At 64.7% G+C, this 57,671-nt stretch carries 50 protein-coding genes and 1 pseudogene (1 of these 51 running past the window's edge); 27 read left to right on the plus strand and 24 right to left on the minus strand.

What is annotated here, in order from left to right; genetic code table 11:
* The first annotated feature begins 14 nt into the window (after positions 1-14).
* From C1877_RS14145 to C1877_RS14210, 15 genes and pseudogenes are all read left to right on the plus strand, one after another.
* Positions 15-134, plus strand: coding sequence for an iron dependent repressor, metal binding and dimerization domain protein (locus C1877_RS14145; protein ID WP_390624777.1), 120 nt, complete (start codon positions 15-17; stop codon positions 132-134).
* Between the two features lie 327 nt (positions 135-461).
* Positions 462-812 carry a helix-turn-helix transcriptional regulator gene (locus C1877_RS14150; RefSeq protein WP_244909865.1) on the plus strand — a complete coding sequence of 117 codons (351 nt, stop codon included), beginning with the start codon at positions 462-464 and terminating at the stop codon, positions 810-812.
* Positions 813-1,036: 224 nt separating this feature from the next.
* Positions 1,037-1,618, plus strand: a complete 582-nt coding sequence (locus C1877_RS14155) for a hypothetical protein (protein ID WP_114569458.1) — start codon at positions 1,037-1,039, stop codon at positions 1,616-1,618.
* Positions 1,615-3,456, plus strand: a complete 1,842-nt coding sequence (locus C1877_RS14160) for a VirD4-like conjugal transfer protein, CD1115 family (protein WP_015539329.1) — start codon at positions 1,615-1,617, stop codon at positions 3,454-3,456. The genes C1877_RS14155 and C1877_RS14160 overlap by 4 nt, the downstream gene beginning before the upstream one ends.
* Positions 3,456-3,671 (plus strand): hypothetical protein, encoded by a 216-nt coding sequence (locus C1877_RS14165; RefSeq protein ID WP_015539328.1) that lies wholly within the window; start codon positions 3,456-3,458, stop codon positions 3,669-3,671. Before C1877_RS14160 ends, C1877_RS14165 begins: the two co-directional genes overlap by 1 nt.
* 10 nt (positions 3,672-3,681) lie before the next feature.
* Positions 3,682-4,089, plus strand: coding sequence for a PrgI family protein (locus C1877_RS14170; RefSeq protein ID WP_015539327.1), 408 nt, complete (start codon positions 3,682-3,684; stop codon positions 4,087-4,089).
* Positions 4,090-4,231: 142 nt separating this feature from the next.
* On the plus strand, positions 4,232-6,565 hold the full coding sequence (locus tag C1877_RS14175; protein WP_015539326.1) for a VirB4-like conjugal transfer ATPase, CD1110 family: 2,334 nt from the start codon (positions 4,232-4,234) through the stop codon (positions 6,563-6,565).
* Positions 6,566-7,416: 851 nt separating this feature from the next.
* Positions 7,417-7,653: pseudogene (locus C1877_RS15820) on the plus strand (glucosaminidase domain-containing protein); the annotation flags it as partial.
* Positions 7,654-7,780: 127 nt separating this feature from the next.
* A complete protein-coding gene (locus tag C1877_RS15825; protein WP_244909866.1) occupies positions 7,781-8,251 on the plus strand; it encodes a C40 family peptidase in 471 nt (156 codons plus the stop codon).
* Positions 8,252-8,272: 21 nt separating this feature from the next.
* Entirely contained in the window at positions 8,273-9,031 is a 759-nt protein-coding gene (locus C1877_RS14185; RefSeq protein WP_015539325.1) for a hypothetical protein, read from the plus strand.
* A 13-nt stretch (positions 9,032-9,044) separates the two neighbouring features.
* Entirely contained in the window at positions 9,045-10,046 is a 1,002-nt protein-coding gene (locus C1877_RS14190; RefSeq protein WP_114569459.1) for a VirB6/TrbL-like conjugal transfer protein, CD1112 family, read from the plus strand.
* An 87-nt stretch (positions 10,047-10,133) separates the two neighbouring features.
* On the plus strand, positions 10,134-10,622 hold the full coding sequence (locus C1877_RS14195; RefSeq protein ID WP_015539323.1) for a hypothetical protein: 489 nt from the start codon (positions 10,134-10,136) through the stop codon (positions 10,620-10,622).
* A gap of 9 nt (positions 10,623-10,631) precedes the next feature.
* Positions 10,632-14,471, plus strand: coding sequence for a VaFE repeat-containing surface-anchored protein (locus C1877_RS14200; protein ID WP_015539322.1), 3,840 nt, complete (start codon positions 10,632-10,634; stop codon positions 14,469-14,471).
* A gap of 284 nt (positions 14,472-14,755) precedes the next feature.
* Positions 14,756-15,346: a TetR/AcrR family transcriptional regulator gene (locus tag C1877_RS14205; protein WP_114569460.1), complete on the plus strand. Its 591-nt coding sequence runs from the start codon at positions 14,756-14,758 to the stop codon at positions 15,344-15,346.
* Between the two features lie 258 nt (positions 15,347-15,604).
* Entirely contained in the window at positions 15,605-16,066 is a 462-nt protein-coding gene (locus C1877_RS14210) for a class I SAM-dependent methyltransferase (RefSeq protein WP_015539319.1), read from the plus strand.
* A 113-nt stretch (positions 16,067-16,179) separates the two neighbouring features.
* On the opposite strand, the gene C1877_RS14215 is transcribed toward C1877_RS14210, so the two are convergent.
* Positions 16,180-17,109 (minus strand): helix-turn-helix transcriptional regulator, encoded by a 930-nt coding sequence (locus tag C1877_RS14215; RefSeq protein WP_167536608.1) that lies wholly within the window; start codon positions 17,107-17,109, stop codon positions 16,180-16,182.
* A gap of 275 nt (positions 17,110-17,384) precedes the next feature.
* Here C1877_RS14215 and C1877_RS14220 point away from each other — a divergent pair, with 275 nt between their 5' ends.
* From C1877_RS14220 to C1877_RS14240, 5 genes are all read left to right on the plus strand, one after another.
* A complete protein-coding gene (locus C1877_RS14220) occupies positions 17,385-18,203 on the plus strand; it encodes an energy-coupling factor transporter transmembrane component T family protein (protein WP_244909867.1) in 819 nt (272 codons plus the stop codon).
* Positions 18,200-19,765, plus strand: a complete 1,566-nt coding sequence (locus C1877_RS14225; protein ID WP_015539317.1) for an ABC transporter ATP-binding protein — start codon at positions 18,200-18,202, stop codon at positions 19,763-19,765. The genes C1877_RS14220 and C1877_RS14225 overlap by 4 nt, the downstream gene beginning before the upstream one ends.
* A 97-nt stretch (positions 19,766-19,862) precedes the next feature.
* On the plus strand, positions 19,863-20,471 hold the full coding sequence (locus tag C1877_RS14230) for an MptD family putative ECF transporter S component (RefSeq protein WP_015539316.1): 609 nt from the start codon (positions 19,863-19,865) through the stop codon (positions 20,469-20,471).
* Between the two features lie 155 nt (positions 20,472-20,626).
* On the plus strand, positions 20,627-22,477 hold the full coding sequence (locus tag C1877_RS14235) for an ABC transporter ATP-binding protein (protein ID WP_049784036.1): 1,851 nt from the start codon (positions 20,627-20,629) through the stop codon (positions 22,475-22,477).
* On the plus strand, positions 22,467-24,200 hold the full coding sequence (locus C1877_RS14240; RefSeq protein ID WP_015539314.1) for an ABC transporter ATP-binding protein: 1,734 nt from the start codon (positions 22,467-22,469) through the stop codon (positions 24,198-24,200). The genes C1877_RS14235 and C1877_RS14240 overlap by 11 nt, the downstream gene beginning before the upstream one ends.
* Before the next feature lie 215 nt (positions 24,201-24,415).
* Here C1877_RS14240 and C1877_RS14245 read toward each other — a convergent pair whose 3' ends face one another.
* The 5 genes from C1877_RS14245 to C1877_RS14265 form a co-directional block, all read right to left on the minus strand.
* On the minus strand, positions 24,416-25,411 hold the full coding sequence (locus C1877_RS14245; protein WP_041239181.1) for a helix-turn-helix transcriptional regulator: 996 nt from the start codon (positions 25,409-25,411) through the stop codon (positions 24,416-24,418).
* Positions 25,408-27,015, minus strand: a complete 1,608-nt coding sequence (locus tag C1877_RS14250; protein ID WP_083809261.1) for an ABC transporter ATP-binding protein — start codon at positions 27,013-27,015, stop codon at positions 25,408-25,410. The genes C1877_RS14245 and C1877_RS14250 overlap by 4 nt, the downstream gene beginning before the upstream one ends.
* 35 nt (positions 27,016-27,050) lie before the next feature.
* Positions 27,051-27,788 carry an energy-coupling factor transporter transmembrane component T gene (locus C1877_RS14255; RefSeq protein ID WP_015539313.1) on the minus strand — a complete coding sequence of 246 codons (738 nt, stop codon included), beginning with the start codon at positions 27,786-27,788 and terminating at the stop codon, positions 27,051-27,053.
* A gap of 24 nt (positions 27,789-27,812) precedes the next feature.
* Positions 27,813-28,433, minus strand: coding sequence for an MptD family putative ECF transporter S component (locus C1877_RS14260; RefSeq protein ID WP_015539312.1), 621 nt, complete (start codon positions 28,431-28,433; stop codon positions 27,813-27,815).
* Positions 28,434-28,614: 181 nt separating this feature from the next.
* The gene (locus tag C1877_RS14265; RefSeq protein WP_015539311.1) at positions 28,615-29,577 is read right to left on the minus strand and encodes a helix-turn-helix transcriptional regulator; all 963 of its coding nucleotides are present in this window, start codon (positions 29,575-29,577) and stop codon (positions 28,615-28,617) included.
* 194 nt (positions 29,578-29,771) lie between these two features.
* Between C1877_RS14265 and C1877_RS14270 the strand changes: the two genes are divergently transcribed.
* From C1877_RS14270 to C1877_RS14280, 3 genes are all read left to right on the plus strand, one after another.
* Positions 29,772-31,574 (plus strand): ABC transporter ATP-binding protein, encoded by a 1,803-nt coding sequence (locus tag C1877_RS14270; protein ID WP_181813863.1) that lies wholly within the window; start codon positions 29,772-29,774, stop codon positions 31,572-31,574.
* Complete coding sequence (locus C1877_RS14275; RefSeq protein ID WP_181813864.1) at positions 31,571-33,307, plus strand: ABC transporter ATP-binding protein; 1,737 nt, start codon at positions 31,571-31,573, stop codon at positions 33,305-33,307. Before C1877_RS14270 ends, C1877_RS14275 begins: the two co-directional genes overlap by 4 nt.
* 65 nt (positions 33,308-33,372) lie before the next feature.
* The gene (locus C1877_RS14280; protein WP_083809260.1) at positions 33,373-33,606 is read left to right on the plus strand and encodes a helix-turn-helix domain-containing protein; all 234 of its coding nucleotides are present in this window, start codon (positions 33,373-33,375) and stop codon (positions 33,604-33,606) included.
* Positions 33,607-33,874: 268 nt separating this feature from the next.
* On the opposite strand, the gene C1877_RS14285 is transcribed toward C1877_RS14280, so the two are convergent.
* From C1877_RS14285 to C1877_RS14315, 7 genes are all read right to left on the minus strand, one after another.
* Complete coding sequence (locus C1877_RS14285) at positions 33,875-34,714, minus strand: class I SAM-dependent methyltransferase (RefSeq protein ID WP_015539306.1); 840 nt, start codon at positions 34,712-34,714, stop codon at positions 33,875-33,877.
* A 97-nt stretch (positions 34,715-34,811) separates the two neighbouring features.
* Complete coding sequence (locus C1877_RS14290) at positions 34,812-36,668, minus strand: heavy metal translocating P-type ATPase (protein WP_231847585.1); 1,857 nt, start codon at positions 36,666-36,668, stop codon at positions 34,812-34,814.
* Between the two features lie 232 nt (positions 36,669-36,900).
* Positions 36,901-37,224, minus strand: coding sequence for a DUF6110 family protein (locus C1877_RS15385; protein ID WP_015539304.1), 324 nt, complete (start codon positions 37,222-37,224; stop codon positions 36,901-36,903).
* Between the two features lie 519 nt (positions 37,225-37,743).
* Positions 37,744-38,103, minus strand: coding sequence for a hypothetical protein (locus tag C1877_RS14300; RefSeq protein ID WP_041239180.1), 360 nt, complete (start codon positions 38,101-38,103; stop codon positions 37,744-37,746).
* Positions 38,104-38,334: 231 nt separating this feature from the next.
* Positions 38,335-38,718, minus strand: coding sequence for a metal-dependent transcriptional regulator (locus C1877_RS14305; protein ID WP_015539300.1), 384 nt, complete (start codon positions 38,716-38,718; stop codon positions 38,335-38,337).
* 145 nt (positions 38,719-38,863) lie between these two features.
* Positions 38,864-39,388 carry a hypothetical protein gene (locus C1877_RS14310; RefSeq protein WP_015539299.1) on the minus strand — a complete coding sequence of 175 codons (525 nt, stop codon included), beginning with the start codon at positions 39,386-39,388 and terminating at the stop codon, positions 38,864-38,866.
* Entirely contained in the window at positions 39,385-40,920 is a 1,536-nt protein-coding gene (locus tag C1877_RS14315; protein WP_244909868.1) for a relaxase/mobilization nuclease domain-containing protein, read from the minus strand. Before C1877_RS14315 ends, C1877_RS14310 begins: the two co-directional genes overlap by 4 nt.
* Positions 40,921-41,334: 414 nt before the next feature.
* Here C1877_RS14315 and C1877_RS14325 point away from each other — a divergent pair, with 414 nt between their 5' ends.
* Together C1877_RS14325 and C1877_RS14330 are read left to right on the plus strand one after the other, a co-directional pair.
* On the plus strand, positions 41,335-41,697 hold the full coding sequence (locus C1877_RS14325; RefSeq protein WP_015539298.1) for a helix-turn-helix domain-containing protein: 363 nt from the start codon (positions 41,335-41,337) through the stop codon (positions 41,695-41,697).
* A 1-nt stretch (position 41,698) separates the two neighbouring features.
* Positions 41,699-42,226: an ImmA/IrrE family metallo-endopeptidase gene (locus C1877_RS14330; RefSeq protein WP_114569466.1), complete on the plus strand. Its 528-nt coding sequence runs from the start codon at positions 41,699-41,701 to the stop codon at positions 42,224-42,226.
* 547 nt (positions 42,227-42,773) lie between these two features.
* On the opposite strand, the gene C1877_RS14335 is transcribed toward C1877_RS14330, so the two are convergent.
* From C1877_RS14335 to C1877_RS14350, 3 genes are all read right to left on the minus strand, one after another.
* Positions 42,774-43,796, minus strand: coding sequence for a YraN family protein (locus tag C1877_RS14335; protein ID WP_220149921.1), 1,023 nt, complete (start codon positions 43,794-43,796; stop codon positions 42,774-42,776).
* A 607-nt stretch (positions 43,797-44,403) separates the two neighbouring features.
* Entirely contained in the window at positions 44,404-44,661 is a 258-nt protein-coding gene (locus tag C1877_RS14340) for a type IV toxin-antitoxin system AbiEi family antitoxin domain-containing protein (RefSeq protein ID WP_015539295.1), read from the minus strand.
* Positions 44,662-45,106: 445 nt separating this feature from the next.
* On the minus strand, positions 45,107-46,216 hold the full coding sequence (locus tag C1877_RS14350) for an HNH endonuclease signature motif containing protein (RefSeq protein ID WP_244909869.1): 1,110 nt from the start codon (positions 46,214-46,216) through the stop codon (positions 45,107-45,109).
* A gap of 296 nt (positions 46,217-46,512) precedes the next feature.
* Here C1877_RS14350 and C1877_RS14355 point away from each other — a divergent pair, with 296 nt between their 5' ends.
* Together C1877_RS14355 and C1877_RS14360 are read left to right on the plus strand one after the other, a co-directional pair.
* On the plus strand, positions 46,513-47,991 hold the full coding sequence (locus C1877_RS14355; protein ID WP_041239178.1) for an AAA family ATPase: 1,479 nt from the start codon (positions 46,513-46,515) through the stop codon (positions 47,989-47,991).
* Positions 47,984-48,322, plus strand: a complete 339-nt coding sequence (locus tag C1877_RS14360) for a hypothetical protein (RefSeq protein WP_015539291.1) — start codon at positions 47,984-47,986, stop codon at positions 48,320-48,322. The genes C1877_RS14355 and C1877_RS14360 overlap by 8 nt, the downstream gene beginning before the upstream one ends.
* 86 nt (positions 48,323-48,408) lie before the next feature.
* On the opposite strand, the gene C1877_RS15205 is transcribed toward C1877_RS14360, so the two are convergent.
* From C1877_RS15205 to C1877_RS14395, 8 genes are all read right to left on the minus strand, one after another.
* Entirely contained in the window at positions 48,409-48,831 is a 423-nt protein-coding gene (locus C1877_RS15205; protein ID WP_147274568.1) for a hypothetical protein, read from the minus strand.
* 43 nt (positions 48,832-48,874) lie between these two features.
* The gene (locus tag C1877_RS14370) at positions 48,875-49,084 is read right to left on the minus strand and encodes a hypothetical protein (protein WP_041239177.1); all 210 of its coding nucleotides are present in this window, start codon (positions 49,082-49,084) and stop codon (positions 48,875-48,877) included.
* Between the two features lie 319 nt (positions 49,085-49,403).
* On the minus strand, positions 49,404-50,579 hold the full coding sequence (locus C1877_RS14375; protein ID WP_114569467.1) for a helix-turn-helix domain-containing protein: 1,176 nt from the start codon (positions 50,577-50,579) through the stop codon (positions 49,404-49,406).
* The gene (locus tag C1877_RS14380; RefSeq protein ID WP_114569468.1) at positions 50,567-51,529 is read right to left on the minus strand and encodes a ParB/RepB/Spo0J family partition protein; all 963 of its coding nucleotides are present in this window, start codon (positions 51,527-51,529) and stop codon (positions 50,567-50,569) included. Before C1877_RS14380 ends, C1877_RS14375 begins: the two co-directional genes overlap by 13 nt.
* Positions 51,522-52,304 carry a ParA family protein gene (locus C1877_RS14385; protein WP_015539289.1) on the minus strand — a complete coding sequence of 261 codons (783 nt, stop codon included), beginning with the start codon at positions 52,302-52,304 and terminating at the stop codon, positions 51,522-51,524. The genes C1877_RS14380 and C1877_RS14385 overlap by 8 nt, the downstream gene beginning before the upstream one ends.
* Positions 52,305-52,812: 508 nt before the next feature.
* Entirely contained in the window at positions 52,813-52,965 is a 153-nt protein-coding gene (locus tag C1877_RS15390) for a DUF5679 domain-containing protein (RefSeq protein ID WP_015539288.1), read from the minus strand.
* 145 nt (positions 52,966-53,110) lie between these two features.
* Positions 53,111-56,323 carry an aminopeptidase gene (locus C1877_RS14390; RefSeq protein WP_244909870.1) on the minus strand — a complete coding sequence of 1,071 codons (3,213 nt, stop codon included), beginning with the start codon at positions 56,321-56,323 and terminating at the stop codon, positions 53,111-53,113.
* Between the two features lie 186 nt (positions 56,324-56,509).
* Positions 56,510-57,671, minus strand: partial view of a type IV pilus inner membrane component PilO gene (locus C1877_RS14395; RefSeq protein WP_015539287.1) — the 3' portion only. It continues 236 nt past the right edge of the window; 1,162 of the gene's 1,398 nt are visible here — the last part of the coding sequence; its start codon lies beyond the right edge, outside the window; the stop codon is at positions 56,510-56,512.

Consider the following 57,671-nt stretch of genomic DNA (forward strand, 5'->3'; position numbering starts at 1 on the left):
TCTTCGAGGGGCTCCTGCTCGAGGCGGGCGTGGACGGGAAGACCGCCTCGCGGGAGGCCTGCCGCATGGAGCACTGCCTGTCGGAGGGCTCCTTCGAGAAGCTCGCCGCCCTGCTGGGCGAGAGCGCCACCTGACCGGACCGCGCTCTTATCAAACGAAAGCGGAACACGCCAACAAAGCGGTAAGTCTTCTTTTGCCATGATGCGTTCGCGCCGTTCAACACGCAGGTACCATGGCAATTCGAAACAAAACATAATCTCAGCCATCGCTGTTCGCACGGCAGCACTGGCGCTCCTGCTCGCGCTGAGCCCGACCACGCCCGCCCGCAGGCTCGAGAGAGCATCACTCTAACCGCCCGTCGAGAAAACTCCCACGTACCTGCTTCGGGGACGCTTTGTACCAAATCGGGACATTTCCCCCACGCTGCGTGGATGAGTTGGTACGTTTGGCGGAGATTCGCGATGTCGAACCCGATCGACGCACAGGCGAAGGCACGGATTGCACGAGGCAGGAGACGGATGAACCATGCCGATCTCATAGTGGCGAGAATCGAGCGCGCGCGGCAGGACCGCGGCATAAGCGTCGCCGAGCTCGCCCGCCGCATGGGAGTCGACCGCAAGCGCCTCTGGTACGTCCTCAACGGCCAGCGATCGATGCGCGTCGACGAGTTCGTCCGGCTCTGCGCCGTTCTCAACATGGGCCTGGGATGCTTCCTGACCAAGGAGATGGCGACCGAGCTTGCCGAGGCGAGAAAAAGGACCGTCGAGGAATACGGGACGGGCGAGCCGCTCGCCCCGTTGTGGTTCCAGTGAAACGAGGGGAGCAAGTGCGCAGAGCATTCCGCATAGCGAACGTTCAGACGCCCGCCGCGCGCCGCGCGGCGGCTCCCCTCCCCACGCCCGCGTTCGAGACCCCCGTAAACGGCCCATGCCCATCCCCATCCCTGCCAGCTAAGCGCGCGCCGCGGGCGCGCCGTTCGATGCAGGGGTAGCAGCGGAGAGGACCGTCCTTTCCGCCGTCGCGGGAAGGACCGGGCATGGCAAGCGACTACGGCAACGACGCCGGCGAGAAGATGATCGAGGACTTCATGCGCTTCGGAGAGCGTATGGGGGAAAGGGCGATGTACCGCCGGGCGGAGCAGATCCGCCGCGCGTTCGAGAACGCGACGGGCGCCGCGCGGGAGGCCGCCGAGGGAAACGGGACAGCCGAGCATCCCGCCGAATGGGCGAAGCTCGACATGGCCGAGTTCCAGGGGATCGAGGACTATGCCGGCATCAAGGAGACCATCGAGGAGAAGCTCAGGACCCACGGCGTCGACTCGGCGTGGTTCGCCGAGCCCGCCACGGGCTGCGAGCACCTCCTGTTCCGAATCGCGGACGCCAAGGAGGTATGGCTCTCGTTCGACGAGCTCTCGCGCGAGACCGACGCGGCATGCGAGCGCGCGGCGGCCAACCTCGCCAAGAGGGACGCCCGGGAGACGGCCGAGGCGCGGGACGAGCGGCCGCTCGGGGTGCGCGCCGAGCAGGCCCGCGCGGCGTCGTCGGCCCTCGAGGCAGAGGGCGCCACCACGCGCGCGGCAACGCGGGGACCCCGCATGCAGGAGGTGCGGGCGAGATGACGGCCGCACGGGTCGCGGCGGCAGCCCTGGCCTCCATCGCCGCCTTCCTCCTCGGGAACTCGTACGCCGCATGCCTGCTCTCGCTTCCGGGCAACCCCGCGTCCAACCTCACGGAAGCGGCCAAGCTCCTTCCTTCCTTTCTGCTAGGCCACGGCCCCCTCTCGCTCGAGGCTGCCGCGCTCGCGACGGGGCTCGTGGCCGCCTGCGCCGTGTGGTGCGCCTGGGCATGGTCGCTCACGCACGGAAGCCCGGAGCGACAGGGCGAGGAGCACGGCAGCGCCCGCTGGGGCACCGCCCGCGAGGGCAGGCGATTCATGAATCTCGAGGACCCCGACAGAAACATCGTCCTCACGAAGCACTTCGGGATGGCGATGGACCGGCCCGACCACGACCGGCGCTACGAGCGCAACCGGAACGTGCTCGTGGTGGGCGGCTCCGGCTCCGGGAAGACGAGAGGGTTCTTCGAGCCCAACATCATGCAGCTGAACTCGAACTACCTCGTGACCGACCCGAAGGGCGAGACGCTGCCCCGGATGGGGCACATGCTCGAAGCTGCGGGATACAGGATACTGGCGTTCAATACGGTCGACTTCTCCAAGTCCCTCCACTACAACCCCCTGGCGTACGTCCGCGACGAAGCGGACATCCTCGAGTTCGTGTCCTGCCTCATAGAGAACACGACCGGAGACCGCGAGCACGCGGGAGACCCCTTCTGGGAGAACGCCGAGAGGCTCCTCTACGTGGCGCTCATCGGGTACCTGGTGTACCGCTGCCCGCCCGAAGACCGCTCGCTGTCGGGGGTGGTCACCCTGCTCTCCCTCGCGAAGGCGAAGGAATCGGACGAGTCGTACCGCAGCCCGCTCGACTTGCTTTTCGAGGAGGTGGAGACCGGGATGCGCTGCGTCGCGGCGGTCGGAGGGAGCGGCCAGGGTTTCGACCCGACGAGGAGGGCCTCCTACGACCCGGCAGGCTCCTGCCGGTGGGTCAAGGTCGCCGAGCCCGTCCCCGTCGACTCGGACTTCGCCCTCCTCCACTACAAGATGTTCAAGGACGCGGCGGGAAAGACCCTGAAGTCGATACTGGTCTCCTGCAACACGCGCATGGAGCCTTTCGCCATACCCCAGGTGCGCGAGCTCGTCAGCCGCGACGAGATGGAGCTCGACCGGCTCGGCGACGCCGAGGGGAGACGCGCGGTGTTCGCCGTCATGTCCGACACCTCCTCCCTCTACTCGTTCCTGTTCTCGATCATGCTCTGGCAGACGATGAGCATCCTCTGCAAGCGCGCCCTCGTCGAGTACGGGGGCGCGCTTCCCGTACCGGTGACGCTGCTCATGGACGAGTTCGCCAACATCGGGCGGCTGCCCGACGTCGAGCGGATGGTAGCGGTCGTGCGCAGCCGCAACATCTCGATGGCGTTCGGACTCCAGTCGCTCTCCCAACTCAAAGCTGCCTACAAGGACAACGCAGCGACGATCGTCGACTGCTGCGACACCCTGCTGTTCCTCGGCGGGAAGTCGAACGAGACGGCAAAGGAGATCTCCGAGTCGGTGGGAAAGGAGACCGTGTCGACCGTCACCTGGAACGAGAGCCGCGGCCAGTCCGCCTCGTCGACCCGAAATTGGAACATCCTCGAGCGAGACCTCGTGCAGCCCTCCGAGGTGGCGAGGCTGCCCCGCGACGAGGCGATCGTCCTCATCGCAGGGGCGAACCCGCTGAAGGATCGCAAGTTCGACATCGAGGATCACCGGAGGTGGAGCGAAGTGTACCCAGGGCACCCCGGGGCGTCGCACCACCTGCCCTTCGACTACTCGGAATACATGGAAAGGAGAGATGTCTGATGCTGGCGAACATCATCAACCTGGTCTCGGGATGCGTGACCTTCCTCGGAGGGTTCCTCGTCGTATGGGGCGCCGTCTCGCTCGGCCTCGCCATCCGCGAGCAGCAGGGCGGCGCATCCATAGCGAGCGCAATATCGACCATCGCCGGCGGCGCGATCATCATCGCCGCCGCCGTCTACTTCGGCATGCTCGACACGAGCTGGCTTCCCGCGTAGGGGCGACCCGATGCTGAGCGTGGCGGTCCACAAGGACATCGGGGAGTACACGGAGAAGGTCGTCGGCAAGCTCTCGGCGAGAACGCTCGCGTGCACCGCCGGGGGGCTCGCGTCCTCCGTGGCGACGGCGGCGGCGCTCAACCTGGCGCTGGGGGTGCCGGTGGACGCAGCGACGCTGCCCGTCATGGCGGCATCGATGCCGTTCTGGCTCATGGGCTTCTGGCGCCCGAAGGGACTCACGGCGGAGAGGTACCTGGCGATGCTTGCGCGCCATGCGCTGTCCGACGGCGTGCTCGTGTACTCGACGGGAAGCAGGCCCTGGGATGCGGCCGGGGGAATCGCGTGCCGGCGGGTGGACCGCAGAGCGCGCAGGAAGAGCAGGAGGAAGGGGGCCGAGAAGCGTGGCCGGAAAGAGTAGTGGGCAAAAAGGCGCCGCCAGGGGAAAGTCCCTCGAGCGCCGCATCGCCGAGCAGGAGCGCGAGCTCACGGGACGGATGGCGGAGAAAAGGAGAATGCGCCGCGCGGCTCGGGACGTCTACTCCGCCATAGGCTAAGACTTGATGTACCCCGACGGAATCGCGCAGGTCGAGGAAGGGCTTTTCAGCCAGACGATGGCGTTCGAGGACATCAGCTACCAGTCCGCCCGTGAGGAAAGCCAGCGCGCCATCTTCTCCGGATGGTGCCAGCTGTTCGACTATTTCGGTGCCGACAGCTGCGTGCAGCTCACCGTGGTCAACCGCCCCATTCCCGCCGAGGAGATCGGGACGAAAAGGTTCTTCCCGACCGACGACCCGCAGACTGCGGCGTACGCGGAGGAGTACAACCGGATACTCAACGACAAGATGAGGGAAGGCGTGTCCAACCTAGTCAGGGAGCGCTATCTTACCTTCGCCGTGGGCGCGCCTTCTGTCGACGCGGCGGTCCCGAGGCTCGCCCGAATGCGTGGGGACGCCGAGCAGACCCTCGCTAAGATGAGAAGCTCCTCCCGAACCCTCTCGGGGGCCGAGCGCATCGGCGTCCTGAACGGGCTGCTGCGCCCCGGGAAGCCGAACCTGTTCTCCTGGGACGCGGTCGGCGCGAGAGGAGGGCTCACGACGAAGGATTTCGTGTGTCCTTCCTCCCTCGACTTCAAGCCCGAAGGCAGCGCCTCCTGCTTCAAGTCCGGCGATACGTGGTGCCAGGTTCTCGTGCTCGGCAGGTTCGGCAGCGAGCTGTCGGACCGCTGCCTCGCCGACATCATCGACCTGTCGGTCCCCCTCGCAATCACCCTCCATGTCCAGGCCATGGACAAATCGAAGGCGGTCGCCTTCGTGAAGAAGCGGATCGCATGGATGGACAAGGAAATCATCGACGAGCAGATGGGGGCGGTCAAGAAGGGGTACGACTTCCAGATACTGCCCTCCGAGCTCAAATACTCGAAGGAAGAGGCGGAGGACCTGCTCGACCATCTCCAGAACAAGAACCAGAGACTCTACGTCTACACGGGGCTCGTGTACACGTACGCGCCGACGAGGGAGGGACTCGACGAGCAGGTGATGCAGATCGTGTCGACGGCGCGGCGCAACTCGATCGAGGCGGACACCCTCGACTACCGCCAGCGCGAGGGCTTGAACTCCATACTCCCCCTCGGGCACAACCACGTCGAAGTGTCTCGGATGATGACCACCGCGCAGGTGGCTATACAGATGCCCTTCGCGACGCAGGAGCTCTCGCACGAGGGAGGAGGCTACTACGGGCAGAACAAGCAATCTTCGAACCTCGTCCTATGCAACCGGAAGAGGCTTGCGAGCCCCATGGGCTTCGTCGCCGGCAAGCCCGGATCGGGAAAGTCGTTCTCCGTCAAGCGAGAGATAGAGAACACCATCCTCGCGTACCCCGAGGACGAGATTATCGTCCTCGACCCCGCTGGAGAGTACTCTCCCGTGGTCGAGGCGAACGGCGGGGAGTGCATGCGGTTCGCCCCTGACGCGGACACCCATCTCAACCCGTTCGACCTCTCCGACGTCGCACACCAGTCGCGTTCCGCCCAGATGGCCTTCAAGATAGACGCCTTCCTGGCGTTGTCCAGCGCGACCATGGCCGAGGGAGACCAAGGGCTCCCGGAGGCCGACAAGTCCATCATCAGCCGCTGCGTTGAGCGGGCATACCGCGACGCGGACGAGGAGGGGCGCACCCCCCTTCTCGGTGACTTCCACCGCATCCTGAAAGCGCAGCCCGAGCTGGAGGCCCGGGACATAGCCCTGCGCTACGAGCGCTACGTGGAGGGCGCTCTCTCTTTCTTCAACCGCCCTTCGAACGTGACGTTCGACCGGCGCATCACCAATGTCGACTTCAGGGACCTCTCCGAGAACATGCGCGCCTTCGGGATCATCACGGTCCTCGAGTGCGTGCGCAACCGGATGTACCGCAACTTCGATCGCGGCGTCACCACCTGGCTCTACATCGACGAAGTGCAGAGCCTGTTCGGCCACCCCTCGATCATCGCGTACTTCAGCCGCTTCTGGGCCGAAGGTCGCAAGTTCAACCTCATCGCCACGGGCATCACCCAGAACAGCGTCTACATGCTCGACCACGAGGAGGCCCGGAACATGGTCCTCAACTCCGACTTCATCCTCCTTCACAAGCAGTCACCCCTCGACAGGCGCGCCTGGACCGAGCTGCTCGACATGAGCGCCCAGGAGGCGTCCTACATAGACGAGTCGGTCAGGGCTGGTGAGGGGCTGCTCATCGCGGGCGGCGCGCGCGTCCCCCTGAAGGACAGCTTCCCCAAGGGGTCCCTCTACGACCTGTTCAACACGAAGCCCGACGAGGTGGCGGCGCGCAAGCGCGAGGAGGGCTTCAGAAGGCGCGCCGAGAGCAGGCGGAGGAAAGACGGCGGGGTGAGCGCGACGTGACCAGGGAAACCCGCAGCTCCGAGCCCGCGGCGTCGGGCGGCGCCCCGCCGGACCCTCCCGTCAGGGCCGAAGGGGCCGGCGCCGAAGGAATCGCATCGTCCGGCAGGACCGACGCGGTGAGCGCAGGCCTGGTGTCAAGCGAGGAGAGGTTCGCCGTCCCGGCGCACGGGGGCAAGGCGGCCAGCATGGGCCTCGGGAGGTCACGCCGGCCCGCGTCGCCATCGGCCGCAAGGCGAAAGCGGCGGTCCGAGCGGGCGCCGGTCGAAAACGGGTCGCCGGCGGACGTCCGCGAGGAAGGGGGGCGTCGGCGCGCCCCCGCTCCGACGGCGACCGCGTACCTGAAGAAAGCGATCTCCGCAGCCGCCGAAAGGGAGGCGGAGGACTCCGACGAGCTCGAAGGGGCGCCGGACGCCGTCCGGGCCGGGAAGGGCGCGTGGAGGGTGGCCGGCAAGGCGCGCGCGGCGACCCCCTCCCGCGAAATCGGCGCCGTCCGAAGCGGAGAAGGGGCAAGAGGGAGCCTGGCCGAGGAAGGGCGATCCCTGCGTTGCGGCCGAGCTGTGGAGAAGGCGTCGCGCCGCCGGCCCGGAAGGCCGCGGGCGGCGCTCCAGGCGGTCGGGAGGGAGCCCCGCAGGGCCTTCGCCGCCCGCGCCGCGGCGAAAGGAGGAGGGGGCAAGGCCGCGGCTGCGGCCGCAGCCGCGGCCGGCCCCCTTGCGGGGATCCTGTCCGGCGTGCTGTGCTTCGTTCTCGCAGCGCTGGCCGTCTCCCAGATTGCGAGCGCGGTCTTCGGGTTCTGGAGCGACGCGGCTTCGAAGGCTTCGCTCGAGGGGCTGCCTCCGTACATGACGGTGGAGATGGTGGAGGCCGCGCTCGAGTGCCAGGAGGAGTACGGACATCCGGCGGGCTGCACCCTCGCGCAGATCATCTGCGAGAGCGGGCAGGGCGACGGCCTCTCGGCCCTCGCCGAGCGCGACAAGAACCTCTTCGGCATCAAGTGGTCCTCCTCGTTCCTCGGGTGCCCCAAAGTCGCGGGCAAGAGCTCCTGGGCGACGAGCGAGGAGGTCGGAGGCCAGGTCGTGGGCGTTATGGCCGACTTCACGACGTTCAAGAGCCATCGCGACTGCATCGTGTTCCGCTCGCGCGTCCTCCTGTCCGGCCCCCCCCTATGTCGACAACGCCCTCATCCGGGAGGCCATAGCCTCGTGCGACTCGGACAAGATGGCCGAGGGACTGAAGGATGCGGGGTACGCGACCTCTTCGAGCTACGTCGAGACGCTCAAAGCGGCGATGGACGAATACGACCTCAGGCGCTTCGACGGGATGAGCCTGGAGGATTTCAGGGCGGGCGTCGCCGACGGCGACGCGATCGTCGCCGCGGCGGAAAGCCAGCTGGGGGTGCCGTACGTGTGGGGAGGGTCGATTCCCGGGGTCGGACTCGACTGCTCGGGGCTCACCCAATGGTGCTACGCGCAGGCGGGCATCGACATACCCCGCTACTCCGAGGACCAGGCCGCGTCGGGAAAGCGCGTCCCCCTCTCGGAGGCGGAGCCGGGGGACATCCTATGGCGCCCCGGCCACGTCGCCATCTACGTAGGCGGAGACGAGTACATCCACGAGCCCAGGCCGGGGGACGTGTGCAGGCGGGCGACAGGGATCGCCTACTTCACCTGCGCCGTCCGCTACAGATAGCCAAGAGACAGGAGGACTCCCATGCAGAGGAAGAACAAGGCGATGCTCGCCGCGGCCATCGGCATGGTCGCGATAGTCGTCGCGACGACGGCGGTGCGCTGCTCCATCGCGCATACCGCGGGCCAGGCCGACACCGACCCTCCCGCGGCCTCGGTCGAACAGCCCGCCGAGCAGGAGGGCCCGGAGACGGGGACCGAAGCCGGGGAGGGGCCCGACGAGGCGGCCGCCGTCCTGGAGGAACTGCGGGGCAGCGCGTGGACAGCGGCCGACGGCTCGGGCAAGACGCTCGCCTTCCGCGAGGGATCCTTCGTCGAATCCGACGGGGCCTCCGTCTCGATGACCGCGTTCGAGGTGGAGGGGTCGGGGTCTTCGGGCGCCCAGCGCTGGCTCAACGTCCTGCTGCTGAAGGACGGGGACGCGGCGGGCAGGTCGGCCACGATCGTCCTGGACGAGGACGACGAGGTCTCCTCGGTCGCGTGCGACGGGTTCTCCCTTTCCGGGAGATACGTCCGGACGGCGATGTCCGGCAGGACGGTCGAGGTGACGGGGCTCGCCGAGCCCTACCCGTCATTGGTGGACGGTAGGACCGACGAGCTCGCGGCGGCGATCTCCGAGTGGGCCACAGGGCACGCGCCCACCGCCACGAGCGCCTCCTTCGACGGGGAGGTTTTCGTCGACATCGCCGGCGGGCGCGTCAGCGCCACGTTCCATCTGGACGACGACGCCTCGACGATCGTCACCGCGGTCTACCGGTCCGGCGAGTTCTCCGTCCTCGGTTAGGGGGGGGGCGACGATGAGAGAGACGATCGCGAAGGCCGTCGGGAGCCGCGGGTTCTCGCTCGCGTTCTCCCTCACCGTCCTCGCGTGCGCCGCATCCCTCGCCCTCCCGGCACCTGCGTTCGCGGGGATCGCGGAGGACATCAACGCATGGCTGTGCGGGGTGCTGCGGGACACCTGCAACTGGATATTCGCCGGGCAGACCGACATGCTCAGGTCGATCGGCACGGACGGGGTGCTCGCGGCAGACTTCGCGCAGATGCTCGGGAGCGCGGGCGACGTGACGATGTACGACCTCGTGCGCGGCGTGTGGGAGGCGGCCATCCTGCCCATCGGCTGCGGCATGCTCTCGTTCGTGTTCACCGTCCAGCTCATTAAGGTGTCGCAGCGCATGGACGGCAACGCGAGCATGCCCGGGGTCAAGGAGGTCGTGTTCATGCTCGTCTTCTTCGCAGTGTTCCTGTTCCTGATCCAGAACAGCTTCGACCTCATGCAGGCGGTCTACCAGGTGGTCCAGCTCGCGATAGACCGCGTGACGGGCCTTTTCGGAACCGGATCCGAGCTCGACCTCGAGGCCGTGTCGATCACGACGACGGACGACGACGTCGCGGCGCTGGTCGCCATGCTCGTCGTCGCCCTCGTGAGCTGGCTTGTGGTCATCGTCGCCTACGTGGTGGCGCTCGTCGTCAGCTGGGCGCGCGCCATCCAGATCTACGTGATGGCCGCGTTCAGCCCCATCCCGCTCGCCCTCGTCTCGCTCGACGAGACGAGGCAGATGGGTGTCGGATATCTGAAGAACTTCGCCGCCGTCTGCCTCGCCGGAATCATCATCCTCGTGCTCCTCGTCTCGTTCCCCATCGTATTGGGCGGGCTCAACGCGGCGAGCGTCGGCGCGCCGGTGGTCGACTCCATCGTCGGAGGGCTGTCCTACGCGCTCCAGTACCTTGCGATGTGCGTGCTCCTGATCCTCTCGCTCGTGAAGAGCGGAGCGTGGGCGCGCGACATCCTGGGCGGGTGATTCGGATGGACACCTCGGCGCGCTCCCCCTGAAGACGGCCGGCGGAAACGGCACGGCCGCGAAAGACAGCATCGGAAAGGAGAAGAAATGACTGAGAAGAAGAACGTCTACATCTCACTCCACGAGGCGTTCGTCCGCGAGGGAATCCAGTACACGGACAGAAGGACGGGCGAGCAGAGGTCGTTCAACGTCGTCCGCCTGCCTCCCGACACCGTCATCGACGGCAGGGATGTCGGCGGCTACGAGTTCAGCCCGCTCTACGTGAACCCCTCGAGGTTCCGCGGGGAGCACTGGAGGGACGTGCCGCTCCTCGCGGACCGGGAGGTGCGCCTGAGCAGGTCGGTCCTTGACGCGGAGGGCAGACCGATCGTCGGGGAGGACGGCAAGCGGGAGAAGGAGACCATGGCCGTTATGCCGTCCCAGATAAGGGACGCCCTCTCCGAGGCGAGGAAGCGCTACGCGGAGGAGAACGCACGCGACGGAAGGGGCCTGGCCGAGCGGGCCGCGGAGGCGAAGGGAGCCTCCGAGAGCATGGAGAGGGGCGGCACGCGCCCTTTCGCCTGTGACGCGAGATAGGAGGAGAAGATGGGACAAGCAACCAAGGCGGCGAGGATCCTCCTCGCCCTCCTCCTCGCGATCGGCATGATGGCGCCTGCGGCCGTCCCGCAACGCGCCCATGCGGCGGAGTCGGGAAGCCTGACCGTGGGCAGGATCATCAGCTACGACTCGTATTTCACCAACTGGTTCGAGGTCGACGGGCAGGCCGCATGGTGCGGCAACCCCTCGATGGCGACCCCGGGAGCGGGATCGTATCCCAAGCAAGCCCTCTCTGCGGCGAGCGGGCGCACCGCCGAGCTCGCCGCCGACATGTGGTTCTCGTACGGATCGCCCGGGTTCGATGCGTCCCTCTGGCCTGGCAGCTGGGTCGACGGGAGCGCCATGACCCCCGACCGGTACACTGCGCTCGCGCACATCCTCATGGCTGACACCTATTCGAGCGACGGCAACTACGCGATGTTCGGCTGCTCCGAGGCGTTCCGGGACTGGGTCGCCTGGAACGTCCTGGGCTTCGACGACTCCGGCGCCGTCTCCAACGAGGGCGCGACGGGCAGGCTCATCGCCTCCCGGACGGGCGAGGTTCCCTCGTCCTTCGAGCCCTTCATGCTCTACACGGGCGCGTCAACCCAGGTGATCCTCTCGTTCACGTACAGCACGACGGTCAAGGTCGCCAAGGCGGCCTCGGAGTCATGGGCGCAGCAAGACCCCGACTACTCGCTCGCCGGCGCGGTCTACGGCATCTACCGATCCGCGGCCGACGCCGAGGCGGACTCCGACCGCGTGGCTACGATCACGACCGGCGCCGACGGCTCCGGCGAGTCGGAGAGCCTGGGCGCGACAAGGGACACGTTCTACGCCAAGGAAGTGAGCCCCTCCCCCGGATATGCCCTCGACCCTGAGGTGCGCGAGATCTCCCCCGACAACGACTACACCTTCTCGTCGGAAGAGCCGCCCATCACCGCGCGCATAGTGCTGAAGAAGGTCGACGCCGAGACCGGCGCGCCCGCAGCCCAGGGCGACGCCACCCTCGACGGGGCGGTCTACCAGGCCTCTTTCGAGCGGGGCGGCGAGACGGAGACCGTCGAAGGGACGACCGCCGGCGGCTCCATCGTGTTCGACGACCTGCCCCTCGGGGAGGTGGAAATCAGGGAGGTGTCCCCCTCCGACGGATACCTGCCCGACCGGAAGGTCCACCGCATCGAGGTGACCGCCGAGATGGCCCAGGCGGGCGACGCGGTCATCGAGGTGTCGCCCGAAGGCGAGTTCGGCGAGCTCGTGCAGCGCGGAGGCCTCATCATCGGCAAGGGCGACGCCGAGCGCTATGAGCACGAGGACGGCACGTTCTGGAACTACGCCCAGGGCGACGCCACGTTCGAAGGCGCCGAGTTCACGCTTTACAACCGCTCCGACGCCGCCGTCTGGTACGACGGGAACGGGGACGGAGAGCTGCAGGACGGCGAGATGGTCGACCCCGACGGGGTCGTCGCGGTCCTCTCGACCGAGTACAACGCCTCCCTCGACGCCTGGACCGCCAGCACCGGCGTGCGCGCGCTGCCCTACGGCACCTACGAGGTCGTCGAGACGAAAGCGCCCGAAGGCTACACGGGCGAGGGGATAGTGAGCCACGTGGTCGAGATCCGCGAGGACGGGCAGTTCGACCAGCTCGTGGAGGCCGACGGCATCCTCAACGAGGTCGTCCGCGGCGGCGTCCAGGTGCAGAAGAACGACCTCGAGCTCGGGGAGAGCGAGGCCCTCGGCGGCGCCGACCACTCGAACCTGGCCGACGACGGATACCTCGGAACCTCTCTCGAGGGGATCGGGTTCACCATCACCAACGTGTCCGATCATGGCGTCATGGTCGGCGGGACCTACTACCCCACGGGCAGCGTCGTCGCCGTCATCGAGACGGCGTGGAACTCCGAAGCCCAGGCCTACACCGCGCAGACCGCGTCCGACGCGCTGCCCTACGGCACCTACACCGTCGCCGAGACGGCGACCAACGAGAGCTACCTGCTCACCGACGGCGAGCCCCGCACGTTCGAGGTCCGCGGCGACGGCATCGTGGTGACCTCGGACGTGGACGGCGGAGCGCTGTTGTGGAGCGACCAGGTGGTGCGCCACGACATGCATCTCCAGAAGAAGGGAACCGTCCACGGAGAAAAGCTCGGGCTCGTCCCGTTCCTCATCACCAACGTCACCACCGGCGAGGCCCACGTCGCCGTCACCGACAGGAACGGCATGCTGTCCACGTCTTCGGAATGGCACAGCCGCGAGGGGTCGGCGAACGCGAACGACGCCCTGATTTACGAGGACTACATCGACTCGGAGGACATCGTCGAGGGCTCCGGCATCTGGTTCGGAACGGGCGAGCACGGCTCGCAGGCCGCGCCCGACGACTCCCTCGGCGCGCTTCCCTACGGCGAGTACACGATCGAGGAGATGCGCTGCGAGGCGAACGAGGGCTACGCCCTCTGGTCCGACACGTTCAACGTGAACCGGGACACCACCGAGACCCCGATGGACATAGACCTGGGGACCGTAGACGACGTCCCCGAGCCGAGAATCGATACGGTGGCGCTCGACAAGGCCGACGGCGACCACTCCATCGCGTCCCTAGGAGACGCCGTCATCGTCGACGAGGTTTTGTACGCCAACATGCCCCTCGAGGAGCTCACGGCGCGCGGCGAACTGGTCGACAAGGCGACGGGAGAACCCCTCGTCGTCGACGGCGAGCAAGTCGTCGCCGAGAAGACGTTCGCGCCCATCTCCCCCTCGGGCACGGTGGACGTGGAATTCGAGTTCGACGCGTCCGGGCTTGCGGGAACCGACATCGTGGTGTTCGAGGAGATCCTGCTCGAAGGCGAGGTCATCGCCGAGCACGCAGACATCCTGGACGCCGACCAGACGGTGGCCGTCGAGGCAGCGCCCGAGATCGGGACGGTGGCGACCGACGCCGCAGACGGGGACCACATAGCGTCCGCCGACGGGACCGCGCGCATCGACGACCAGGTCTTCTACAGCGGGCTCGAGAAAGGGAAGGCCTACAGGGTCGAGGGCGTCCTTATGGATCCGGAGACGGGCGAGCCCCTGGACACCGGCGACGGAGCGATCGTGGCAGAGACGAATTTCGTCGCCGAGGGGGAAAGCGGGTTCGCCGTAGTCTCCTTCGAGCTCGACGCCAGCTCCCTCGAAGGCAGGAGCACCGTCGTCTTCGAGAGGCTCTACGACTCCGAAGGCACCTTGGTCGCCTCCCACGAGGACCTCGAGGACGAGGGACAGACCGTGAGCTTCACGGGGCCTTCTCCCGAGATCGAGACAACCGCAACTGACGGCGATGACGGGGACCACGAGGCCTACGCCGACAACGACGTGACCATCGTCGACGAGGTGCGCTATGAGAATCTCGAGCCCGGGGTTGAATACGTTATGACAGGCACCCTGATAGACCGCAGCTCGGCGAAGCCCGTGGAGGAGAACGGCAAACCCCTTACAGCCGAGGTTCGCTTCACGCCCGAGGATGCCGACGGGTCGGTCGAGGTCGTTTTCCGCTTCGATGGGACGGATCTCGCAGGGCATACTGTCGTGGCGTTCGAGGAGCTGTCGCTCGACGGCGAGGTCGTCGCCGAGCACAAGGACCCCAACGACGAAGGCCAGAGCGTAAGCCTGGTCGAACCTCCCAGCGAGACACTGGACGAACCCTCAACCCCTGCTGGCAAGCTGCCCAAAACGGGCGACTCTCTGCCACTGATCCCCATTGCCTGCCTTGCGGGAGCCGCCCTGACGGCAGCCTGCGCCGCGCTCATGGCGCGCCGTCCGGACGGGCCCGCCCCCGAGAAGCCGCACGAAGGCGAAGAGGAAGGCGAATAGGATGGCCTTCCTGCTGCACCTGATTGGAATGGGCATGGGGCTGTGCACGCTCGTCGCCTACGCCTGCATCAAGGTAGGGGCTGAAAGCGAGCGAGACGACCTATCCTGACGAGTGGATGGGAGCTTTCGGAAACAGCCCGATCGCATTCCGTATCCGGTTCAGGACGGAAGCGAGTGCGAGGCATCGGGCCATCGGCGCCTCGCACTCGCCCTCATCGTCAGATTATTATATTGACCATTGTTCAATAATAGGATACCCTTCGGCTTGAAGGAGGTGGGGGAACATGCCGAGAACCGTCAAGGATCCGGAGGAGCGCAAAGCGGAGCTGCTCGACACGGCGATGCGGCTGTTCGCCGAGAAGGGCTACGACAACGTCTCCGTACGTTCGGTGGCGCGCGAGGCGGGGGTCGCGCCCGGCCTCGCCTACCACTACTTCGACTCGAAGCAGCGGCTCTTCGACGCCGCGATCGCGCATTACGCGGAGGAATGCTCCGAGGGGATGCGCGCGGTCCTCGACGACAGGGGGCTCTCCCTCGACGAGAAGCTCGAAGGCGCCATAGCCGTCGCGACCGACCATTCCGCGTTCCCCCACGCGGACAGCCTCCACGCCGAGGGCAACGGCACGCTCCACGACAGGCTGTCGCTCGGCATATGCGAGGCGGTCCGGCCCCGCATGCAGGCGGCTCTCGAGCTGGACGCCGCCAGGCGGGGGGCGCCCGCCGGCGACGCGGGGCTCCTCGCCTCGATGATGGTCCACGCGTGCGTGGGCCTCGCGTCCGGCCCCGGCATGCCCGACGCCGCGGCGGCGGACGCCGCCAGGCGCTACCTCGGAGCGCTCGTCGCCGAGTACCGGCGCGGCCCCTCCGGACGGTAGGGCGCCATCCCGGCCCAGGCCGGGCTTTTTTCGGCAAGTCGTATTGAACATTGCTCAATGAAAGGAGCGGAAGATGACCACGGAAAACGAGAAGGCGCGCGAGGCGAAGAGGCGCTCCAAGGATGCCTTCGACGGCCAGGCGGCCACGTACGACGAGGACATGCACGGCGCCCACGCGAGGGCCCTCTACCCCCATGTGGCCGGGGAGGTGGCGCGCGCTGTCGAAGGCAACCCGGCCCCGCGCCTGCTCGATCTGGGATGCGGGACGGGGCCCTCTCCGACCTGGTCCTCGGCAAGATCCCCGGCGCATCCCTCACGTGCTTCGACCTCTCGCCCAATATGCTCGACGCCGCGCGAGCGCGCCTCGGGGGGTCGGCGGAGCTCGTGCTCGGCGACGCGGAGGGACTCCCCTTCCAGGACTGCTCGTTCGACGCCGTGTGGTGCAACGACTCCTTCCACCACTACCCGGACCCGGAGCGCGCCGCTTTCCAGGCATGGCGGGTCCTGAAGGCGGGCGGCGCCCTGGTGGTCGGGGACGTCTGGCAGCCGGCGCCGGCGAGGGCCGTCATGAACGCCTGGCTGCCCCATTCGGCCGAGGGGGACGTTCGCATCTACTCGGAAAGGGAGATGAGGGAGATCCTGGGGAAGTGGTTCGACGGCGTGAGCTGGCGGCGGGTGGGACCGACCGCGTGCCTCGCCGTCGCCCGAAAGGGACGGTGAGAGGACGTTTGCACGGTAGGCGCTCTGAAAGACATGCGCGGTCTTAAGCGGCGACCTTTCGCCTCCGATCTCGTCGGCGGATCCTGCGCCGTGCCGCATGCGCAAGCTCCGTCCTACCTGTTCTGGTTGAGCATGCGGTAGCGGTTCGGGGTCACGCCGAAGCGCTCCTTGAACGCTTCCGAAAAGCTGCCCTGCCGCGAGAATCCGACGCTGGCCGACACCGCGGCGATCGGCTCGTCGGTGCCGGCCAGCAGCTCGCAGGCGCGTTCCATGCGGCGATCGCGCACCCAGCCCATGGGGGTGGTGCCCTCCGCGTCGCGAAACAGACTTGCGAGCTTGCTCGGGCTCGTGCACGCGACGCGGCACAGGTCCTCGAGCTCGATGGGGTCCTCCAGATGCTCCCGAGCGAAGGCGCAGGCGAGGTTGAACGATGTCCGGTCGACCGCTCGCATCTGGGGCGCGCCGCCCCGCTCGCTCTTCTCGTGCCAGCTGACGACGAGTGCGCAGGCCTCCATCACCTTGCAGCGGTAATACGCCTCGGCGACGGTGCGCGAAGGCTTTGCCGCCTTGACCTCATCGAACAGACGCGACAGCTCGGGTACTCGGTGCGCGCCGTCGAGGCGCGCGATCGCCGCTGTGAGCAAGACCGGGTCGGCGCCGATGGCGCGCGCCATCCGGGTGGCGCCTTCGGGAAGGAGGGAGATGCTCGCGACGGTGAGGCGCTCTCCGGGCGGCACGACCTCGCGGCACATGCCCGCTCGCCATGCGTAGCCGAGCAGCGTGCCCGTTTCCCACCCGTCCTCGATTCCGAGAAGCGGCGTGAAGTACGGGATCATGCTGCGCCCGTAGCTGCCGAAGCAGAAGAAGTTCGGCACGACGGCGCCGAACGACACGGCTTCGGAGAACAGGAGGTCGAACACGGCGATCGCAGCCGTGTCGTCTATCGCGAGACACCAGTATGACCCGCGCCCGTATGCGGGATCGACCGTCCAAGCCCGCCCGCATTCGCGTCCCCCGCCGCCTTCCTCTTCAATGCCATGCATATCCGATATCTGGGGGAGAAAGATCGATTCAATTCCGCATTTGGAGTCCGTCGCGGCTTTTCGCCCGGCCTGGCCCCGATTATCAGACATCGTTTCGCTGCGCACGTTCCGCACCCTCCGCTTCCGGCGGCGTCTCCCGTCGTTTCGGCATGATCGACCTGTTTTCGGCTGGATCGTCGAAATGGCGCTTGAAAAGCCGGGAAAGCCTCACGATCGTTAATATGTTATCCATGGCTAATTCTAGTGGGGAGATCATCAGGGCGCAAGGGAGCGGCATGCCGGCAGAATCGGAAGGCCGTCGCAGCTCGCTGCTCTCTTCAGCGTCGGAAGGACGGAAGCGTGGCAGCATCTGTGTCGTGCATGAGGAGATGGCGAACGTGAAGGGCGCACTGTCGCCGCGAAGGCTTGACCCGCGCGTTTCTCTTGCCGTCCTCGTACTCATCAACGCCACGGCGTTCGCGCCGCGGCTCGTTGTCGGGCAGATCGCGATGGTGGCGCTTTGCGCCGCGGTGACGGTGTGGTGCGGGCGCGTCGCGTCGGCGGCGAAGTGGTGCGCCGCCTATGTCGTTGTCATGGCAGCAGGGTATGCGTTTCTTTTGTTCCCGAACAGCGTCGCCGCATCGTTCGCGACGATGATAGTTATGGTTCGCTGCGTGTTCTGCGTTGGTATGTTTGCCTCCACAATGATCGCGACGACGCGCGCGGGCGAACTCGCCTGTGCGCTCCAGCGCGCGCATCTGCCCCGTCACGGAATCATCGCGGTTTGCACCGCGCTGCGCTTTTTCCCGACGATGGCGGGCGAGTTCCGTGCGGTTGCCGAGGCTCTGCGAGTGCGCGGCATGGCAATTACGCCGAAATCTGTCGTCACGCAGCCGGTGAGAACCATGGAGAACCTACTTGTGCCCGTCATGAGCAGGCTGTCGATCGTCGCAGACGAGCTGTCGAACGCCGCGATCGTGCGCGGCATGGACTCGGCTCGGCCGCGCACGTCGTATTACGACTTGCGCCTGCGGGCGGCAGACATCGTCTTTTTGGGGCTATTCGAGACGGCGGCGACGGCCCTTCTTCTCTCGAAGCTCGGGGTGATCGCATGAGCTCGAACAGCGTCGCCATCGAGTTTCGGGGGGCCGGATTCTCCTACGCGGCCGCCAAGGGAGCTGCGTCGGCGCACGGGGTGTCTTTCGCGCAGCGCGAGGGCGAATGCGTTGTCGTGACGGGGCCGTCAGGCTGCGGCAAGACGACGCTTGCCCGCATGGTGAACGGGCTTATACCCGCCGTGTATGCCGGCACGACGGAAGGCGGAGTGTACGTATTCGGCCGTGCTGTCGCGGATTGGGAGATGGACGACCTGTCGTGTGCGGTGGGCAGCGTGTTCCAAAACCCCCGCAGCCAGTTCTTCAATCTCGACACCACTTCCGAGATCGCCTTCGGCTGCGAGAACATGGGCGTACCCCGCGACGAGATCGCCCGCCGCATCGCGTCGGCGACGCGCGCTTTGGGCGTAGAACATCTGCTCGAACGCGACATCCGGGCGCTCTCAGGAGGCGAGAAGCAGCTCGTCGCCGTCGCCTCGGTCCACGCCATGGAGCCCTCCGCGTTCGTGCTCGACGAACCCACCGCCGCGCTCGACGTGCGCGCGATGATGCGTCTACGCGAAGCGGTCTCGCGGCTCAAGGCGACGGGAAAGACGGTCATCGTCGCCGAGCACCGTCTGTGGTGGCTGCGGGGGGTGGCGGACCGCGTCGTGCTCATGCGTGATGGAACGATCGTGGAGGAGATGACCTCCGAGGAGTTCACGCTAATGCCCGCAGAGGAGCGCAGGAGGCTTGGGCTGCGCGCGTGGGATATCAGGCAGGTAGAGCCGTGCGCAACGGGCGCGGCATGCGAAGGTTCGGGCGATTCCGCACGGCGCGTCCCGGCGCTCGTCGTGCGCGGTCTTGAAGCCCGCTACGGCAGGAGAGGACGCCTCGTCGTGGACGGCTGCGATTTCGATGCGGAAGCCGGACGCGCGGTGGCGCTTGTCGGGCGGAACGGGGCCGGCAAGACGACATTTGCACGTTGCCTTGCGGGCCTCCATGCGGAGACGGCGGGCGAGATTCTCATCGAAGGCGAGGCGCTCGACCCCCGCAAGCGCGCGGGCCGCGTGTTCCTCGGCATGCAGGAGAGCGGCTACCAGCTGTTCAGCGACACAGTGGAAGGCGAGCTTCGCCTCGCGCTTCAGGCACGGCGCGTGCGCGAGGCGCCGGACACGAAGGAAGGGGCGGCCGAGGGCTCCTTGGAATCGGAATCAGCCCTCATTGAAGCTGCGCTCGAGCGTTTCGGCCTCGAGGAGCTGCGCGGTCGGCACCCGCTCTCCCTCTCGGGCGGACAGCGTCAGCGGCTCGCCATTGCCGCAGGGTCGCTGCAGGGGTCGCGCGTACTCGTGCTCGACGAGCCGACGAGCGGTCTCGACCTCGCGAACATGGAGCGCATCGCTGCCGAGATCGACCGGCTCAAGGAGGCAGGGCGCTGCATCGTCGTCATCACGCACGACTTCGAGTTCGCGTGCGCCACGTGCGAGGAGATCGCTCATTTCGAAAACGGCCGCATCGCGGAGCGCTTCGACCTCACTCCGTCGACCGCGCCCCGCGCCCGAGTCCTGTTCGGGTTCGACTGACCGCGCAGCGCGGACGCTCTTCGTCGCGCAGCGGGAGACGTTTTCCGCTGCGCCGCCCCCATCGGTATCAACTGCCTCACGAAAGGAGACGTTTCACATGGTAACGGCGGCATCGGCCCAAGGGAGCGCAAAGCTTCAGGGCAAGGACTTTATCTTCATCGCGATCTTCGGGCTTCTGCTCTTCATCGTGTTCTTCGTCTTCGCGATGGTCCTCGGAATGAATGCGAACACGTTCTGGTTCACGCACGCCATCGGCGCGATTCCGGGCGGCATCGTGTGGATGTACCTTGCCGCGCGCGTACCGAAGCCGGGTGCGACGGCCATCATGTCGATCATCGTGGCAATCGTGGGCCTGCTGCTCGGCATGCTCTGGACGGGTCCTGCGGGCATCGTCGTGGGCGGCGCGCTGGCGGAGATCGTCATGGCGGCGGGCAAGAGGTCGAAGGTGGCGGTCATCGCGGCGTTCGCGGTGTGGACGCTGTGCTTCTGGCTCGGACAGGAGTCGATGGTGTTTCTCGCAGGCGGTTCCTACGTCGACATGGTGGTCCAGTCGGGCATGAGCCGCGAATACGGGGAAACGCTTGTCGGGTTCATGCAGAGCCCCCTCATTGTCGTGGCGGGCGTTCTGTGCGTCATCGGCCCCATCATCGGCGGCATTCTCGGATCGAAAGTATTCAGCAAGCATTTTGCCCGCATCGCCGCGTAGCGGACGCTTTTTCTCAAGCCGTCGCCTCCTTTTCGGAGCGGCGGCTTTCTTTTTTTGCTAAATCGTTCGCATGCATTGTTAAAGGAGGATATTTCCGGTGAATCGTTATATTGTTTCATATGGATAACATTCATCGAGGCACTGGAAGAGGTAGCATGGAAGGGATACGAGGACGGAGCGCGCCCGCGGCGCGCCGGCGCAGCCCCATCATGAGGCTGCTCGGTTTCTCGGGCGGCTACGGAAAGTTCACAATCGTCGGATGTGTGCTGTCGGGCGTAAACGCGCTTTGCTCCATCGCGACGCTCGTGTGCGTGTGGTTCGTTCTGCGGGACCTAATCGCGGCGGCTCCGGACTGGTCGGCGGTTCCAGGCGTGGCGGGCTACGGCGTCGCGGCGCTCGCATTCGCCCTCGCCGGTCTCGCCATTTATTTCGCGGCGCTTATGTGCACGCACATCGCGGCGTTTCGCACGGCGACGAACATGCGCGCAGCGGCGCTCGAACATCTCTCACGTGCGCCGCTCGGATACTTCGACACGCACGCCACAGGCGAGCTGCGCCGAGTCATCGAGGGCGCGACCGGTCTCACCGAGGGTGTGCTCGCGCATCGTTTCCCCGACTTCGTGGGTGCGCTTGCCGCGCCCGTAGCGTATCTCGTCGTTATGTTCGCAATCGACTGGGTGATGGGGCTGCTGTGCCTCGTGCCCATCATCGTGTCCGCCGCGTGCATGCTCTGGATGATGGCCGGCGGCGGAGACGACGAGAACACGAGCATGATGACGTTCATGAAGAACTACCAAGATGCGCTCGACCGCATGAACAAGGGGGCGGTCGAGTACGTGCGCGGAATCCCCGTCGTGAAGGTGTTTCAGCAGACGGTGCGCTCGTTTTCCACTTTCCGGGAGTCGATACGCGCCTACCGCGAGTTCGCAAGCGCTTACGTGCGCCTCTGCACGCCGCCGCAGGTGGCGCAGCTCGTGGCGATCAACGGCACGTTCGCCATGCTCGTACCGGCGGGCATCCTGATTGCGCGGAATACGGGGGATTTCCCGGCGTTTCTCTCCGACTTCCTGTTCTACGTCGTGTTTTCCGCGCTTACAACCATGATGATGACGAAGGTGATGTACGCCTCGCAGGCGCTCACCGAAGCCCAGGACGCCGTCATGCGCATCGAGCGCATCCTCGACGCGCCCGTCATGGCAGATGCCGACCCTGTGCAGGCCGCCGTGCCGGCAGACGACTCGATCGAGTTCGACCATGTAACGTTCTCCTACCCCGGCGCCGATGCTCCGGCGCTTTCGGACGTGAACCTGCGCGTGCCGGCAGGCGCCACCGTGGCGCTCGTCGGACCGAGCGGGGGCGGCAAGACAACGGCAGCTAGCCTCGTGCCGCGGTTTTGGGACCCATGCGAAGGCGCCGTCCGCATCGGCGGCGTCGACGTGCGCAACATCCCGCTTTCCGACCTCATGGACCGGGTCGCGTTTGTGTTCCAAAACGACCGGCTGTTCAAACGGAGCCTCGCCGACAACATCCGCGCCGCCCGCCCCGACGCGACGCAATCAGAAGTGGAGGCGGCTGCGCGCGCCGCTCAATGCGACGACATCATCGCCAAGTTCCCCGACGGACTTGACACGGTAGTGGGCGCACGCGGCGTTTACCTTTCAGGCGGAGAGCGCCAACGCATCGCGCTCGCGCGCGCGATCCTCAAAGACGCGCCTATCGTCGTGCTCGATGAGGCGACCGCCTTCGCCGACCCGGAAAACGAGGCGCTCATCCAAAAGGCGCTCGCCACGCTCGCAAGGGGCAAGACGGTGCTCATGATCGCGCATCGGCTCACAACCGTGATGGACGCCGACGCGATCTGCGTTCTCGACGAAGGGAGAGTCGCTGAACAGGGCACGCATGCCGAACTCGCGAAGGCGGGCGGCCTCTATGCGAGGATGTGGGATGACTACCGCACGAGCGTTTCGTGGCGGATCGCCGGAAAGGGGGCCGATCATGTTGCGTAGGACGCTCGGGCTCACCGATCGGGGCTGGCGTACGTTCAAGCGCGGCGTGCTCTCCTGCGCGATCGCGAACCTCGTGCTTATGGCCCCGATGTGCATCCTGCTCCTTCTCGTACGCGATCTCATGGCGCATCTTGAGTTCGGAGCGCCTTTGCCGGCGCTGGCGCCGTATCTCGCAGCGGTCCTCCTCGTGCTGGCCCTCGTCGCTGTCACGCAGCTACTCGAATACAAGAGCACATACGGCCCCGTCTACGAGGAAAGCGCCCGCAAACGCGAAGGCATCGCCGAGCACCTGAGGATGCTCCCGCTGTCGTTCTTCGGCAAGCGCGATCTGTCCGACCTCACGAACACCATCATGAAGGACTGCGCCGACCAGGAGCGGCTGTTCATGCATGTAGTGCCCCAGCTGTTCGGCACGGGCATATCGAGTGCCATCGTCGTCGTCGGCGCAATCGCCTTCGATTGGCGCTTGGGCATCGCAGCGTTCTGGCCGCTGCCAGTCGCGACGGCGATCATGGCGGCGGCTAGCAGATCTACCCGCCGAAAAGTCGAAGAGAAGGAGGTGCGACGTCTCGAGATGGTCGAAAGCGTGCAGGAATACCTCGACTGCGTGCGAGAAATCCGCGCGACGAATCGGTCGAGCGTATTTCTCGCCGACCTGCGCGAGAAGCTCTTCGGGTTCGAGCGGGCGCAGGTGGCATCAGAGCTCGCCACGGGCGCGATGATCTCGTCCGGCCAGGCGTTCCTCAAGCTCGGCATCGCCACGACCGTTCTCGGGGGGGCGGCGCTCCTCTTGTCGGGCGACGTGGACTTCCTCATCTATTTCGCGTTCCTTCTCGTCGTCACGCGCGTTTACGACCCCATCAACGTCGTGCTCCAATCGAGCGTTGAGCTCATGGAGATGCGCCACTCCATCCGTCGCACGAACTCACTCGCCGAGGAACGCCCCATGACGGGCTCGAGCGACTTCTGCCCGATCGGTCATGATGTCGCGTTCGAAGACGTGTCGTTTTCCTATGGCGGCACGGACGAGCCAGTGCTTGCGCACGTGACGTTCACGGCGAAGGAGGACGAGGTCACGGCTCTCGTCGGGCCGTCCGGCTCCGGCAAGTCGACCTGCGCGAAGCTCGCGTGCCGTTTTTGGGATCCGGATGCGGGGCGCGTGACCGTGGGCGGCGTAGACGCGGCGGGAATAGACCCCGAGGCCCTGCTCGCCGACTTCTCGGTGGTGTTCCAGGACGTGGCCCTTTTCGACGAGACGGTCATGGACAACATCCGAATCGGAAGAGAGGGGGCGTCCGACGAGGAGGTCTTCGCCGCCGCACGGGCGGCCAACTGCGACAGCTTCGTCTCGCGCCTGCCCCAGGGTTACGCCACGCGGATCGGAGAGAATGGCGCGCGGCTCTCTGGCGGAGAGCGTCAGCGCATTTCGATCGCGCGGGCGCTCTTGAAGGATGCGCCGGTAGTGCTCCTCGACGAGGCGACTGCCTCCCTCGACGTGGAAAACGAGACCGAGGTGCAAGACGCGCTTGGCCGCCTGCTCGCGGGCAAGACCGTCATCGTCATCGCTCACCGCATGCGCACCGTCATGGCGGCCGACCACGTGGTCGTGCTCGACGGAGGCAGGGTCGCCGAGCAGGGCGCCCCTGCCGACCTCATGGCAAAAGACGGCATCTTCGCCCGTATGGTACGCCTGCAGACCGAGAACGCGAGGTGGGCGCTATGAGAGCTCGAGGCGTCCGCCGGTAGGCATCCATACGCGATGCGACAGAAGCTCCTTGCGAGGGGCTCTGTTGCGGCGTTCAAGACGATCCGCGGCATACCATCGAGAAGGGCGGTTCCATCACGGTCTCTTTGCGGTCTGGAAAGCGCGATCGGTAATCGAATTCGGTCCGGCATGAGAAACGCTGCGCCTATATTCAGATGCGGCTCGGAAGCCCTCTATGCTGTTGGATTGATTCGTCCATGCCCCCGTTCGCCGTCCCGATGCAGTGCCCGGTGCTCCGATGGCGAGTGCGAAAAGGCCGATGCGAAGGCGGCGGAGAACTTGCTCGGGTTGCGGTACCCGACCGAAAGCGCGATCCGAGCGACGCTCTCCCCCGTGGTCTCGAGCAAGCGCGCGGCGCACTCGAGACGGCACTGGCGCCGGTACGCCATGGGCGAGATCCCAAACGCCCGGACGAACCGCTCCTTGAAGGACGAGACGCTCATGTCGGCCGCGTTCGCCGCGTCGCGCAGCGTCACGGCGCTTTCGAGATCGGACTCCAGGAGCCTCATGCTGCGCTCGAGCGACTCGATTGTGCTCCTTCGCTGGTAGCTCTCGGCGTGCGGGGCGAAGCTCGGCGTCGCGTCGACGAGGGCGACGAGTTCGAGGGCCTTGAGCCGCAGCCGCGCGAGAGGTGCCCGTTCGTCGACGTCCCAGAACGACCCGAGGAGCGCGCGCATGGAGGGGTCGGGGTCGCAGACCGTGCATCCGTCCTCGCCCGTGAGCCGGCGAGCGAGCCCGTCGAGGTCGACTGTTCTTCCGTGAAGGGCGCGCTCGAGCGACGCCGCCCCGACCGACCGGTCGATCCTGAGCGTAAGGCCCGTGTACAGCGGCGAGGGGAACGCCATGACGCGCTTGAGGACGCGCTCGTCGTGGAAGGCGAGCTCGCCTTCGTTGAGGCGGATCGCCCGCCCGTTTGCGGCATCGAGCTCGAACCGCCCGCGCCGGCACCAGTCGATCTGGAGCTCGCAGGGCTCTCTGTCGTCCCATTCGGCGGTTCCCCGGGGAATGCTGTTAAACATGAGGGACACGCCGTCGAACAGCTCGAACGCATCGATGATGCCCACGACGCCGTCTCGCATGCGCAAGTGGTAGCGTACGGACGCGCCGTCCGCTTCGACGGCGCGCAGCTTGTCGGCGTTTCGCTTGGCGAGGATGTCAAGCACGGTCACGAAAGTGTCCTTTCCGCTTGCTGGGGCGAGGAGGCAGGGCGCCCTTCCATTGCCGGGCTCTGGCCGGCGCGCTCGCGCGCGAGAAAGAGGCTGGCGAGCCTGCCGACAGTCTCCTCGCAGAGCGGGAACACGTCCGCAACGCGCCCGCCCTCCATCGCCGCAACATGCGTGCAGCACGAGAGCACGAGCTCCGGATCGTGCGTGATGACGATCTGCGCGGCGCCACGGTCGCGCACGTGGCGAATGGTTTCGGCAACCTGGCGCATGTGGGAAAGGTCGAGGCCGCTTGTGGGCTCGTCGTAGACTATGAGGGGGCGGTCGGTGGCGAGCGCCTGTGCGATCGCGACACGCTGGCGCTGCCCACCCGACAGCGAGAGGGGATGGGCCTGCGCGAGCTCGTCGAGATCGAGGTCGCGCAGGATATCGAGCGCGCGCTGCTCGCGGCCGTCGCCCATCATGCCGAGCAGCACCTCGTCGAGCACGCTTTCCGCGAACAGCTGGTGGTTCACGTCCTGCATGACCATGAAGCATCGGCGCTGTCGGCTGCGCCTTTTCAGGAGCGCGCCGTCGATCTTCACCAGGCCGCCGCATCGGTTGAGGCCGCAGACGGCTTCGGCGAAGGTGGACTTGCCGGCGCCGCATGGACCGATAAGCGCGGTGACGCTTGTCCGAGGCAGCTCGAGCGACGGCACGTCGAGGGCGCGCGCGAATATGCCGTTTTTCCGGTATTCCGCTGTCAGGTTCTCAAAGCGGATAGGGGGCGTTTCGGGCTCCGGCAACTTGCGCGGCGTCTGATCGGCGGACGCGTCGCCGGGGCGGCGCAGAACGGAGCTCGCGCACCTCGCGCTCTCGGGGAACCGGAGCGCGTCGGCGACGCTGCGCGCCCGCAGACCGAGCCGCACGCGCTCGGCGTCGTCGAGACGTGCGAACTCCTCGCCGCTCCACCGATGCGCGACGCATCCTTCGTCAAGGTAGATTACCTGGTCGGCAAGGCCGTCGAGGTAGTGTATGCGGTGTTCGGCGACAAGCACCGCCGTCCCCTGCTCCTTCCAGCGCGCGATCGCCGCGCGAAGCCGGGCGATCGTTTCGAAGTCGAGGTTGGACGACGGCTCGTCGAGCACGATGAGCCTGGGCGATGTCGCCGCGGCGCTCGCGCACGCCACGCGTTGCTTCTGCCCGCCCGAGAGAACGAAGAGGCTTGCGTCGAGCAAAGGCTCGAGGTCGAACGCGCGTGATGCGGCGAACACTCGCTGCTCGATATCGGCGGGATCGAACCCCAGGTTCTCGCACCCGAACGCGACCTCGCCGCGGACGTCGACGTTGTAGAATTGGCTTTTCGGGTTCTGGAACACGCTTCCGACGAGGCGTGCGGTTTCCCAGAGCTCCGCATGCGTCACGTCGAGCCCGCACACGCGCACGGCGCCGGTTCCGGTTCCCTCGTAGAAATGCGGGGCGAGCCCGTTCGCGAGGCGCGTGACGGTGGTCTTGCCGCAGCCGGAGCGCCCGCACAGAAGCGCGACCTCCCCGGCGCGAAGAGAAAGGGAGATGCCAGCGACGCCTGCGCCGCTGCGCCCGCCCGCATAGGAGAACGACACGTCGTCCATGAGGAGCGCGGGCTCGCCCCTGCGAGCGCCGCCGCTCACGCGATCGCTCCGGGAAGTACAAGGCTTGCCGCGAGCGCCGCCGTCGCGGCGATCGACACGGCGAGCGCCGCGACATCCGCCACCCCGAACCCGATGGAGCAGACATTCGTCCTCTTCGCAGGCCCGCCGAGCCCGCGGGCGAGAGCGGCAGCGGACAGGTCCTCGCCGATCGACACCGCGCAGCTCATGAGCGGGACGAGGGCACACTCGAGGAAGGCGGTGCCGTTGCGCAGAGGGGAGATGCCTCGCATGCGCATGGCAGCGCCGATCGCGCGCGCCTCCTCGCCGAGGGTGGGAAAGAAACGGAACAGCACGGAAAGCGGGATGGTGATCCAGTCCGGCATGCGTATGCGGGCCATCGCGGCCATGAACTCGGACACCGTCGTTGTGGCGAATACGAAGTACGCGAGCGCAAGCGTGGGCACGAAGCGCGACACCACGGTCGCGCTCGCCATGACGACCGCGTTCGCGACGCCCGTGAGCACGGGGACGGCGAAGACGGCGAGCGCGTAGGTGCCAAGGTACGCCGCAAGCATGAGCGCGGCGGCGCGCACGCGGCCCGACACCGCGAGCAGAGCGAACGGGAACAGGAGCATCGCCGTGCGCACCGCGAACATCGCCGGCCCGTTGCCGCCGAGCAGAAGCACCGTCGAGACGGCGAACAGCAGCACGATCTTCGTGCGCGGATCGAGCCTCACCGTGCGCTCGCCAGCGCCTGATTGCAAAAACTCCATGGACAACCCGCCCCTTCCGAGGAACTACGCGATTCCCGCACGCTTGAAGTGCTTCTTCAGGACGGCACGCCCGATGAAGCCGCCGATGATGCCCGTGACGAAACAGGCGACGAGCAGCACCGGGTACATCTCCGGCTGCAGGTAGGTCATGAGCTCGTCGACGTAGGCGTCGCCGTACTGCGCGCGGACGGTGGGCAGGTACGCGTCTGCGGTGACGAGGAACGGCAGGAAGTTGCCGATGATCCAGCAGCTGAACACGCCGTGAGACAGGACTGCGCGTGACGAGGAGGCGTACCCGCCCGACTTCCAGATAAGGTCGGCGACGAGCCCGCAGATAAGGCCGGTGGCGATGGAGAAGTACCCCATGCCGGTGATGAACATGATGATGCCGGTAAGCAGCCCCAGGATCGTGACCATACCGAACTTCCGGGCGCGCGTGAGGAAGAGCATGTAGGGGATGCCGGCGACAAGAGGGATGATGCCGCAGATCGCCGCCATGAGGATGGGAACGAACCCGAGGCACGCCACTGCGAACACGACGACGAAGTAGATCGCCGTGAAGATGCCGATGTTGATGAGGTCCTTGCCGGCGAGCCTGCCGCCCGCCTTCGCGGTGACGGGGGATGCGGTGTCTCTGCTTGCCATGTCGGGTCCTTTCCCGCAGAGCGCCTCAGGCGCCTGCGCATTCCGTCTAAATAGTTAGCTTTATGAAACTATGCGCCATTGTGACGGAACCAAGAAGGCGCGCAACTCCGAGCGGCCGGGCATGCTCCGAAAAGCCGCGCCTCTTTCGGACGGTCCCGCCCGCGTGGTGGACAATGCGCCCCTACACGGCGTCTTGCCGCCACTGTGCGGGGGAACATCCGAACTCGCGACGGAACGCCTCGTCGAACGAGGACGATCGCGCATACCCCACCGCGCGCGCCACGTCGGCGATATGCGCGCCCCCGGCGGAGAGGAGCCGGCAGGCGGCGTCCATGCGCTCCTTCCTGAGGGTTTCCGCGACGCCCGACCCTCGCACGCGCCTGAACGCCTCGCAGAGCCGCGAGCGGCTCACGAACAGCTCGCCCGCGATGGACTCCGCGGTGAGCCGCTCAGAGAGGCGCGCCGACATAACCGCCTCGGCCTGTTCGACGAGCTCTCGGTCCTCCCGCCTGGCCTTCGGGGCGGCGGGGCCGGGGCGCATGGAGAGGGCGGCTATCGCCTCGAGCGCCTTGGCGTGGAAGTACGCCGCCGCGCCGGGGAGCGCCGCACGAGCGGGGGTGAACGACCTGAGGACGGAGAGCATCTCCGCAGGGGCGCTCGCGGGGTCGAACGACCGCATCGCCTCGTCCACGTCGTCGAAGTCGCCGGGGAAGGCCTTTCGAAGCCGGTCGAGGCATTCCGGGGTGTAGGTTATGCTCGTCGACTCGTAGAGCGCCCCCGCCTGCAGAGCGCAGCGCGTCACTCCCCCCGCCTGGGAGAACGCCGCGAGGTTCTCGCGTTCCGAGGGGGGGCGGGGAGGGCGCTCCGGAAGCGAGAGGAGCGTCGCGCGCGACCCCGAGAAGATGCAGGAGAAGTCGGTCGGTCGCTCCTCGAGGACGAGGGGGGATCCCAGCCGGAGGGAATGCACGGCGACGAGGCAGTCGTCTCCGATGGGGGCTGCCCATAGGAAGCCCTCGCCGACCTCCTTCGGCACCGTTCCGTACACTCCGCAGCGCAGCGGCTCCATCGTCATCGACAGCTGCTCTATCTGGGGCTCGATGAAGGTGCGCAGGGCATCGGGCACCATCTTGCCGAGATCGCCCATTCCCGCCGTCCGCCTCCTTCCGTTGTTTCGCGTTCGTCGCGGTTCGTTTCGAGAGCGTCGCCGCTTTCCCTCCGTGCCGGATCGCGGCTGCTCTCCATAGTAAGTTACCTAAATCTAACAATCAAGCGCGGTCGATGGACGACGGGATCCGTTTCCGGAGATCGCGCACGCAAGCAAGCGATACGGAGGTGTCCATGGAGAAAGACGTTTCTCCCAAGAAGAGAGGGGCTGTGGCGAGACTGCTCGACTTCGCAGGGCCGCGCAAGGCCCTTACGTACCTGGGCTGCGCCCTGTCCGCCGCCTCGATGCTGGCGGGCTTCGGCCCGTACGTGTGCATCTGGCTGGTGGCGCGCGACCTGATCGCGGCGGCGCCTGACTGGAGCGCTGCGACAGGGATCGCCGCGTACGGGTGGTGGGCGCTCGCGTTCGGCGCGCTCAGCATCGCCCTGTATTTCGCCGGTCTCATGTGCACGCACCTGGCGGCGTTCCGTTGCGCGTCGAACATGCGCAAGCGCGCCGTCGAGCGCCTGATGCACGCGTCGCTCGGGTACTTCGACTCGCACGCGTCGGGGGCGCTCAGGCGCGTGGTCGACGGGTGCGCGGCGGAGACGGAGGGGCTTCTCGCGCACAAGCTGCCCGACACGGCGGGGTCGATCGCCATGGTCGTTGGCATGCTCGCGCTGTTCTTCGCGTTCGACTGGCGGCTGGGCCTTGCCTGCCTCGCTCCGGTAGTCCTCTCGGTATGCTGCATGGCCCGCATGATGAGCGGACGCGGCATGGAGTTCATGTCCAGGTACATGGAGTCGCTCGTCAAAATGAACAAGGCGGGGACCGAGTACGTGCGCGGGATCCCCGTCGTGAAGGTGTTCCAGCAGACCGTCTACTCGTTCAAGGCCTTCCACGACGCGATAAGGGAGTTCACCGTACTGGCGCAGGACTACGCTATCAAGTGGTGCCAGGTGCCTCAGTCGCTCTCCCTCACCTTCATCAACGGCGTGGCGTTGTTCCTGGTGCCGACCGCCATCCTGCTGGCTCCCGGCGAGGGGGATTTCGGATCGTTTTTGGCAAACTTCGCGTTCTATGCCATCTTCTCGGCGGTCATCCCTACCGCGATGACGCGCGTGATGTTCATGTCCGAGGCCGCGCAATCGGCCGCCGACGCCATTACCCGCGTCGAGGACGTCCTTGCAGCTCCCGTGATCTCCGCGCCCGAGCACCCCAAGGCACCGGACGGCAACTCCGTCGTGTTCGACGATGTGAGCTTCGCCTACGAGGGGACGGACGCGCCCGCGCTCTCCCACGTGAGCTTCGAGGTGCCGGCGGGCGCGACCGTGGCGCTCGTGGGCCCCTCGGGCGGCGGCAAGACCACGGCGGCAAGCCTGGTGCCCCGGTTCTGGGACGCCGACGGCGGGCGCGTGCTTGTGGGCGGGGTGGACGTGCGCGAGATGGACCCGCACGACCTCATGGACCGGGTGGCGTTCGTGTTTCAGGCGAACCGGCTGTTCAAGCAGACGATTCTTGAGAACGTCCGCGCCGCGCGGCCCGATGCGACGCGCGGGGAGGTCATGGCGGCGCTGCGCGCGGCGCAGTGCGACGACGTCGTGGCCAAGCTTCCGAACGGCGTGGACACCCCGTACGGCGCCTGCGGAGCGCACCTTTCCGGCGGCGAGGTGCAGCGCCTCATGCTGGCGCGGGCCATCCTGAAGGACGCCGACGTGGTGGTGCTCGACGAGGCGACGGCCTTCGCCGATCCCGAGAACGAGGCACTCATCCAGAAGGCGTTCGCCGAGCTGGCGCGGGGGCGCACGGTGCTCATGATCGCCCACCGCCTGTCCACGGTGCGCAACGCCGACCGCATCGTCGTCCTGGACGAAGGGCGCGTCGCCGAGCAGGGGACCCACGACGAGCTGCTGGCCGCAGGGGGCCTGTACGCGCGCATGTGGTCCGACTACCAGAAGGCGGCCGATTGGAAGATTACGTCTGCGGAGGTGGCATGATGTCGATCAGGGAGAAGTACGGACTCACCGACGAGGGCGTGCGCAACGTCAAACTGGGCGCGGCGTGGACCGCGGTGTCCAACATCGCGGTGTTCGGCGGTGTGGGAATCATCTTCATGGCGATGGGCGCGTTCGCCGACCATCTCGTGGGCGGCGCGCCGCTGCCGGACGTCATCCCATATCTGGCGGGCCTCACCGCGTTCATCGCCGCGCTGTTCGTCACCGAGTACTTCGCCTACTACTACCAGTACGGCGTCATCTACAAGGAGAGCGGCCGGCAGCGCATCGGCCTTGCCGAGCGCCTGCGCAAACTGCCGCAGTCGTTCTTCGGTCGGCGCGACCTGGCCGACCTCACCGAGACCATCATGGGCGACGTCAAGACCATCGAGCATGCCTACAGCCATGTGCTGCCGGAGCTCTATGGCGCCTACATCGTGCTGGGCGTCGCGGCGGTCTGCCTGCTGGCGATGGACTGGAGGCTCGCCGTCGCGGCGCTGTGGAGCGCGCCGGTGGCGCTGGCGCTGCTGTTCGCGTCCCGCAGGTTCCTCGCCCCTCTGATGAAGGCGACGCGCATGAAGGCACTCGCGGTCTCCGAGGACATCCAGGAGGCGCTCGAGTGCGTGCGCGAGGTGCGGGCTACCAACCAGGAGGAGCGCTACCTCGACGGCATCCGGGCGGACATCGACGCGGCAGAGGCCCAGGCTGTGAAAAGCGAGCTGGCGACCGGCGTCTGCGTGAACGGCGCCCAGGTGGTGCTCAGGCTGGGCATCGCCACCACGATCCTCGCGGGAGCCGCGCTCATCCTGGACGGCTCGTGCAGCTTCATGACGCTGTTCTGCTTCCTTCTGGTCGTGTCGCGCATCTACGCCCCGTTCGACCAGTGCCTCATGCTCATCGCCGAGCTGTTCGCCGCGAAGACCGCGAGCGCGCGCATGAGGAGCTTCTACGAGGAGCCCCTCGCCCAGGGCTCGCAGGAATATACGCCCGCCGGCCACGACGTGGTCTTCGAGGGCGTGTCCTTCTCGTACGGCGGCGGCGAGAAGGTGCTCGACGGCGTGAGCTTCACGGCGAAGGAGGGCGAGGTTACGGCGCTCGTGGGACCCTCCGGATCGGGCAAGTCCACCTGCGCGCGGCTGGCAGCGCGCCTGTGGGACGCCGAGGACGGGCATGTGAGAGTGGGCGGCGTCGACGTTTCCTCAGTCGATCCGGAGGTGCTGCTGCGCGACTTCTCAGTGGTGTTCCAAGACGTGGTGCTCTTCGATGACACCGTTGCGGGCAATATCCGCCTGGGGCGCCGCGGCGCGAGCGACGAGGAGGTGCTCGCCGCAGCGCGTGCTGCGAACTGCGACGAGTTCGTGCGACGCATGCCCGAGGGCTATGACACCTTGATCGGCGAGAACGGCGCACGGCTCTCGGGGGGCGAGCGCCAGCGCATCTCCATCGCGCGCGCCCTCCTGAAGGATGCACCTATCGTGCTCCTCGACGAGGCGACGGCGAGCTTGGACGTGGAGAACGAGACGCGCGTGCAGGATGCCCTCTCGCGCCTTCTGGCGGGCAAGACCGTCGTCGTGATCGCGCACCGCATGCGCACGGTGGAGGCGGCCGACAAGGTGGTGGTGCTCGAAGGCGGACGCGTGGTCGAGCAGGGTGCGCCTTCGGACCTCATGGCGCGCGAAGGGCTCTTCGCGCGCATGGTGGGCCTTCAGCGCCAGAGCGCCGAATGGGCGCTTTAGGAAGGAGGGGCGCCCTCTCGCCGACGCGGAGCGCCCCTAGCGCTCCGATGGCGCACGGGAGGACGGTGGATCACATAGACCTTATAGCCGCCAGGATGGAACAGGCGCGCTTCGAGCGAGGCATTCCCGTCGCTGAGCTTGCCCGCCGCGTGGGGGTCGACCGCAAGAGGCTCGGGCGCATCCTCAACGGCGAGCGCGCCATGAGAGCCGACGAGTTCGTGAGGCTGTGCGAAGAGTTGAAGCTGGGACTGGAGAGATTCGATCCCATCCGCAACGCAGCGTCTCGAGTGATTGGCTAATCGAGGCGACCAACTCCGTCGGTCCCGAGAACGAGTATCCGATAACGAAGGGGATCCGCGAGCCCGTGCGGGGCAAGACGTTTGGAACCAACATTCACCGCGTGAGCACGGTGTCCGACGCCGTCCAGGTCATCGACATGAGTTTTAGTGCATCACGCAGCGCGGATCGCATGATTCTATCATGCGGGAAGGCGGAGTCTACCGGCACTTCATCCGAATGCGCGAAGAGATTGCCTGCTGGAAGCCGGAGGGGCTCAAACGCCGAAGCCTAGCGACGGAGCACGCCATCTCGACCGGGGGCCGAAGAGCCCGGGTCGAGATGGACCATCTTCACCATCGAAAGGAAGTCAGACAGGGCCATGCTCGCCCTCGTTGACGCGGCGAGCCCTGCACGGGGCACGGATTCGTAGTACTTCCCTTCGGCCACCAGGCCGGCTCCGACCTGCTCGGCGAGCCGCGCGGCCGAGCCGACGCAGAAACCCATCCTCGCCTCCCCGTGACCGACCTGCCGCATGTATTTGGCCCTCATCATCGCCAGGCCCGTCCTGCTCACGGCGTCGAAGGCGACCTCGACGTCCCCGTAGTCCCGCAGCGTCTTTAGCAGCCGGACGACGTCCCCTTCCTCGAAGTAGTGAAAAAGGCCCGCGGCGGTGACGAGGATCGGCGAGTCGGGCTCCCTGAGGCGGACGAGCTCGATCCATTCGCGCGAGAACGCATCCGCCCCGATGCACTCCTCACGCGAACACTCTGGGATTAGGGCCCTCCGGTATTCGATGACTGCCGGGAGGTCAACGGCGTACCACCTTACCCCGTCGGCTCCCGAGCGCTGGGCGGCCGTCTCCAGCCCGCACCCGAGCTGGACCACGGCGCCCTCCGGATTGCGCGCCAGGTACCCCTCCACGATCCGGTCCATGTTCGCCGAGCGCGCCGCCGAGGCGATGAGCGTGTACTGGGTCTGGCGGCCCCTCTCCGCGATATCGCGGGGGATTCTATCTTTGAGCGAGAGGGCGGCGTCGTCGCGCAGGATGTTCGGGAACCGCTCGCTGGCGTAGATCCTCCCGAGCAGCGGCACGAACAGCGTATCCTCCACGATCCCCATGTTCTGCATGAGCGCATCCTTTCGGCGACCTCGCGTTTCCGAGGCGCTTCCGCGCCGCACTCCAAACAGCGGCTCCTCGGTCTCTCCGGATTCTCCGTTTTCCGCATCAGGGAAGACGGTAGGGGGCGGCGTTGCGCATGCTCATCGCGACGGTGGTTCCGTTATGCAGGAGCGAAGACATCTGGGGAGACAAAGCTCCCGCGATCCCCGCCGCAAGCAGCGCGCTGTTGGCGGCCATGACGAACGCGAACGAGCCGCCCATGCGGTCCATGAGTGCCATGGAGAGCTTGCGCAAAGCAACGATCGAAGAGAGGTCGTCGGAAACGAGCGTTATGCCCGCCACTTCGCGAGCGATCGCCGACCCTTCGCCCATCGCAATGCCCACGTTCGCCTCGGAAAGCGCAGGCGAGTCGTTCACCCCGTCGCCCACCATCACGATCGAAGCGCCCTCCTCGCGCAAGGCTCGCACGAAAGCGTGCTTGTCTTCGGGAAGGAGGTTCGCATGGAATTCGGAGACGCCCGCCTGCCTCGCGATGCATTCGGCCGTCTTCTCGTTGTCCCCGGTGAGCATGATGATGCGCCCGAACCCGAGGCTTCGCAGATCCCGAAGCACCGTCGGGACGTTCGGCTTTATCGGGTCCTCGATGCCTATTACGCCCACAAGCTCGCCGTCGACCGCCAGATAGAGGGGAGAGAGGCCCTCCGTCTCCCTCGAAATGCGCTCCCTTTTCTCTTCCTCGATCAGCACGCCCTCGTCTTCCACCACGAAATGCTCTGACCCGATGACGACCCGCTTCCCCTCGAGGGACGACGCGATGCCGTGGGCGACGATGTACTCCACTTCGGAGTGCTTCTCCCGATGCTTGAGGTTCCTCGCCTCCGCCGCCCGAACGACGGCGCGCGCCACGGGATGAGGGAAATGCTCCTCAAGGCACGCTGAGAGCCTCAGCACCTCGCGGCGGCTCCAGTCGCCGAACGCGATGACGCGCGTCACTTCCGGCGTCGCCTCGGTGAGCGTGCCCGTCTTGTCGAAGACGATGGTATCGGCTTCGGCCATCGCCTCGAAATGACGCGAACCCTTGACCGTGAATCCCTGCTTGGCGCTTTGGGTCAGAGCGGAGAGCACCGCGATAGAGCTTGCAAGCTTGAGCGCGCACGAATAGTCGACCATGAGGGCCGCAGACGCCTTCGTCAAGCTGCGCGTGGAAAGGGCGACGAGCCCAGCGAGCAGGAAATTCCAGGGCACGATGCCGTCTGCAAGCCTCTCCATGTGCGAATACGACTCCGCTTTGCACCGTTCCGACTGCTCGACGAGGGAGACGATGGAGCGCAGCTTCGTCGAGGACGCGCCCGACTTCACCCGGACGAAAATCTCCCCTTCTTCGACGGCGGTGCCGGCGAACACGTCATCGCCCTCCGAACGCCGCACCGCGAGAGGCTCGCCCGTGAGCGCCGCCTGGTTCACCGATGCGCACCCTTTCTCGACCACGCCGTCCACGCACACAGGCATGCCGGTGCGCACGACGATGAGGTCCCCTTCGACAAGCGAGGCCGTCTCCACCCGCTCCTCCTCCGAACCGCGCACGAGCTGCGCCGTCTCGGGGATATCGAGCAAGGAATATATGAGCGCGCACTCGCTGCGGGCCCGAGTGTATTCTTCGAGCCTCTCGCCGAAATCGAGAAGGAACATGGTCTGGCCGGCCGTTTTGGGATCGCGCTGCAGCAGAGACACGCCGATGGCCGCCGCGTCGAGCACGGGCACGTCGAGACGCGCGCGTGCGAGCGAGCGCAATGCGGCGCGCAGAAAGGGCAGGTAGCGCAGGAGCGCAACCACCGCCCGGATCGGCGCGGGGAGAAACCAGCGACGCGCGAGATACGACCCTGCGAGCACGGCAAGGTCGGTAACCAAGGAGCTCGCACGCGCGCCCATCTCCGTGCCGCATTCGACCCTCGCCCGCTCCATAACCTGCCCGTCGATCGCGGAAACATGCCTGAGCGTCCGGGCGCGGCCTTCTGCTCCGCCGCTATAGCTTATGGCGACGCTTCCGATCTTCGGATACACCACGACTTTCTCGACGCAGGCCTCCGCGCTCAGCGCGCGCGTGAGAACGGAGACGTCCGAAGGACGTACGCTTCCATCGAGCAGAATGCGAACGCGCCCGGGCACCTCGTGCTCGATTGTATGAAGCATCGCATTACTTCTTCGCCGTCGCCAAGGCAGAGGACTGGGCCTCTTCCGATTCCTCGCAGGCTACCGTTTCTTCGTCTGGCGTATCAGGCGCAACGTCCGATACGCCAGATGCAGGCTCGTTGGCATAGCGAGCTTCGGCAATAATATCGCTTGCCTGGGCTCGCGCCTGCTCGACGATGCCTTCATAGCACGATTTGGCCTGCAGCCCCTTGGCGATGCCTTGAACGTATACCCTTCGCGCTGCCTGACTGGTCAGTGCCTTGAGCCCGACGCTCCCGACAAGAAAACCCGCTCCGACAAGAAGACCGTACTTCGTCTGGCTTTTCATAGATGCAAGACCACCTTTCTCGACGTCCGAACACGTAAAACGAGACCCGTGCATTTTTGAAAAAAGTTATCTTATGTTTACATTTTATAAGATAATGACTCCGGGTCAGGAAGTCAACCGTATCGTACTTTCCAAGGTTCTACCTTGTACGCCAAAAGCAGGAGAGGAGGCGACAGGCGTGAAGATGCACAAGATATGGGCGTGGGCTGGGATGATCTGCGCGGTTATGGCCTTCTACACTGGCTACAAGCACAAATAGTTAGGCGCAGGTATATCTTACGACGTTCAAGCGATAGGCTTCAGGAAGGTTCTGGGGCCTATCGCTTGCGACGAACAGCCAGACGAGGAGAGCTGCCATCGCCCGGTTAAGCATGTTTTCAGCGTCCATTCGTGGGACGGGCTTTCGAACATTAGTTATCTAAGGCTAATCACCTTGACGAAACGAAGCGACTCTTAATTAGTTAGTTACAGCTAATAATTTCTTCACGTCTTCAAAACAATCTCGAAAACAAGCCCTTTCTATCCAGCCAAAGCCGAATCCTCACGGCCGGCTGCAGCGCAAAACCGCCCCTTCCCGGACTCTTCGAACGCATGGGAGGGAACGGCAGGGAATCCCGTCTGCCTCCTGGACCACACGGCCTCCTTTCCATGCCGAAGCCCCTGCGCCTTTCCACCCGCCACCCGCCAAAGCAGGTCCCGTTCGAACGGAGACAGGGCAGCAAATCCGCGATCGAAAATGACGAGGCGGATGCGGCGCGTTCTGACAAGAGTGTCGAACGCGAGCGGAAATTGGTCTTCATCCAAACCGAAGGCGCTCTGCAGATCGCCGTACGAATACGTTCTGCCCTCCTGGAGCAGAGCTCTCACCCCGACAACCATCGGCATCTCCTTGAATAAAGTTTACTATAGTTAACTTTATGAATCATATCACAAGGAAACTGGGCAAGCTACTGTTATCAGACAGGCAGCATATTTCCCGGCCAACGTCCCTCGGCGACCATCTGACAGGAATATCGCCCAGGGGCCCCGATGCTTCGCCTGTATCGGTGCCCCTGGGATCCTGTTTAAACTGCTGCTGTTTCCACGGACCAATCACAGCGGTCGTCGAGGCTATTCGAGTCCGAGGGACGCGATATAGGACCTCCATTTTTCGAAAGACTCGTCGCTTATGGCATGTTCCATAAGGCAAGCCTCCTTGTCGGCACGGTCCTCTGGTATGCCGAGGGCCTGCGTGAAGAAGAAGAACAGCATGCGATGCCGGTCGAGGACCGTGCGGCCGTAACGCGAACCCTCTTCGGTAAGCGTGATGTCTCCGTAGTAGGGTTGTTCGACGAGGCCCTTGTCCTTAAGAAGGCCGATTGCCTTGTTCACAGAGGCCTTAGAGACCCCTAGCTTATTCGCAACGTCGACCGATCGGACTGATGAGCCAACAGCGCCGCCGAGCATGACGATCGCCTCGAGATAGTCCTCATGGGATTTCGACATCTTGTCCATAAGAGGGGTTCCTTCCCCGCGCGTGGCTCGTACCCGGGCAGCCTGATGGGCTCCCCGTCGCCACCTTAACACACATTCCAACCCGAAGGCGAAGGGAAAAGAGCAGTGCCAAACTATCACATTTTTCCCAGGAGTAATCAAGGCGCTAGAAACGGGGCTCCTCCGTGAAACCTTGCCGCTCGTTCGCTAGCAGTGCGCTGAAGCAGGAGGCGGGAACGCCTATGGACTCGGGTGCGATCGGTTCGCCCCCGTCGGATATCCCAACGAGGAAAGCGTAAGCGGAGAGGGCGCCCGGCGCGACCTCCTCGGCGCATTCGCGCGCCCAGGAAAGCGCAGAGGCGTCCACCAAATCCCCCGCGACCCTGATGAGCACCGTCTCACCGTCAACGGTCAGGCGGTTGATTCTTTCCAGATCATCCGCATCCGCGACCAGGAAGCTCCACCCGTCCCGTCTGCGAGCCACAGGAAGCCCCGTCGGTCCCGGCTCCTCGCGGTAGGCCTCTGCCGCCTCGTGATAGTAGGAGCGCAGCCAAATGCCGTCTCCTGCGACATCCGAGAGGTCGAGCGTGTAGTTGGCGAGGAGATTTCCTCTCTGCGGCACCGCGTCGACGTGGTGGTCGGTGTCGAAGACGTCGATGCGGCCTCCTGAGTAGTACGCCTTCAGGATCATCTCTGCTTTCCCCTCTCCTGCCTTTCCGGCGTCCGCGGCGTTTCCGCGGAGCCGATCCCGCGCGACCCCCGGTTCCCCGCAACCCTTCCAAGACAGGATTTCGAAGGTTTGGCCCCGAGCCGGGGCTCGGGGCGCTGCTCGGGGAGCATCCCGATACGGCGTGCGTACGCTGCGAGCTCGGCGCCGCGTGCGTCCATCGCCAGACGATCGAGATCGGCGACGCACGTCGCCCTCGACGACTCGACGAGCGCCACGGCTTCGGAAAGAGTCCTAAGCTCCTCGAGGTCCCCCAACTCTACGGCGCTTCGGGCGGCTGCGGCTATTGCTCTCTCCCCGGCGTCCGCTATTCTGCGGAAGCCTCCTGTTCGAAGGACGGGCTCCAACCTCTCCCGGCTGTAGGACAGCCCCAGGCGCTCTCCACTCACCCTGCGTGACGGCCGGTCGGCAAACGCGTACACCCAGTCTCGCCTCGGCGCGTGGGGGGAGTTCTCCGACACCGTGACGCCCAACGATCCGAGGAGGCTCCTGAACTCCGTCTCGCTCCTCGCCACCGAGCGCGCCACCCTCACCCTGGCCCGTATGTCGGCAACCCACGAGTACTCCCCGCGGTCGGAGAGCTCCTTTTCGGCGCGCCCGACATTTTCTTCGCGGCGCGTACTGGCGGCGGGCCTCGGACGCCGGCGCTCCGCCCGGGCGGCGACGCTTGAGCGCGGGACCGCCTCCAGCGGCGACATGCCTAGGCTTTCGGCTGCCCCCTGCAAGGACCTTGCGAGCGCCTTCGGGTCCGGGTCCTGTAGCCTGCGGCCCGTCTCGAGGTTGGTGTTGTTGACGACGACGTGGGCGTGCGGGATGCCTCCTGCATTGTCGTCGTGGTAGACGATGGCGACCTCGTGGTCCGGGAAGCACTTCCTCGCCCATCCGGTCGCGAGGGCGCGCAGCCCGTCGAGCGAGATGCGGTCCTTGGGATCCGGGGAGACAACGTAGTGCTTGTAGGTGCGGGCTCGCCGCCCCCGCCATGCGGAGTCGTTGCCGTACAGGCGCCGGATCCTGTCCATCGCCTCGGCCCAGTCGAACGGCCTCCCCGGCGCTGGAGGCTCGAGGTTGATGTAGTCCTCGGCGAGCGCGCGGCCCTCCTTCGTCAGGTACCGCCTGATCCCCTTGGCCGAGGTGTGCCCCGATATCGTCTTGAGCATGGGCACGCCCGTCACCTCCCCAGCCCGGCGAGGACGCTTCCGGAGAGCTCCGCCACCGCTCGCCTCAGCGACTCGACCCCGGGCTGCATTTCGGCAAAGCTTGCGCTCGGCGCGTGACAGCTCCTCGACCACCTCCGCAGTCTCCATGTCGTTCGCCCTCAGATAGTACGCGATGGCGTTGAGGGCGTGGACCGCCTGGTTGTAGTGGTGCCCCCAACGCGTCATTTCGCGGGATAGCCGCGCCGCCGTCGTGCGGTCGACCACAACGAGCCTCGCCCCGCCTCGCACCTCCTCCGCAGGCAGCTGCAGGAGGACTCGGATGAGGTCGGAGACCGTCATGCCGAGTCCGCGGGCGAGACCTTTAGCGGACTCCATTTCCCGGTCGGACATACGCACATGGAGCTGTTTCGGGTGCCTTTCCATCTTCCGGCTCGCCTCCTCGGACTTCGAAATCGGGGGCGGGCCGACGCCCGAGGGGCGCGGGGTATCCCCCGCACGGAGCGTAGCCGAGCCGCAGGCGGGCCGCGCTCCCGCCGCCCCGGTCCGGGGCGTTCCGTCCCGAAGACGGGGACGCCCCGGACCTCTTCCGAGGGCTCGGGGCAGACGTCAGGCAAGGCGGCCAAGAGCTATTCCGGGGGCTGTGTACACGGAATAGGCCTCTTGCTTTGCCCGGAGATATGAGTATACAAACTAGAAAATAGATTTACAAAGTGTAGAACTATGCTACACTATTAGAAGTTGAAAGGAGAAACCATGCTAACGCCACTGGGAAAGTTTCTCAGAAAGCTCAGGCTCGACAACGACCAGCTCCTTCGCGACATGGCGGAAAGGCTGGACATGCCGAGTTCGACCCTTTCGGCAATCGAAACGGGGAGAAGGAAGCCCCCGCAGGGTTTTGCCGAAAAGGTAGGACGGGCTTACGCGCTTGCAGACGAGCTGGAGCAGAGCCTTTATTCCTGCGTATCCGAAGCAAGCGGATGGAGCATCGGGATAGACGCCTCGTCGCTCTCGAAGGGAGACCGAAATACCGCCATCGCCTTCGCGCGAAGGTTTTCCGACCTGGATGATGAAGACAAGGACAGGATATGGGACATCCTGAACAAGGGAAAGGAATGATGTGTCTGGATATGTGACAGGAATGAAAGTCCCCCCTCTCGGCAGAAGGGACCTGCGCGCTTTCGCCCGCGCAATCCATGGGCATCTCCGCTATAACGGCGAAGGCCCGTTTCCCATTATGAAAATGCTCGAGCATGTCCTGCCGGCACTTTATCAGGATTTCGAGTACGAAATCTGTTCGAAGGACCAGCTTGGCATCGATCACGGAATGACCTATCCGGATAAGCATCGGATTTTGCTTCGAGAAGATGTCTACGAAGGCGCATGTGACGGCCGCGGAAGAGACCGCTACACGGTCGCCCATGAAATATCGCACCTGCTTCTGCACGAGGGGCTCGGCGTTCGGCTCATGCGGGAGGATGTTCCGCACAAGGCTTTCGAGGATTCGGAATGGCAGGCGAATGCTCTTGCCGGCGAGATTCTTATGCCTTACGAGAGCATCGTCAACCTAGACGCAAATGCAATCGCGAGCAGATACCAGGTGAGCTTAGCTGCGGCAAAGACGCAGCTGCGCGCGACCCATAGATGACGGGTCTTCGACGGTTCCGTCTGAAGATACATCCAAGAAGCGACCAATCTGAAGGGAGGTAATCGAATGGCACGAGTTCACCACGGTGGCAAAGTCGGGAAAGCGGCATCGCTGCTGGCCAAAAGCGGCACAGCCAAGAGGACGAAGAGCGCTTCCGCAAAGACGCTAGCGAACCACAAGCACAGGATGCATTAATTCCTGGGATCAACCGCTGAAGAAGGGAGGTGATTAAAAATGGCGAGAGTCAGAATCAGGGTTCCTGTCTATCGGGTATCCACGACCGGCCGCATCGTCCGCAAAGGTACGAAAACCACGCATGTGCGCGTAAAGACGAAGTGAGACCCTAGCCGCCACTAGAGCCTCACCGATGAACGAGGGGTTGCCGATTCGGCAGCCCCTTTCTCATGACGGAAGAATAACGGACGCGAGGTCCGATTGCAATCGAAGCATGCCGATGCGCTTCTTTCAGCGCGACGAGCGGCGCGAGGGCTTTCAATCCGCCCCCGGCCCGAAGGCCGGGGGCGCCCCTCGGAGGGGTCAGGAGGCCTTAGGCGACCTCCGAGGGAAGCGAGCTGCCGGCAACAGGAACCGCGTCGGAGAGGGCGTTGATGTGGTGGCGAAGGAAGGCCTTGCCCTCGCCGAAGACCACCAGGCTCACGTCATCGAAGCGGACGGGGCGGTCGACGTCCTCATGCTCCGCCAGGTACGCGATGGCGGCCGTCTCGCGGCGCCTGCGCCCCTCGAGGCCGCTGCCCTCCGGGAAGCCGCCCTCGTCGGCGGTTCTCGCCGACACTTCAACGAGCACGAGGATATCGTCCTCCATCGCCACCACGTCGATCGCGCCCGCCGGGCATTCCCAGCCCGTTTCGCGACGAGACCTGATGCGGGCGGTCTCCCCGTGCACGTAGTTGTTGGAGTTCCAGGAGAAGTCCCCGTCGTGGTCGTAACGGGCTACGTAGGGTAGATCGGGATACGTGACGCTGACCTTCCCGTCGGCCGTCTCCACCCGGACGGCTATCGCGTTGCCGGCAGGCTGCCCAAAGCCGACTACGGGGTAGGCCTTCCAGCCGCTCTCGTGCTCGCGCAGCCACACCTCGTCGCCGACCTCGAGCTCGCCCGCCGGCACCTCGACGGAGTCGAGAAGCTCGCCGAGGCGCAGGTCTTCCGGCATGGACTCGTCAAAGGCGCGCAACATCTCGTCGAAATCGTAGGAGCGCTGCTCTTCGCACGGCTCTACGTCTCGGACGCCGGCGGGCTTCCAGTCCTCGTCGTATTCCGTCGTGAGGCGCTCGGCGATGCGCCAGCCGTCGATGACGTAGATGCCGTTGTCCCCGGGGTCCATGCTCGCGTCGTCGGTGTAGGGGCCGACGCCGACCGACAGCGTGCCGCCGAAGAAGTTGCCGACGACCTGGCAGATGCGGGCCCACCCGTAGCTGTCGGAGCTGGGCGGGCGGTAGCCTTGGAGCTCGCAGTACCGAAGCAGAGGCTCGACGGTGTCGCGACCGCCGTTCCAGTGCAGGTAGAGCCCGATCTTCCTTTCACGCGTTGTGATAATCGCCCTGTTTCCCATCCGGGACCTCCTTCGCTTTCCTGGCTCCGCCCTGTGCCGAGCCCCGTTGGCGATCACAGCCCGCAAGGCGCTTCCGGGCGCAAGGGAGGAAGGGGAAACCGGAGGCCCGAGCTTCCGACGCAGGAGGAAGGTTTTCCGCGACCCTTGCGCCAGAGGAGAGCCTTGCGGCCGCATGGCGCCCGACGGGGCTGTGCGGGGCGGGGCGGAAGGAGGGGTCGGGAAACGGAGACGCGATGTTTCGACGAGCGAAGAGGCTCGATGAAGGCTGGAATGCAGTCGTGATTTCGTCCGGACATGCTGAGTTCGTTTACGCTGACGTAAGCTATTTCAGCAAGGAGAGGAAGGTGCCGTGTCTGCGACTTCGTGAACGTTGCGAGGATCGATTTGCGTGCTGCTCGTTTGCTGAGGACGGCGCGCATCGGGCGATGTTCCCGTTTGGCGGATGGTCAGCGGGAATGCCTCTTGCGGAACTGGACTGCCGGTGGAGCGGTTTCAGAACGGGCATTCCTAATCGGCCGCATTGCCGACGAGGAGAGATTAATCAGGACAATATCAGGACATGTCCTGATTAATTGGGACTTGTCCTGATACCGTCCCGGAGATTGGCCTATCGGGAGACCTCGTAATGGGCTCCCGGCCCACGCCCGACAGATACGAGCTCGCCGGCGTCGACGAGCTTCGAGAGCTCGCGGTAAGCCTGTTTCGTCTGCAGGTGTAAAAGCTGCTCGACATCGCGCCTCTTGATTGTCCCGCCCTGCTGGTTCGCAAGCTTCATTATGAGTTCCGGGTATCTGATCTTGTCGATGCCGGATTGGCGCACAGAGCCGGTGTCCCGCCAGAGCGCGATACGCCCTGCGCCGAACATGCGGGCGTGACCGTTGGCGCCTTCTTCCCCTCTACTGGAATCCACGCCGAAAGCATTCTGTACGACAGGCTATGCCTGGTGTTCTGCCAAATGGTCATTTTATCTTTCTATAATGAGGCGAGATTCTATCCAAGAATCCGACATGTCGCTCTTCGTCGATGCCGAGGACCGTTAAGTCGACTACTCTACCGGTCTCGTTGCCTAACTTTTGGGATATCTGTTCGCATCCGGAGACCAGTTGATCGGAATATTTCGAGTACAGTAGCAGCAAATCAATATCACTGCCTGCGCTGAGCCCTGAAGCACTCAGCGCAGATCCGAACAGATAGACATGATCAAACTGAGAAAACAGTTCTAGGTTGCTGTCGAGAATGTCTATGAGTCTCAAATGGTTCATAGCTTGCGAACGAATGGGAAGAAGCTATCCATATCGAGGAGCTTCACGTTAATTTGCTCCGCAAGTTCCTTGGCTTCTTCGGAAATGTTCGGAAATGCATTGCTTACCGTTCCATCTATGCAAGTTGACGACAACGGTATGTTCTGCCGGCGCTAAACGGGCCAACTCTGCGTAGCTCAGACAGTATTCGTATACGAATAAGAAGCATTTTCCTTTCGCCATATATTCCCTAAGGTTTGTCTTCGACTTGCGAGTTGCTTTCTTTCCGCACAGATGGAAGTGCTTTAGGGCAAAAATCAAGCTGTCTAGCCTCATCTCGGCACGCCTGAAGCAGCGGGCGTCATGGTACATCTGTCGGATACGCGGTGTATCGTCAAGATAAACTACCGTCTCTTTCCCGTTTTCCATCATTTGCAACAATGGACGTTCTGCATCTAGAGAAACATCTATAAATCGCCCCTGTTCGTCAAGCTCTTCGATTAGCAGCTCTAGGGATTCTGCAGAGGGGAGCAGGGCACCTTCTATGGGCTGGATTCCGAAGATGGAATTGATGACCTCGGGGAAAAGAATAGACCTTTGCCTTTCCGTTTCATCTCTGGTGGCTTCGAACTCCTTAGCATGGTCGATAAAATCGCGGACAGCGGCCTGGTTGGAGAAGGAATTGTCCTTGTGGTTCTGGAACAGGCACAAGTTCGATTCGAACATCGTGCAAAGCTTTCGGTTGTTGACGATTATTTCCTTTTCAAAAACATCCCACAGTCTTCGCTTGTCCTTCATGTAGTAGTTCTCGTATATCGACTTGTTTCGGGCGAGCAGAGGTGCGGCCTCTTTGCGCAGGTCGTCGAAGGAACTGAACGTCTTTCCGAAAACGCGATCGATTTCTGCGTGACGAATCGACTTCCATTCCCTCACTTCATCTGCCGTGAAAGCGGAGTTCTTGTCGAAATTCGTATGGCAGTTTGGACAGATGAGAATAAGGTTGTCGAACGTGTTCTCCGCGCTTTCGCAATATGGGACGATATGGGCTCGTTCAGCAATGTCTCCATTGCTGATGAATAGATCGGCCCGACAATCTGGATTCATGCATTTGCCGGCAGACTCCGCCCAGAGTCTTCGCTCGACATGTGCTGAGATTGGCTTTCTGCTTGTCTTCGCCACTTTCCGTCCCCGCTTTGACCTCTTCGATTGACGATTAACTGTCATTTGAGAATATGTTATCCAATGATTGAGCCACCGACAGGCTTCAAGTGAAGAATATCGAACGGGGAGGCAGACGGAGCGCTAAAGAAGTAGACATTCGGCAGCTTTAAGCTCCAGGGTCAACGATATCCGAATCAGATGGCTTGGCAATCCCATTTACCTCTTCATAAAGCGTTATCTTGATAAAAATGATATTTTTTATTCCAAAATAGATAAAATAGCGTTGTCTAATTCCTTTCAGAATAGGAACTCGTATGAGGATTACAAAAATCGAGCTCGAGAACATCAAAACCGTCAATCACGGGGTCGTCTCGTTCAGGAATCTTCCTTCAGGCGGAAGTGTCACTGGAATCTACGGGCAAAACGGATCGGGCAAAACCGCCCTCATCGACGCAGTAAACTATATCGACTTTCTAATATCCGGAAACGAGCTGCCTGACGGATCCTCCAATATCATCCGAATCGGGTCAAACAGTGCCTCTATTGCAATTACTGTGGGAGAGAGCGGCCTGGATAAATGGGAATACCGTATCGTTCTTTCCCGTCCCGAAGAAGGATCACGAGCAGTACTCACCAGTGAGTCGCTGAAGGACTTGACGCACGAGAAAGGAAAGCGCCGAGTTCTTTCTTGGACGAAAGCATCCTTCAAAGATAGTGAGCCCTCCGACCAGGAGAGCACCTCTGTCAAGATTTCCTGGACGCCATTCAAATACTGGAAAAGCGTAGAAAGATTTTCGATGGAGGCCAGGAAGGTTGCCGGAGGAATTGAAGCGATGGCGATAGAAGGCACAAGGTCGGTGTTTTTCGGTGGGTCAATCAGCCATCTATTCTCTTTGTTCGCCAGTTACGTCAGCGAAAAAAAGGAGCAAGGGAAAACGGTCCACGACGCAAAAGAGGCTGCGGGAAAGATGCTTGTTTTTCCCTTTTGCAAGGCTGGAATCGATTTCGTCGAACTGAGGAAAGGCCTTCGTGTGCTGCCCTCGCTTGCCTCGAACATGCCAACGATGGACTTCATCTACATCCCTTCCGAACTGGACTTAGATAGAGAGAACGGCCCCATTTTCTCCCTTGACTCTCCTTCCGTTCACAGCGAAGAGCGAGTCAAAGAGCTGGAAGAGAACATTCGCGTACTGAATCCTGTCCTGGAATCCCTTGTTCCCGGCTTGACCATGGAGCTTAGACACATGGGAGCGGAGCTGCTCGAGGATGGCTCGAAGGGTGCGCGCGTCGATCTGCTTTCTTCACGGGATGGAGTAAAGGTTCCCCTGCGCTATGAATCTGACGGCATTAAAAAGCTTGTTTCCATTCTCTCTCTGCTCGTTCTTGCCTATGGTGATGAGAACGGTTGCGTGTTTATAGACGAACTCGATTCGGGTATATTCGAATTTCTTCTGGGAGAAATCCTCCAATCGATAGCCGGCGGCGGACGCGGCCAACTGGTTTTCACGGCGCATAATCTCAGGCCCCTCGAGATATTGCCGACCCAATGCATCGTCATGACGACCACGGACGCCGATGATCGCTATCAGAGGTTCAAGGGGAACAAGGCCACAAACAACCTTAGGGATCAGTATTTGCGCGCGGTGCTTCTCGGCGGGCAAAAACACCCTGTCTATCGACCGACCGATCGTGCCCGTATCGATTCCGCTTTCTGGAAAGCCTCTAACGCCAAGGAGATCGATTCGGACTTCGATTCCTTCCTAAACGCCTTGAAGGGAGGGGTCGATGCCTAGCAAGAAAAAGGTCGTGCTGTTTCTCGTCGAGGGACCAAGCGACGAGACGGCCATCAGGGGTCCTGTCAACTTGCTTATCCAGAGCTCCTTCAACTCGGACTCCGCGTCATTTCACGGAGATGTCACGACTGCGCAAATCGAATATCCGACCTTCTACCGGATCAAGGACAGTATCAGAGACACCGTAAAGACATTTGTCGAAGATTACTTGAGAGATACCAACCCAGGATATAAGGCAAAAGACATTCATTGCATTGTCCATATCATGGACACAGACGGGGCGTTTATTGATGATTCCATGGTTGTTTGGCCGAGGATGGGCAGGCGTTAACGTATAGAGAAGACCGCATTGAAGCCCCGAATCCTCGCTCTATTCAAAAAAGGAACGCCCGGAAGAAGTCGGCGATGCTGCAGCTTTCAAGGATAAGCAAGCTGACCATCAACAGGGTGAGGGTACGCTACCTTCCATTTTTCATGTCGCGAAATCTGGAACACGCTCTCTACGGATTGCAGGGTGATTTCGACAACGAGACGAAGGGAAAGCTGGCTCATTTGTTCCATCTTGAATGCCAAAAGAATCCCAGGTACTTTCTCGACTGTCTGGAGGAGGCGACGTGTTGGGCGGCCGGAAGCCACGAAGAGTCTTGGAGCGCCCTTGGGGAGGGCGCGAACTCCCTCCATCGCGGAACCAATCTCGGACTCCTGTTCAACGAATCCGACGATCACTATTTCCTGGGTGAGATTTAAGCTGCCTTCGCCGGCCGAACGAGATTCGCCGTTGACAGTTTGATGCAATACGCTTGGACGCAGCGTAGTACTTATCGTTAAATTGACGAGCATCGCATTCTGCTCAAGGTCGGATTCAGATCGCTGCTGGACTGCGTTATGCAAGGCTCCAGGCTTCGTCCAGCTCCGCCGCGCAGCTCTCGAGCACGCACCTCACGGCGGCTATCTCCGACGGGGTCACGCGCCCCCCGTCCGCCTTCTCCTCGAGCATCGCGAGGATCGACGCCGCGCCTTCGATGCGCTCGGTCGAGCGCACGATTGCGTCGACGGATTCTTTGGGTAGGGTGTTCAATGGGGTGCCTTTCATAGGGCGTCCTTTCCTAGGCGCTCGTCACCGAGGGAAGAAGGCCTCAGGGGCATGAAGAGAGAGGCATCCACCTCAGTTGTCACCCTGTTGGGAAATGTACGCCAAATACCCAAAACAGCAGATGCCCCTCTGTCCGGTATTTGGCGTACGAATATTCAATTAGGGTGACCGTCTCATTATAAGCGCAGCCCTCCCGTCCCTACGGAAAATCCGCGAGGCGGGCGCTGTCCGGGGCTGCAGACGGGAAGCGGCCGGCGGGGCTCCTACATGAACCTGAAGACGGCCCTGAAGAGCCATCGGGCGAAGCGCACGACGATCCTCACGACGCAGCCCTCCTTCCCGCGGCTGCGCCGCCCTCCATCGAGTCGCACAGGGCGAGGTAGCGCCCGTAACGCTCCTCGCACGCCTCCATGTGCCTCGCGAGCGCCTCGTCCGCCTCGCATTCCGCCTCGAACTCCTCCCTCGACGCCCCGGGCTTGCGGTCGTAGAGCAGCGACAGGATCACGCTGCGCCGCGCGGCGACCCTGCGCCAGAGCTTCGCGAACCCCGGGTCCGCCTTCGCGAGGCCCTCCATGTCGAGGGGCTCCCCGTCGCAACCCATGGCGTCCGGGGGTATGGGTTCGTCCGACCACACGGGCAGGCCGTCGTCGCCCTCGAGCCACCTCGCCAGGTTCTTCGCGAGCCGGCCGTCGTCGCCGTTGCGAGCGCGGTAGCTCTCGGCGTATGCGGCGTAGGCGTCCGCGATCTGGCCCGGCAGGTATCCCTCGGCGACCCTCTTCTCCCAAACTGCGAGGCAGGACCTCTTGAACCTGAGGGAGGCGACGGGCTTTATCGACATCGCACAGAGCCTCTCGAACTCCTCGGGGAACTCGCCTCTCCTGTAGGGCTCGAAGCCGCCGCCTCCCTCGTCCCCGGCTTCCCGCGGGGAGGAGGATAGGGGCTGTTGATTGGATTCAGGGGTTTTATCCCATGAGTAATTAATAGCGCCGGGTTCTCCAGATCTGGGTTTTCCGGATGTGGCCGGACCAGATACGGATTTTCCCGTTCTGGGGACAACCTGGGCTTTCTCGGCGCCGCAGCCTTCCTCCACGGAATCGCGCGCCTTCGTGGCGCGGTCCTTGCGGACGAACTCGGAGAGGATCGCGAAACCCTCCGCGCGCAGCTCCTCGGCCACGGCGTCGTGCATCGCGGGGTCGTCGAGCGTGATCCAAGTGGCCTCCTCGGCCTTGAGGAACCTGCCCGCCTCCCCGCGCTTGCGGGCGCGGATGACGTAGCCCGCCGCCCCAACCTCCTTGATGCCGGCGGACACCGAGTCGACGCCGTCTTTCACGAGCGAGGCGAACCCCCGGATGGTGAAGACCCACTCGGGGTTGCCCTCGAGAGAGCGGATCTGGCAGTAGATGCCCTTCGCCTTGAGCGACAGCTCGCGGTCGAAGAACACCGTGTTCTCGACGTGGGTGAAGGAGCCCTTGCCCCTGTGGATCACATTGCCCACGGGTCCCCTCCCTTCCCCCGGGCGGCGCGCTTGCGCTCGGCCTGCTCGAGAAGCTCGAGGGCACGCACGACGCGGGCCTCGACCTCCTCGCGGCTCGCCGACGGCCTGAAGAACCGCGCGATGCTCCTCTTCGGAATCCTGAACGACTCGACCTGGTTCGGCTTCTCCTCCTCCATGATCGAGCGGATGAGGGCCTCGCCGAGCTCGCCCTCCTGCGAAAAGCGCTTCATCTTCAGGGCCTGCGAGTGGGACGGGGTGCAGGCGTTCTCCCGCATCGCGTCGAGGAGCGTCTCCTGCTCGCGCCGCGAGAGGTAGCTGACCTCGACGGCGGGGAGCATCCGCATGCGCCCCTCGTCCACGAGGTCGAGTATCCCCGGGACGAGGTGGGTGAGCCTGATGTAGCGCCTCACCTTGTCCTTGCTCACGCCGAGCTCCTCGGCGAGCACGTCCCTGGATTTCCTGCCCTTCAACTTGTGCGCATTTTGCGCACAAGTCAGGTCGGTGCGCTCTCCCTGGCGCCGCATCGCCTCGAGCCTCATGGAGTACGCGAAGGCGCGCTCGCTCGGAAGGATGCTCTCGCGCTGCAGGTTGGAGTCGACCATGGCGATGACGGCCTCGTCCTGCGTCATCTCCCTCACAATGCACGGAGCCTCCGCGAGGCCGGCGAGCTCGGCGGCGCGCTTGCGGCGGTGCCCGCTCACTAGCGTGTACCTGCCGCCGTCCCCCGGGATCACGGTCAGGGGGACGAGCACGCCGTTCTCCGCGACGCTCTCGGCGAGCGCCTCCATCTCCTCGTCGTCGGCGACTCGGAACGGATGGTTCGGGAACGGATCGATGAGGCCGAGCGGGACCGACGCCACGGACCCGGCCGCCGCGGAATCGCGCTCCTCCTGGGACGTGAACAGGTCGTCGATGCTCGGCAGCGGCACCGCCGCCCTCCTCCTAGCCACGGCGCACCTCCTCCGCGAGGCGGGAGAACGACGCGGCGACCTTGCCTTCGGGGTCGTATGCGAATACGCTTTCACCCGCAGCGGCCGCCTCCGCGGCGGAAACGGCGCGGGGCACCACGGTCTCGAAGACGCGGTACGCCTTCCCGTACTGGCCTCTGACGGTGCGCTCCACGTCCCTGGCGAGGTTGTTGCGGGAGTCGTAGAGCGTGACGAGGATGCCTTCCACGGAGAGGCCGGGGTTTATCTGCCTCCTGACCCGCGCCACGGTCTTCAGGAGGCCGGTCATGCCGGATGCCGGGAGGTATTCGGCGGAAACCGGGATGAGGACGCTGTCCGCGGCGGCCAGTGCGTTGATGGGGATTATTCCCAGGGTGGGCGCGCAGTCGACGATGACGTAGTCGTAGTCCGACTTGATGGGCGCGAGCCAGGCGCCCATCATCCGCTCGCGGGACATCGCCATGAACACCGCCATCTCCATGGCGGCGAGCTCGATGTTGGAGGGCATGAGGTCGACGCCCTCGCGGTGGCGGAGCATCCCCGCCGCAGGGTCGTCGTCCGAGCCCTCTATCGCAGCGGAAAGGTGGGTGGCGAGGGTCGTCTCAAGCGAGTCCGGGTCCCTCCATCCGAGGGACTTCGTCAGGTCTCCCTGGGGATCGGCGTCGACGAGAAGCACCCGGTCCCCCGTCCTGGCGAGCGCGACCCCCAGGCTCAGCGCCGTGGCGGTCTTGGCCGTCCCTCCCTTCTGGTTGGCGACGGCTATCGTCCTGCATGTCATCTTGCTTCCTCCCACCTGCGGCGCTGCCGCGTCTCGGGAGGTCAGGAGGTTTCGGAATCGCAGTCGGGAGCGGGGCCTTATTGCCCTGCGGCCTTCGGCCGACCGTCCGCGCGTTCGCGTATCTCCTTCGGGAACGGTCGTCCCCATGCGGAATACGCGGTTGGAAAGCGCGGGAACTGGACTGGAATTTCCAGTGTTTCTCCCGTTTCGCAAACCCATCCCACTGAAGGCACGTGAATAGAGAAAAGCCCTCTGACGTGGGATTATTTAGAAAATGGGTTTGCAAGGGAAGTTAGCGGAACGTGCCAGCCAAAACATTGGGAAGCTTGGGCCTTACCACTTGGCGACACCCGCATGATGACAGATTATAGCGCAACTATTCACAATACGCAGACGGAAAATGTTTCACGTGAAACATCCATGAGAGCAGGGCCGGACATGATACAACACGGCCCCCGAACCGGAGTCCGGGGGCCGTGGCGCGTCCAAGGATTTGGATGAGCCGGAGCTACTTCTTCGCGGCGCCGATACGGCAGATGGTGGTCCCGCAGTCGGGGCACTTGCCCTTCGTGATGGGCTTGCCGTTCTTCGTCGTGCCCTCGACGGGGTCCTGCATGATCTTCTTGGCCTTGCACTTCACGCAATACGCTTCAATAGCCATGGCTTCCAAACACCTTTCTGTTCTTTGTTGAATCGGGCGCTGCGCCCGCGTGAGAACGCGCGAGATTCAAGAAATCTTACGAGCAATACACGGCCGCCATTATACGGTACCGCGATGCAGGCGCACCGGGGATGCCGATGCGCCTTTATATATTCTTCAACAACTCCATAACGAATTCCGCATTGTTGTTCAAAGTTTCCTCGTCGATACTCTCGAGAACGTCGTCGCCCTGGGCGAAGAACGCCGGTTTCGCGCCATCCATACCGGCAAGGTGCATAGCCTGGAAACCCTGCTTGATGGCAACCGAAGCCGCACTGTCCTCCCACATGATAGACGCGGTGCCAATCGACAGGCCGGTGGCCTGCGATGCCTTCTTCGTGTAACGCTTCATACGGGAGGATGCCTTGACCTTGCGATACATCCCCTCGCGCTCGATCATGCAGAGCTCGCCCGCTCCCAACGCGTCAATATCGATGATGATGGAGCCGCGCAGGTCCTGGCTGTGCTCGGCGAGGAACGCGTGCATGCCGCCGTGCTGTGCCAGCTCGGAGCCCAGCGCCACGAACCACACCTCGGTGTTGATGTCGGGGTTGCGGAACTGGTAGATCTCCTTGAGCTCGGGGGGCGTCGCCAGCTCGTCGGGATGAGCGGCCAGCAGGTCTTCCTCGTGGTTCAGCTCCTCGGGCGCCACGTCGTTGGCACGGCCCATGCGCAAGCGCGAGAATCCGCCGCCGTTCCAACGCCGGCCGGCATCGGAGCGGAACGCGTCGTCCTCGTACTCGTCCACGTCGTCGAGCGAGAAATCGTCATCGGCGAAATCGGCGACGGGAGCGGTGCTCGTGACGCCCGCGAACGTGTCCTCGGGGCTCTTCCCCGCCAAGGGAGCCAGGTAGGAGTCCTCTTCTCCGTCATCGACGTAGGCATCGTCCTCGTACGTCTCCTCGTAGTAGTCCGGGGCGGCGTTCTGGTCCTCGCGGAAGCTCTCCCAGCCGCCGCGCGCCGCGCCGGCGGTGCGGGCATCGAACGTCTCGTCGACTTCGAGCCATTCTTGCGGCGTGGGCTCCTCTTCCTCCTTGCGCTTGCGGAAGCGCAGCTTGTCGAGGAAGCGGTGTGCGCGCGACTTCGGCATTTCCACGTAGCCGGTGCCCGCGAAGGCGCCCGTTTCGGTGTACTCGCCCTCATAGGCGGAGTCATCGGCATCGTCCACGTAGATGTCGTCGGGATCGACGTTCTCGAGCAGTTCGTCGCCCACCGGGGCGAATGCGCCGGTGGCGCCGGCCGGAACGAAGGCGCCGGCCGTGCTCACGGCGGCATCGTCGGGACGCGCGATGGCGCCGGACAGCGAGGGAAGCGCGGCGCGCAGGTCGGGGCGTTGGGGAGCCGGGGCCGCAGGAACGGCGGCGTCGGCTGCGGGAGCGACGGCATTCGATGCGGGCTCGATGGACGGAAGCATGGTGAGCAGGCTCTTGGCCGCGCTCTTGCCTGACGTCTCGGCCTCGGCGAGCGGCGCACGCTGCTTGGGCAGCTCGGTGATGGGCGTCAAGTTGGCCGCCGCCACGCCGATATCGGGCAGGACGATGGGACGACGCTGCAGGGCAGGAGCACCCTCGCCATCTGCAGGGGACGCAGGGGCAGACACACAGGCGGCCTGCGTCGACAGGGCGTCCTGCGTCGGCTGAAGATCGATGCGCCCGCTGTCGCCGATAGGCGCGGCCGTCACGTCGACGCGGTTCGCGGTGCGATTCACCTCTCCGCGCTCCTCAAGCTTCTCGGCCTGGGCCTTCGCCGGGTCGAGGAACGAGGGCATGGGCACGTCCCCCACGGGCGGCACGTCGCCGAGGCGCAGCGCGCTCACGTCGATCGGCGGCATGGCGCAGGTAGCGCCGGCGTCGGGAGCGGCCGTTCCATCGGGCGTCTCGAAGCGCACCTCCGGCACAGCCGTCGAGGCCTGCGCGGGGGCCGTTTCGGCGGCGCCGCCGTCCACCGTGATGGTAACGGTGCTCGCAAGCGCCTCCGCCTGCCCTTCCGCCGTGGATTCGTCCGCGCGGCTCGCCTGCGGCGCCTTGACCTCCATGATGCCCTCGCGCATGGTCTGCAGGCGCGCTTCCATGTCGGACAGCGGGGCGGAGGGCTCCTCGGAGGCGCCTTCCGCGTTGTCGCCGAGGGCGGCATCGAGGGCGTCGGCATAGCGCGAACGGTGCACCTGCTTGTTGTCGACGGGCTTCTTGGCCTTCTCCTGTGCCTTCTTGAACCAATCCGGCACGCCGTCGCTCGAAACGGGCTCGGCAGCGGGCGCGGACGGGGCCGGGAAGGGCGCCGGAATGCCCGCAGCCGCGGCCGCGGCTGCTTCGGCCCCGCTCAAGGCGGCAGCTTCGGCGTTTGCGAGCGCCGCCTGCACCGTCTCGGCGGGAATGGTGGTGAACGCCTCACGGGTTTCGCCGCGCTGCGCCTGGAAGTCGACGTCGGTCGGGCTCGGCAGCGGGGGCTCCTTCACCTGGACGAGGTTCTCGGCCAGGTCGGTCGACAGGCGCCCGCTCACCGGCTTGCCCGTGAGCGCGGCAACGGCGGCCTTCGCGGCCGCCAGGCGCGCGGCCTCGCTCTGGGGGGCGGGCTCGGGAGGCTTCACGTTGGAGGCCGCATAGACGATCTCCACGCCCTCGGGCACGAGGCCGGCCGCACGAGCGGCCTCCTCGCCATGGATGGCAGCCCCTTCGGCGCGCGCGGCCAGCTCGGCCTCGCTCACCCTTCCGCGGCCCACCCGGCGCGCCACGTCGAGCAGCACGGAGACGCCCGAGGCGTTGCAGTTCGCGGCCTCGTTGTAGGCGGCGAACTTGTGCGCGGCCGCCTCCAGAACCGGCAGCGCCACGAAAACCAGCACGATGGCCATGAGCACGTTGAGCACGATCTCGGTGGTGCCGGTGGCATGGAGGAACAACGTCGCCCGCAGGACGAGCAGCAGCGGGACGGCCACCATCGCGCCGAGGTTCACCCAGCGAAGCACCGGCAGCGCCGACAGGAACGGCTGCTTCAGCTCGGAGCGCACCTTGCCGCTGTCGTAACGGGCCACGAGAATGATCTTGCGTCGGCGCGAGCCGCCCGCCTCGGCCGTGTAGCCGGGCTCGTACTTCGCCACGACGTTCTGGCTGACCCCGCGCGCGAAGGCCTTGGACAGCACCGGGCGGTCGAGCACCTCGGCAACCAGCAGCAACAGGGCGATCAAGGACACGATGAGGGCCGGGATGGCCATGACGGACAGGAACAGCGCCAACACGGCCACGACCAGGGTGGCGCCGCAGCAGATCGCGCGGGGCGCGTCGGCGCTTCCCGCACCGCTGAAATCCTCGATGACGGCCGACAAGCCGGCTTCCTTCTGCATCTGCTCGGTGATATACAGCGCAGCCTGCTGTTCTTCTTCCGTTCCGGCAGGACGCGGGCCTATTTGCTGCGACAAATATGCAACGTGGTCTAGAATTTCCGGCATACCCTTTGCCTTTCGCTCACGATCTAGTGACATCCTGCTAGGCATATATGCTGCTAGTATACGCTATTTGCTAGTGGTTCCCAAATAATCACGAAGAAACGCATCCGCAGCTCCAGCTTGTGAACGAGCCGTTGAATAGGTCTCGAAAAACGGGTCGGTTGCCTGCTCGTACGCTTCGAAAACCAGCTGCGCCACATCGTCGGGAAGGGCGGCGGCCAACGCCGCGGCGTCGGCGTCCGCACGGTTGTAAGCGTCGTTCTGGGAAACGGCCTCTTCCTTGTTCTTCGCCAGGAACGCATCGTCGGACGCCAGCGCGTAGCCCATAGCCTCGATGCGCTTTGCCACGTAGCCGAGCAGGCCCGCCAGATCGACGTCATCGTACGTGGCGGCAAGCTCTTCGAGTGCCGCCTGGGCGTCGGTGAAGGCGGCGGCGGCCGCGTTGGTCTTGTCTTTGGAGGCCGTCACGTGCTCGGCCGTGGTGTTGGCCACCAAGGCGGCGGCATCGCGGGCGAGCGCGTCCGCATCGACAACCCCCTGCCACGCCTCCCTCACGGCTCGGGCGGCCTCGTCCGCGCGCTGCGCCTGCCCGACGATCTGCCGGCCGCTCTCGATCAGCGCGGTTCGCGCGCTCGTGGCGGCAACGGTCTGGTTCGCCGCCTCCTTGTCCTCGGATTCCCGCAGGTCGACCGACACGCGGCGGGCGGCGGCATCGGCCTCCTCAAGCTGCGCGAGCGCACCGGGAAGCTTTGCGAGCACGTCGTCGGCTTTGGCCAGGGAACCGGCATCGAGCGGATTCGCCACGATCCCGTCCAGGGCCACCACCGTCTCGTCGGCCTCCCTGATAAGGTCGAGTGCCTCGTCGAGTTGGGCCACCTGGCTCATATGCCGTTGATGGTCCTGGTAAAGGTACCATCCTCCCGCACCGGCAAGGCAGAGGCCCACCACGACGACGAGGCTCGCCGCCAGCATGCGATGAAGACGGCGGCGGGCTTTGCGAAGGGCGATCTCCTCCTCGGGAGAACGAGCCGGCTTCGAGGGGACGGACTTGGCGGGGGAAACGGTTCCCGAGACCGGCGTCGCCGCGCCGGCAGCAGCCGTTTTACGCGGCGCGCCCGGAGGCGGCGCGCCCGGCCCCGCAGCGCCCGACTTCGGAGAGCCGACATCCACCGTTCCCAAAGAAGAGGCAGGAGAGGGGTTCTCCGCCGAGGCGAACTCCCCGCTCGAG

Source organism: Gordonibacter pamelaeae, assembly GCF_003340385.1.
Lineage (GTDB): Bacteria > Actinomycetota > Coriobacteriia > Coriobacteriales > Eggerthellaceae > Gordonibacter > Gordonibacter pamelaeae.

Bases quoted from the DNA above. Each gene is read 5' to 3' on its own strand.
- C1877_RS14150 (WP_244909865.1), top strand. From the start codon at position 462: ATGTCGAACCCGATCGACGCACAGGCGAAGGCACGGATTGCACGAGGC.
- C1877_RS14155 (WP_114569458.1), top strand. From the start codon at position 1,037: ATGGCAAGCGACTACGGCAACGACGCCGGCGAGAAGATGATCGAGGAC.
- C1877_RS14160 (WP_015539329.1), top strand. From the start codon at position 1,615: ATGACGGCCGCACGGGTCGCGGCGGCAGCCCTGGCCTCCATCGCCGCC.
- C1877_RS14165 (WP_015539328.1), top strand. From the start codon at position 3,456: ATGCTGGCGAACATCATCAACCTGGTCTCGGGATGCGTGACCTTCCTC.
- C1877_RS14170 (WP_015539327.1), top strand. From the start codon at position 3,682: ATGCTGAGCGTGGCGGTCCACAAGGACATCGGGGAGTACACGGAGAAG.
- C1877_RS14175 (WP_015539326.1), top strand. From the start codon at position 4,232: ATGTACCCCGACGGAATCGCGCAGGTCGAGGAAGGGCTTTTCAGCCAG.
- C1877_RS15825 (WP_244909866.1), top strand. From the start codon at position 7,781: ATGGCCGAGGGACTGAAGGATGCGGGGTACGCGACCTCTTCGAGCTAC.
- C1877_RS14185 (WP_015539325.1), top strand. From the start codon at position 8,273: ATGCAGAGGAAGAACAAGGCGATGCTCGCCGCGGCCATCGGCATGGTC.
- C1877_RS14190 (WP_114569459.1), top strand. From the start codon at position 9,045: ATGAGAGAGACGATCGCGAAGGCCGTCGGGAGCCGCGGGTTCTCGCTC.
- C1877_RS14195 (WP_015539323.1), top strand. From the start codon at position 10,134: ATGACTGAGAAGAAGAACGTCTACATCTCACTCCACGAGGCGTTCGTC.
- C1877_RS14200 (WP_015539322.1), top strand. From the start codon at position 10,632: ATGGGACAAGCAACCAAGGCGGCGAGGATCCTCCTCGCCCTCCTCCTC.
- C1877_RS14205 (WP_114569460.1), top strand. From the start codon at position 14,756: ATGCCGAGAACCGTCAAGGATCCGGAGGAGCGCAAAGCGGAGCTGCTC.
- C1877_RS14210 (WP_015539319.1), top strand. From the start codon at position 15,605: ATGCGGGACGGGGCCCTCTCCGACCTGGTCCTCGGCAAGATCCCCGGC.
- C1877_RS14215 (WP_167536608.1), bottom strand. From the start codon at position 17,109: ATGCATGGCATTGAAGAGGAAGGCGGCGGGGGACGCGAATGCGGGCGG.
- C1877_RS14220 (WP_244909867.1), top strand. From the start codon at position 17,385: ATGCCGGCAGAATCGGAAGGCCGTCGCAGCTCGCTGCTCTCTTCAGCG.
- C1877_RS14225 (WP_015539317.1), top strand. From the start codon at position 18,200: ATGAGCTCGAACAGCGTCGCCATCGAGTTTCGGGGGGCCGGATTCTCC.
- C1877_RS14230 (WP_015539316.1), top strand. From the start codon at position 19,863: ATGGTAACGGCGGCATCGGCCCAAGGGAGCGCAAAGCTTCAGGGCAAG.
- C1877_RS14235 (WP_049784036.1), top strand. From the start codon at position 20,627: ATGGAAGGGATACGAGGACGGAGCGCGCCCGCGGCGCGCCGGCGCAGC.
- C1877_RS14240 (WP_015539314.1), top strand. From the start codon at position 22,467: ATGTTGCGTAGGACGCTCGGGCTCACCGATCGGGGCTGGCGTACGTTC.
- C1877_RS14250 (WP_083809261.1), bottom strand. From the start codon at position 27,015: ATGGACGACGTGTCGTTCTCCTATGCGGGCGGGCGCAGCGGCGCAGGC.
- C1877_RS14255 (WP_015539313.1), bottom strand. From the start codon at position 27,788: ATGGAGTTTTTGCAATCAGGCGCTGGCGAGCGCACGGTGAGGCTCGAT.
- C1877_RS14260 (WP_015539312.1), bottom strand. From the start codon at position 28,433: ATGGCAAGCAGAGACACCGCATCCCCCGTCACCGCGAAGGCGGGCGGC.
- C1877_RS14265 (WP_015539311.1), bottom strand. From the start codon at position 29,577: ATGGGCGATCTCGGCAAGATGGTGCCCGATGCCCTGCGCACCTTCATC.
- C1877_RS14270 (WP_181813863.1), top strand. From the start codon at position 29,772: ATGGAGAAAGACGTTTCTCCCAAGAAGAGAGGGGCTGTGGCGAGACTG.
- C1877_RS14275 (WP_181813864.1), top strand. From the start codon at position 31,571: ATGATGTCGATCAGGGAGAAGTACGGACTCACCGACGAGGGCGTGCGC.
- C1877_RS14285 (WP_015539306.1), bottom strand. From the start codon at position 34,714: ATGCAGAACATGGGGATCGTGGAGGATACGCTGTTCGTGCCGCTGCTC.
- C1877_RS14290 (WP_231847585.1), bottom strand. From the start codon at position 36,668: ATGGAGCGGGCGAGGGTCGAATGCGGCACGGAGATGGGCGCGCGTGCG.
- C1877_RS15385 (WP_015539304.1), bottom strand. From the start codon at position 37,224: ATGAAAAGCCAGACGAAGTACGGTCTTCTTGTCGGAGCGGGTTTTCTT.
- C1877_RS14300 (WP_041239180.1), bottom strand. From the start codon at position 38,103: ATGGTTGTCGGGGTGAGAGCTCTGCTCCAGGAGGGCAGAACGTATTCG.
- C1877_RS14305 (WP_015539300.1), bottom strand. From the start codon at position 38,718: ATGGACAAGATGTCGAAATCCCATGAGGACTATCTCGAGGCGATCGTC.
- C1877_RS14310 (WP_015539299.1), bottom strand. From the start codon at position 39,388: ATGATCCTGAAGGCGTACTACTCAGGAGGCCGCATCGACGTCTTCGAC.
- C1877_RS14315 (WP_244909868.1), bottom strand. From the start codon at position 40,920: ATGACGGTCTCCGACCTCATCCGAGTCCTCCTGCAGCTGCCTGCGGAG.
- C1877_RS14325 (WP_015539298.1), top strand. From the start codon at position 41,335: ATGCTAACGCCACTGGGAAAGTTTCTCAGAAAGCTCAGGCTCGACAAC.
- C1877_RS14335 (WP_220149921.1), bottom strand. From the start codon at position 43,796: ATGGGAAACAGGGCGATTATCACAACGCGTGAAAGGAAGATCGGGCTC.
- C1877_RS14340 (WP_015539295.1), bottom strand. From the start codon at position 44,661: ATGTTCGGCGCAGGGCGTATCGCGCTCTGGCGGGACACCGGCTCTGTG.
- C1877_RS14355 (WP_041239178.1), top strand. From the start codon at position 46,513: ATGAGGATTACAAAAATCGAGCTCGAGAACATCAAAACCGTCAATCAC.
- C1877_RS14360 (WP_015539291.1), top strand. From the start codon at position 47,984: ATGCCTAGCAAGAAAAAGGTCGTGCTGTTTCTCGTCGAGGGACCAAGC.
- C1877_RS15205 (WP_147274568.1), bottom strand. From the start codon at position 48,831: ATGCTCGTCAATTTAACGATAAGTACTACGCTGCGTCCAAGCGTATTG.
- C1877_RS14370 (WP_041239177.1), bottom strand. From the start codon at position 49,084: ATGAAAGGCACCCCATTGAACACCCTACCCAAAGAATCCGTCGACGCA.
- C1877_RS14385 (WP_015539289.1), bottom strand. From the start codon at position 52,304: ATGACATGCAGGACGATAGCCGTCGCCAACCAGAAGGGAGGGACGGCC.
- C1877_RS15390 (WP_015539288.1), bottom strand. From the start codon at position 52,965: ATGGCTATTGAAGCGTATTGCGTGAAGTGCAAGGCCAAGAAGATCATG.